Source organism: Microbulbifer mixtoriginis (SeqCode), assembly GCF_052467235.1.
Genome location: NZ_CP174305.1, coordinates 115,343 through 173,013, shown reverse-complemented (window position 1 = coordinate 173,013; position 57,671 = coordinate 115,343). Strand labels below are relative to the sequence as shown.

Annotated in this window: 57 protein-coding genes and 3 pseudogenes (2 of these 60 running past the window's edge); 37 read left to right on the top strand and 23 right to left on the bottom strand. The window is 42.6% G+C overall.

Features of this window, described 5'->3' with window-relative positions:
- Nucleotides 1–146 carry the 5' end (the start) of an MFS transporter gene (locus ACJJIO_RS00750; RefSeq protein ID WP_444909835.1) on the bottom strand. The gene continues 1,408 nt to the left of window position 1, outside the view, so the window shows 146 of its 1,554 coding nt (coding positions 1–146); its start codon is at nt 144–146; its stop codon lies off the left edge, out of view.
- 319 nt (nt 147–465) lie between these two features.
- Here ACJJIO_RS00750 and ACJJIO_RS00745 point away from each other — a divergent pair, with 319 nt between their 5' ends.
- The gene (locus ACJJIO_RS00745; protein WP_444890560.1) at nt 466–927 is read left to right on the top strand and encodes a cupin domain-containing protein; all 462 of its coding nucleotides are present in this window, start codon (nt 466–468) and stop codon (nt 925–927) included.
- A gap of 154 nt (nt 928–1,081) precedes the next feature.
- Here the strand turns inward: ACJJIO_RS00745 and pcp are convergent, their stop codons facing one another.
- From pcp to ACJJIO_RS00700, 9 genes are all read right to left on the bottom strand, one after another.
- Entirely contained in the window at nt 1,082–1,750 is a 669-nt protein-coding gene (gene pcp / locus ACJJIO_RS00740; protein WP_444890559.1) for a pyroglutamyl-peptidase I, read from the bottom strand.
- A gap of 94 nt (nt 1,751–1,844) precedes the next feature.
- On the bottom strand, nt 1,845–2,264 hold the full coding sequence (locus ACJJIO_RS00735; protein ID WP_444890558.1) for an ester cyclase: 420 nt from the start codon (nt 2,262–2,264) through the stop codon (nt 1,845–1,847).
- A gap of 257 nt (nt 2,265–2,521) precedes the next feature.
- Nucleotides 2,522–2,983: a hypothetical protein gene (locus ACJJIO_RS00730; RefSeq protein ID WP_444885215.1), complete on the bottom strand. Its 462-nt coding sequence runs from the start codon at nt 2,981–2,983 to the stop codon at nt 2,522–2,524.
- 708 nt (nt 2,984–3,691) lie between these two features.
- Entirely contained in the window at nt 3,692–4,093 is a 402-nt protein-coding gene (locus ACJJIO_RS00725) for a hypothetical protein (protein WP_444909834.1), read from the bottom strand.
- A gap of 261 nt (nt 4,094–4,354) precedes the next feature.
- Complete coding sequence (locus tag ACJJIO_RS00720) at nt 4,355–4,963, bottom strand: OsmC-related (seleno)protein (protein ID WP_444890556.1); 609 nt, start codon at nt 4,961–4,963, stop codon at nt 4,355–4,357.
- A 182-nt stretch (nt 4,964–5,145) separates the two neighbouring features.
- Complete coding sequence (locus tag ACJJIO_RS00715) at nt 5,146–5,601, bottom strand: hypothetical protein (protein WP_444909833.1); 456 nt, start codon at nt 5,599–5,601, stop codon at nt 5,146–5,148.
- Nucleotides 5,602–5,906: 305 nt separating this feature from the next.
- On the bottom strand, nt 5,907–6,980 hold the full coding sequence (locus ACJJIO_RS00710) for a 3-deoxy-7-phosphoheptulonate synthase (RefSeq protein WP_252085614.1): 1,074 nt from the start codon (nt 6,978–6,980) through the stop codon (nt 5,907–5,909).
- Between the two features lie 694 nt (nt 6,981–7,674).
- On the bottom strand, nt 7,675–8,961 hold the full coding sequence (locus ACJJIO_RS00705; RefSeq protein ID WP_444909832.1) for an NRAMP family divalent metal transporter: 1,287 nt from the start codon (nt 8,959–8,961) through the stop codon (nt 7,675–7,677).
- Nucleotides 8,933–9,838, bottom strand: coding sequence for a LysR family transcriptional regulator (locus ACJJIO_RS00700; protein WP_252085616.1), 906 nt, complete (start codon nt 9,836–9,838; stop codon nt 8,933–8,935). Before ACJJIO_RS00700 ends, ACJJIO_RS00705 begins: the two co-directional genes overlap by 29 nt.
- 184 nt (nt 9,839–10,022) lie before the next feature.
- Between ACJJIO_RS00700 and ACJJIO_RS00695 the strand changes: the two genes are divergently transcribed.
- From ACJJIO_RS00695 to ACJJIO_RS00645, 11 genes are all read left to right on the top strand, one after another.
- A complete protein-coding gene (locus ACJJIO_RS00695; RefSeq protein ID WP_444909831.1) occupies nt 10,023–11,690 on the top strand; it encodes an amidohydrolase family protein in 1,668 nt (555 codons plus the stop codon).
- Between the two features lie 18 nt (nt 11,691–11,708).
- Nucleotides 11,709–12,845: a dipeptidase gene (locus tag ACJJIO_RS00690; protein ID WP_252085618.1), complete on the top strand. Its 1,137-nt coding sequence runs from the start codon at nt 11,709–11,711 to the stop codon at nt 12,843–12,845.
- Between the two features lie 16 nt (nt 12,846–12,861).
- Nucleotides 12,862–13,446 (top strand): hypothetical protein, encoded by a 585-nt coding sequence (locus ACJJIO_RS00685; protein ID WP_444909830.1) that lies wholly within the window; start codon nt 12,862–12,864, stop codon nt 13,444–13,446.
- Between the two features lie 512 nt (nt 13,447–13,958).
- Nucleotides 13,959–14,171 (top strand): ketopantoate reductase family protein, encoded by a 213-nt coding sequence (locus tag ACJJIO_RS00680; protein ID WP_444909829.1) that lies wholly within the window; start codon nt 13,959–13,961, stop codon nt 14,169–14,171.
- Nucleotides 14,162–14,905: a ketopantoate reductase family protein gene (locus ACJJIO_RS00675; RefSeq protein ID WP_444909828.1), complete on the top strand. Its 744-nt coding sequence runs from the start codon at nt 14,162–14,164 to the stop codon at nt 14,903–14,905. The genes ACJJIO_RS00680 and ACJJIO_RS00675 overlap by 10 nt, the downstream gene beginning before the upstream one ends.
- 481 nt (nt 14,906–15,386) lie before the next feature.
- Nucleotides 15,387–15,638 (top strand): hypothetical protein, encoded by a 252-nt coding sequence (locus ACJJIO_RS00670; RefSeq protein WP_444909827.1) that lies wholly within the window; start codon nt 15,387–15,389, stop codon nt 15,636–15,638.
- 732 nt (nt 15,639–16,370) lie between these two features.
- On the top strand, nt 16,371–16,697 hold the full coding sequence (locus tag ACJJIO_RS00665) for a hypothetical protein (protein ID WP_444909826.1): 327 nt from the start codon (nt 16,371–16,373) through the stop codon (nt 16,695–16,697).
- 105 nt (nt 16,698–16,802) lie between these two features.
- Entirely contained in the window at nt 16,803–17,159 is a 357-nt protein-coding gene (locus ACJJIO_RS00660; RefSeq protein WP_444909825.1) for a VOC family protein, read from the top strand.
- Nucleotides 17,160–17,405: 246 nt separating this feature from the next.
- Complete coding sequence (locus ACJJIO_RS00655; protein WP_444909824.1) at nt 17,406–18,566, top strand: acyltransferase family protein; 1,161 nt, start codon at nt 17,406–17,408, stop codon at nt 18,564–18,566.
- 717 nt (nt 18,567–19,283) lie between these two features.
- Nucleotides 19,284–20,642: a serine hydrolase domain-containing protein gene (locus ACJJIO_RS00650; RefSeq protein WP_444909823.1), complete on the top strand. Its 1,359-nt coding sequence runs from the start codon at nt 19,284–19,286 to the stop codon at nt 20,640–20,642.
- 1,387 nt (nt 20,643–22,029) lie between these two features.
- Nucleotides 22,030–22,473 (top strand): hypothetical protein, encoded by a 444-nt coding sequence (locus ACJJIO_RS00645; RefSeq protein WP_444888815.1) that lies wholly within the window; start codon nt 22,030–22,032, stop codon nt 22,471–22,473.
- Nucleotides 22,474–22,634: 161 nt separating this feature from the next.
- On the opposite strand, the gene ACJJIO_RS00640 is transcribed toward ACJJIO_RS00645, so the two are convergent.
- Entirely contained in the window at nt 22,635–23,687 is a 1,053-nt protein-coding gene (locus ACJJIO_RS00640) for a DMT family transporter (RefSeq protein WP_252085628.1), read from the bottom strand.
- An 862-nt stretch (nt 23,688–24,549) separates the two neighbouring features.
- On the opposite strand from ACJJIO_RS00640, the gene ACJJIO_RS00635 reads away from it, so the two are divergent.
- The gene (locus tag ACJJIO_RS00635) at nt 24,550–24,951 is read left to right on the top strand and encodes a VOC family protein (protein WP_444909822.1); all 402 of its coding nucleotides are present in this window, start codon (nt 24,550–24,552) and stop codon (nt 24,949–24,951) included.
- 449 nt (nt 24,952–25,400) lie between these two features.
- Here ACJJIO_RS00635 and ACJJIO_RS00630 read toward each other — a convergent pair whose 3' ends face one another.
- Nucleotides 25,401–25,895 (bottom strand): DoxX family protein, encoded by a 495-nt coding sequence (locus tag ACJJIO_RS00630; RefSeq protein ID WP_444909821.1) that lies wholly within the window; start codon nt 25,893–25,895, stop codon nt 25,401–25,403.
- Nucleotides 25,896–26,970: 1,075 nt separating this feature from the next.
- Between ACJJIO_RS00630 and ACJJIO_RS00625 the strand changes: the two genes are divergently transcribed.
- Nucleotides 26,971–27,477 (top strand): GNAT family N-acetyltransferase, encoded by a 507-nt coding sequence (locus tag ACJJIO_RS00625; protein ID WP_444909820.1) that lies wholly within the window; start codon nt 26,971–26,973, stop codon nt 27,475–27,477.
- Between the two features lie 361 nt (nt 27,478–27,838).
- Here the strand turns inward: ACJJIO_RS00625 and ACJJIO_RS00620 are convergent, their stop codons facing one another.
- Nucleotides 27,839–28,666: a DUF2306 domain-containing protein gene (locus ACJJIO_RS00620; RefSeq protein ID WP_444909819.1), complete on the bottom strand. Its 828-nt coding sequence runs from the start codon at nt 28,664–28,666 to the stop codon at nt 27,839–27,841.
- Nucleotides 28,667–28,856: 190 nt separating this feature from the next.
- Between ACJJIO_RS00620 and ACJJIO_RS00615 the strand changes: the two genes are divergently transcribed.
- From ACJJIO_RS00615 to ACJJIO_RS00595, 5 genes are all read left to right on the top strand, one after another.
- Nucleotides 28,857–30,128, top strand: a complete 1,272-nt coding sequence (locus tag ACJJIO_RS00615) for a sensor histidine kinase (protein WP_444909818.1) — start codon at nt 28,857–28,859, stop codon at nt 30,126–30,128.
- Nucleotides 30,128–30,802 carry a response regulator gene (locus ACJJIO_RS00610; RefSeq protein WP_444909817.1) on the top strand — a complete coding sequence of 225 codons (675 nt, stop codon included), beginning with the start codon at nt 30,128–30,130 and terminating at the stop codon, nt 30,800–30,802. Before ACJJIO_RS00615 ends, ACJJIO_RS00610 begins: the two co-directional genes overlap by 1 nt.
- Nucleotides 30,789–31,241, top strand: coding sequence for a hypothetical protein (locus ACJJIO_RS00605; protein WP_444909816.1), 453 nt, complete (start codon nt 30,789–30,791; stop codon nt 31,239–31,241). The genes ACJJIO_RS00610 and ACJJIO_RS00605 overlap by 14 nt, the downstream gene beginning before the upstream one ends.
- 524 nt (nt 31,242–31,765) lie before the next feature.
- The gene (locus ACJJIO_RS00600) at nt 31,766–32,197 is read left to right on the top strand and encodes a DUF1877 family protein (protein ID WP_444909815.1); all 432 of its coding nucleotides are present in this window, start codon (nt 31,766–31,768) and stop codon (nt 32,195–32,197) included.
- Nucleotides 32,198–32,330: 133 nt separating this feature from the next.
- Nucleotides 32,331–32,579, top strand: coding sequence for a hypothetical protein (locus tag ACJJIO_RS00595; protein WP_444909814.1), 249 nt, complete (start codon nt 32,331–32,333; stop codon nt 32,577–32,579).
- 706 nt (nt 32,580–33,285) lie between these two features.
- On the opposite strand, the gene ACJJIO_RS00590 is transcribed toward ACJJIO_RS00595, so the two are convergent.
- Complete coding sequence (locus ACJJIO_RS00590; protein WP_444909813.1) at nt 33,286–33,720, bottom strand: PACE efflux transporter; 435 nt, start codon at nt 33,718–33,720, stop codon at nt 33,286–33,288.
- Between the two features lie 101 nt (nt 33,721–33,821).
- On the opposite strand from ACJJIO_RS00590, the gene ACJJIO_RS00585 reads away from it, so the two are divergent.
- Complete coding sequence (locus tag ACJJIO_RS00585) at nt 33,822–34,727, top strand: LysR family transcriptional regulator (protein WP_444909812.1); 906 nt, start codon at nt 33,822–33,824, stop codon at nt 34,725–34,727.
- Here the strand turns inward: ACJJIO_RS00585 and ACJJIO_RS00580 are convergent.
- The 3 genes and pseudogenes from ACJJIO_RS00580 to ACJJIO_RS00570 all read right to left on the bottom strand — a co-directional run bounded on the left by ACJJIO_RS00580 (nt 34,722) and on the right by ACJJIO_RS00570 (nt 38,161).
- On the bottom strand, nt 34,722–35,603 hold the full coding sequence (locus ACJJIO_RS00580) for an SDR family oxidoreductase (protein WP_444909811.1): 882 nt from the start codon (nt 35,601–35,603) through the stop codon (nt 34,722–34,724). The genes ACJJIO_RS00585 and ACJJIO_RS00580 overlap by 6 nt on opposite strands.
- A gap of 672 nt (nt 35,604–36,275) precedes the next feature.
- A complete protein-coding gene (locus ACJJIO_RS00575) occupies nt 36,276–37,646 on the bottom strand; it encodes an MmgE/PrpD family protein (RefSeq protein WP_444909810.1) in 1,371 nt (456 codons plus the stop codon).
- A gap of 141 nt (nt 37,647–37,787) precedes the next feature.
- Nucleotides 37,788–38,161: pseudogene (locus tag ACJJIO_RS00570) on the bottom strand (winged helix-turn-helix transcriptional regulator).
- A 73-nt stretch (nt 38,162–38,234) separates the two neighbouring features.
- Between ACJJIO_RS00570 and ACJJIO_RS00565 the strand changes: the two are divergent.
- The 11 genes and pseudogenes from ACJJIO_RS00565 (at nt 38,235) to ACJJIO_RS00515 (ending at nt 48,826) form a co-directional block, all read left to right on the top strand.
- Nucleotides 38,235–38,662 (top strand): annotated as a pseudogene (locus ACJJIO_RS00565) (GFA family protein).
- A gap of 166 nt (nt 38,663–38,828) precedes the next feature.
- Nucleotides 38,829–39,428: a dihydrofolate reductase family protein gene (locus ACJJIO_RS00560; RefSeq protein ID WP_444909809.1), complete on the top strand. Its 600-nt coding sequence runs from the start codon at nt 38,829–38,831 to the stop codon at nt 39,426–39,428.
- A 982-nt stretch (nt 39,429–40,410) separates the two neighbouring features.
- On the top strand, nt 40,411–40,581 hold the full coding sequence (locus ACJJIO_RS00555; protein ID WP_444909808.1) for a hypothetical protein: 171 nt from the start codon (nt 40,411–40,413) through the stop codon (nt 40,579–40,581).
- Nucleotides 40,582–40,765: 184 nt separating this feature from the next.
- Nucleotides 40,766–42,061 carry a serine hydrolase domain-containing protein gene (locus ACJJIO_RS00550; RefSeq protein ID WP_444909807.1) on the top strand — a complete coding sequence of 432 codons (1,296 nt, stop codon included), beginning with the start codon at nt 40,766–40,768 and terminating at the stop codon, nt 42,059–42,061.
- Nucleotides 42,062–42,998: 937 nt separating this feature from the next.
- A complete protein-coding gene (locus tag ACJJIO_RS00545; RefSeq protein WP_444909806.1) occupies nt 42,999–43,442 on the top strand; it encodes a hypothetical protein in 444 nt (147 codons plus the stop codon).
- Between the two features lie 92 nt (nt 43,443–43,534).
- Nucleotides 43,535–43,924: a GFA family protein gene (locus ACJJIO_RS00540; protein ID WP_444909805.1), complete on the top strand. Its 390-nt coding sequence runs from the start codon at nt 43,535–43,537 to the stop codon at nt 43,922–43,924.
- Between the two features lie 273 nt (nt 43,925–44,197).
- Nucleotides 44,198–44,476: a Cif family virulence factor gene (locus ACJJIO_RS00535; protein WP_444909804.1), complete on the top strand. Its 279-nt coding sequence runs from the start codon at nt 44,198–44,200 to the stop codon at nt 44,474–44,476.
- A 604-nt stretch (nt 44,477–45,080) separates the two neighbouring features.
- Nucleotides 45,081–45,602 carry a GNAT family N-acetyltransferase gene (locus tag ACJJIO_RS00530; RefSeq protein ID WP_444909803.1) on the top strand — a complete coding sequence of 174 codons (522 nt, stop codon included), beginning with the start codon at nt 45,081–45,083 and terminating at the stop codon, nt 45,600–45,602.
- Between the two features lie 634 nt (nt 45,603–46,236).
- Complete coding sequence (locus ACJJIO_RS00525; protein WP_444909802.1) at nt 46,237–46,401, top strand: hypothetical protein; 165 nt, start codon at nt 46,237–46,239, stop codon at nt 46,399–46,401.
- Nucleotides 46,402–47,222: 821 nt separating this feature from the next.
- On the top strand, nt 47,223–48,389 hold the full coding sequence (locus tag ACJJIO_RS00520; RefSeq protein WP_444909801.1) for an iron-containing alcohol dehydrogenase: 1,167 nt from the start codon (nt 47,223–47,225) through the stop codon (nt 48,387–48,389).
- Nucleotides 48,386–48,826, top strand: coding sequence for an acyl-CoA thioesterase (locus ACJJIO_RS00515; protein WP_444909800.1), 441 nt, complete (start codon nt 48,386–48,388; stop codon nt 48,824–48,826). The genes ACJJIO_RS00520 and ACJJIO_RS00515 overlap by 4 nt, the downstream gene beginning before the upstream one ends.
- 261 nt (nt 48,827–49,087) lie before the next feature.
- Here ACJJIO_RS00515 and ACJJIO_RS00510 read toward each other — a convergent pair.
- A pseudogene (locus ACJJIO_RS00510) lies at nt 49,088–49,333 on the bottom strand (carbon storage regulator); the annotation flags it as partial.
- A 217-nt stretch (nt 49,334–49,550) separates the two neighbouring features.
- Here ACJJIO_RS00510 and ACJJIO_RS00505 point away from each other — a divergent pair.
- The gene (locus ACJJIO_RS00505; protein WP_143731642.1) at nt 49,551–50,066 is read left to right on the top strand and encodes a hypothetical protein; all 516 of its coding nucleotides are present in this window, start codon (nt 49,551–49,553) and stop codon (nt 50,064–50,066) included.
- Nucleotides 50,066–50,275: a hypothetical protein gene (locus ACJJIO_RS00500; RefSeq protein WP_282953297.1), complete on the top strand. Its 210-nt coding sequence runs from the start codon at nt 50,066–50,068 to the stop codon at nt 50,273–50,275. The genes ACJJIO_RS00505 and ACJJIO_RS00500 overlap by 1 nt, the downstream gene beginning before the upstream one ends.
- A gap of 109 nt (nt 50,276–50,384) precedes the next feature.
- On the opposite strand, the gene ACJJIO_RS00495 is transcribed toward ACJJIO_RS00500, so the two are convergent.
- Complete coding sequence (locus ACJJIO_RS00495; protein WP_444909799.1) at nt 50,385–50,573, bottom strand: carbon storage regulator; 189 nt, start codon at nt 50,571–50,573, stop codon at nt 50,385–50,387.
- 404 nt (nt 50,574–50,977) lie between these two features.
- Here ACJJIO_RS00495 and ACJJIO_RS00490 point away from each other — a divergent pair, with 404 nt between their 5' ends.
- On the top strand, nt 50,978–51,619 hold the full coding sequence (locus ACJJIO_RS00490; RefSeq protein ID WP_444909798.1) for a hypothetical protein: 642 nt from the start codon (nt 50,978–50,980) through the stop codon (nt 51,617–51,619).
- 2 nt (nt 51,620–51,621) lie between these two features.
- On the opposite strand, the gene tnpA is transcribed toward ACJJIO_RS00490, so the two are convergent.
- Complete coding sequence (gene tnpA / locus ACJJIO_RS00485; protein ID WP_444909797.1) at nt 51,622–51,930, bottom strand: IS66 family insertion sequence element accessory protein TnpA; 309 nt, start codon at nt 51,928–51,930, stop codon at nt 51,622–51,624.
- A 507-nt stretch (nt 51,931–52,437) separates the two neighbouring features.
- On the opposite strand from tnpA, the gene ACJJIO_RS00480 reads away from it, so the two are divergent.
- Complete coding sequence (locus ACJJIO_RS00480) at nt 52,438–52,965, top strand: hypothetical protein (protein WP_444909796.1); 528 nt, start codon at nt 52,438–52,440, stop codon at nt 52,963–52,965.
- A 229-nt stretch (nt 52,966–53,194) separates the two neighbouring features.
- Here ACJJIO_RS00480 and ACJJIO_RS00475 read toward each other — a convergent pair whose 3' ends face one another.
- Nucleotides 53,195–53,335, bottom strand: a complete 141-nt coding sequence (locus ACJJIO_RS00475) for a carbon storage regulator (RefSeq protein WP_444911022.1) — start codon at nt 53,333–53,335, stop codon at nt 53,195–53,197.
- Between the two features lie 650 nt (nt 53,336–53,985).
- Here ACJJIO_RS00475 and ACJJIO_RS00470 point away from each other — a divergent pair.
- Nucleotides 53,986–54,147, top strand: a complete 162-nt coding sequence (locus ACJJIO_RS00470) for a hypothetical protein (RefSeq protein ID WP_444909795.1) — start codon at nt 53,986–53,988, stop codon at nt 54,145–54,147.
- Between the two features lie 204 nt (nt 54,148–54,351).
- On the opposite strand, the gene csrA is transcribed toward ACJJIO_RS00470, so the two are convergent.
- Entirely contained in the window at nt 54,352–54,540 is a 189-nt protein-coding gene (csrA, locus tag ACJJIO_RS00465; RefSeq protein ID WP_444909794.1) for a carbon storage regulator CsrA, read from the bottom strand.
- Between the two features lie 845 nt (nt 54,541–55,385).
- Between csrA and ACJJIO_RS00460 the strand changes: the two genes are divergently transcribed.
- Complete coding sequence (locus ACJJIO_RS00460; protein WP_444909793.1) at nt 55,386–55,904, top strand: hypothetical protein; 519 nt, start codon at nt 55,386–55,388, stop codon at nt 55,902–55,904.
- A 293-nt stretch (nt 55,905–56,197) separates the two neighbouring features.
- Here the strand turns inward: ACJJIO_RS00460 and ACJJIO_RS00455 are convergent, their stop codons facing one another.
- On the bottom strand, nt 56,198–57,671 hold the end of the coding sequence (locus tag ACJJIO_RS00455) for a UvrD-helicase domain-containing protein (RefSeq protein ID WP_444909792.1). The gene runs 1,985 nt beyond the window's last position; the window shows 1,474 of its 3,459 coding nt (coding positions 1,986–3,459); its start codon lies beyond the right edge, outside the window; the stop codon is at nt 56,198–56,200.

Sequence of the window (57,671 nt, the reverse complement as noted above, 5' to 3'; positions counted from 1 at the left end):
TAGATTTTTGCGGAAAAATTTTCTCCTATAGTAGGGATCGCAAGGTTGATCACGGTGACATCAATATTGATGATCATTAGGCCAAGCCCAAGGCCGCTTAGTACCCACCATCGATGTTGATAAGGAAGTTCCGTTTGCTTACTCATGCCGTCCAATTAATCATGATTTTAGGGAAAGTGAGGGGATCTTTTTAGCTTGTAAGTAAAATATCTCAATAAATGAAGATGTATCTGCTATCAGAATTTTGGAGTGTCTTTAGTTTCTCTAGAATCTCATTATGTATGGTAATTGAATGCTTGATATTAGAAGTTATAGCTTTGTTATAGGGGAGCTATTACTTATTGGGTTGGACAGTAACAATATATGACAGTGATGTTCATTATTTGCTTGCCTACTTTAACCTATCAAATTTTAGGGGGCATCTATTGTTGATTAAGTTGATCTGAAATCTGAGAGGAGAAGGGTATGGGGCTAAATTTAAGGCGTGTAGTAACAGGGCATGATAATTCTGGTAGACCTATTGTGGTTCTAGATGACAGCGGTGAACATATATCTAGCTGGCGCTCCAATATGGAACAGCAACAATTCTGGACGACAGTTGAGCTGCCCATAGAGATTGACTCGGAGAATAGTGATAAGGGCGCACGTGAGGTTGGCACCGTGATACCTGGTGGCTCAATCTTCAAGGTGGTGGAGTTTGGTCCTGGGGTAACTCCTCGTATGCACCGTACAGATAGCGTGGATTATGCAATTGTACTCTCCGGAGAGATCGACATGGAGCTGGGGGAGGATACGGTAATCCACTTATCGGAAGGTGATGCTTTAATTCAGCGAGCTACCATTCATAACTGGGTCAACCGGGGAGATAAACCCTGCAGAATTGCGTTCGTATTAATCAGTGCCCAGGGTGATACTGCTATCGGTTAGCGACGGACTATTAAAAGCTAGGGGGAAAGGATATGCCACCCATGAGTCAAATGAAGAATTATTCATTGTGAGCCTATCGGAGCAGGCTTGCTATTCATTAGAAAGACATCTCTCTGGGCATCAGGGGGTGCAAATATTCAACGCTGAAACTGGGCTAAATTTGGGGCTTGGAGAGAATAGGTTCATCAATATCCTCAGTGTGCCCCAGTGCAGCTTCAATTCCGGCATGTACTCCGAGAGCCGCTGTCTCTCTCGACATACTGGGGGTGCCGATGTTTTCTGCCAGCGCGGCTACTTGAGGTAATTGAGGAAGGTGTATCCAGCCTGCGCGAATATCCAGCTGATTGGTAATAATATAGTGAAGTACCCCGTACATCAGGTGGTTACAGCAGAAGGTGGCGGCAGTGTCGGAAATATCTGCGGGAGCGCCGGCATTGCGCATGGCTTTTACCATGGCGCGAAGCGGTAGATTACTGCGATAGGCCACCGGGCCATTGGGTATGGTGGGCTCATCCTGCATCTCCACCCCGCGGTTATCTTTAAGGCGGTAGCGTGTTGAGTCATTATAGTTTTGTGCAATTCTCTCTACAGTGATAACTGCACGGCCGGCATATTCACCGAGCATCATCACTACTTGTGGGCGAAGTTCGTTAATAGCTCTCGTGACGACCTCGATACATTCGAAAAAATTGTTTGGCACAAGTAGGCCACAGACTTCAGCGCTGCCAATACGGGTGCCATCCAGTACACGCATCACGGATTCGGCCGGGTTGATTGGTGTATGGCCAAAGGGTTCAAATCCAGTAACAAGAACTTTTGTCATGGCAGTTTATTGTTGATAGTAATTCGATGAGATCAGTATCTAACTAAATCCCCGAATTCACATTTGCCAGATCCGGGGTTTTAGTTCCTAGGGTTTACTTGATCAGCCCCAGCTCCTCAAGGAAAGAGTATTTATCCCAATCCACCCAGCTTTCTACCATCTTTCCACCTTCGTAGCGATCGGTATGGGTGCCTGTCCAGCTGCTGGTTTTATTGGTGGCCTCATACTGCATGAATTTACCTGTGTGAGTGGCCGTTACGCGCCAACGGGTACATACATAATCACCCTCTGCAACTTGCAGTAAAATCTCCATTTTTACGTCGGAGAAGCTATTGTGAAACTCCTTCACTAAGTCTTGCCACTCTTCCAGTGTTTCTGTTGAGGTACCTCCAGAGGCATCTGGCATTTGGTGATTTTTGTAATTGGCAGATAAATAATCTGAGGCTTCATGTGGGGTATTGTCCCCCCAGAGCTCAAGTAACTTTTTAGAAGTTGCTTTATGGTTGGCGGACATAGTGCTCTCCAAGATTGTGGATGGCGACATTTGTGTTGTTAGGCAGGGCAAGCATAGTGTAGAGAAGGAAAAATGCCCTATTGAGGCTGCTAGAAATTGTCCTTTTACACGGCTATTCGACCAGTCTTCCGATTGTGTATCGTTTTGATATTGTTCGACAAAGGTTTCAGAAAGGTTCAATCAACAAGAAAGGGGCCTTGCGGCCCCTTTAGTTTGCTTCACAAACTCTATTGATAGGTCATCAGTTACTCATACTGTTAGCGGTAGTTACTGATGCACTGATTGTATTCGCGGATGTAGATCTTACCACCATTCGCATGGTTACGGTTCGCCTTGTCTGCCGCGAAATTCATGCAGCCTCTTACTTGGTCTTGAGTCAGACCGTAGTAGCGAGGCGTAGGCGCACGCCAATAGTAGTTAGGGCGAGAACCGCGCCAGTAATAACGAGGCTGAGAACCGCGCCAGTAGTAACGGGGCTGAGAGCCGCGCCAATACATATTTCTGGGCTGCTCATATTGACGGATAGCAGTGGGCGGATTTACTGGGTAAAAATAACGGCCTTGTTCATTAAAGGCATAAAAGGTATTTCCGCTTTGATAGTAAGTCTTGCCGAGTATTTGTACTGGTGAAGAGCCGGCAGGTAGCTGAGCGAGACGCTCTTGGGCTACACCGTACCCCGCAAGAGAGAACAGTAAGATCATTGAAAATAAATAGCGCATAACGTTTTCTCCTTCTCCCAACTTGGCAACAAGTCTACTCAAATGTGTGTTGTGTCCCAATGCGCTCTATTGGAAGTTTCGGTTGCTTCACCACTAGTTTTAAAGACTACAACGAAATAAAGGAAAATAAACCAATAGTAAAGTTTTCTGATATATTCTTGGGGTGCAAAAATTGCTCTAATTGATGATGTTTTTAGGGAATTTAAATTCTACTACATGGCAAAGGTAACAACAGAGCAGGTAAAAGTGTTTATCAGTTGGGGGGTATGAAGTTGATTGTCTTTTGGTCGTCTAGCACTGAAAAGGGCTTTGCCATGAGATGAATGTATTTTTTTATTTTCAGTTTCGTGGCTGTGGAGGGGGGAATTCTGTGAGTATTAATGATACCTGTTGTGTTTAACCTATATAAGGACACTTGTGGGGCCTACTTTGCTGGAGGTGCGGATGTCTTCCAGGGAGTGATGTTTGCCATGCAGAGCAGGGTTGGCTAGTGGCTGGATAGGGTTTTTACTAGGTTTTATTGCTTCATCGGTTGACTTGGTGGGATTGTTGCTTTGAATTTGGCTGGTTTTGATAGTTCTTAATCTTTTATCATAGTGTATCAAAGCGTATTGTTGAGCGCAGATGAAAAGTCACCCAGCCCAGCTATTAGTCGCACGTAAAAGATGGAGGGGTTTAAAAAGTCTTCTGAATTAAGCTCCTCATTTACTACGGGTTTGGTAATAGCCTACGGGTGTTTTCTAAACACATATTGTATTCGCGTATATAGACTTTTCCGCCCTTAGCAGGATTGGCATTAGCCTTGTCTGTTGCCATATTCATACAGCCTGCAATTTGTCCTCGAGTCAGCCGCGGCCCTGGTTCCGGACGAGTAGAACGAAAAGATAGGTTTCTTGGGCGTTCATATTGGCGTATAGCGGTAGGAGGATCTACCGGATAGTAGTGACGTCCTTTTTCACTAAATGCATAGAAGTTACTGCCACTTTGGTAGTCAGTTTTTCCGAGAATTTGTAGTGGCTGGGCGTCAGCTGGAAGTTGTGCGAGTCGCTCTTGAGCAGTGCTGAAATTGGCAATGGAGAATAACAATAGTACCAAAAATAAAAAATGCATTCTGCGACCTCCCTCGCGCAACCTAGCAGAATTTTACTTTAGTCAAATGTAAGCCCCAATGTGCGTTTTAGGGCTCCTATCTGCTGTGAGAAAGATAATTTTAATGCGACTTATTAAAGACATTTTCACTTTTCTACAAAAGTTTAGCAAATTAATCTATAGGTGGTTGTATAAAGGGGGTAAAGGTCTAAATTCGGAAGCTTTTGGTTTCATAATCTGTCTGTTAGCGCTTCACCCTGAGTATCACCAAGCCAGCTGGGTTTATGTAAAAGGTATAGGTTTGTCGTTGAGATAAAGAGAGGTTGTGACTGGTGTGGCTTTGGCTACCGTTTGTAGCGACATACAGGCTTGCCGGCAGCAGTGGGCAAACTCCACGAGTTTTTCCTCGGTCTCATCACTTTCTATAATCAAGTGAATCTCCACCCGGTCACCCTGACCAAATACCTTTTCGGATTGAATTCCACCAAAGTTAAGAGTGGTTGAAAATTCGGTCTTTTGCTCAAGCCTTACCTGCTTAAGTTGAATATTAGAGAGTTGTGCCAGCATCTCTATATGAGACATCATGCAGAGTGCCAACCCTGCAGAAAAGTACATGATGGGTGATGGAGCGCTACCCCGGCCTCCAACCGCAGTTCCTTCATCACATATCAGCTCCCAAGTTCCTCCATTAGGTACATTCGAGAAAATAGTTGCCTTCTTTAGGTGATGTCCTTGGGGCATTTGTTCCACATTGATATGGGCATGAAATCTTAAAAGCTCCCCCTGTTTCACTTTGTCCAGGTGAGGTGGGGGAAATGTATCTTGCTCAGCGTCATCATTAAGCTTACGAACAATGGTTGTCGAGGACATATCCCATTCTACGGACTCCATAGTGGGTACCTCTTAATGGTTGTGGGTTGGCTTTGAAAGTGCCAGATGCTGAAAAGAGTATATAAATGTCGGTAGTTTAGAGTTTCTGCTGAGGGCTCCCCAATTGCTGGGGGAAAATCAGGGTGTTTAAATGTGATGTTTTTCGCAGAGCCTTTAGGAATTATGGTATCTGTCTAATGATCTTAGTCAAGCAGTGCTAGGCCTGTCCGTTGTTCTAACTCATAAGCATAGCGTTGAGCTTCTTTTAATTGCTGGTAGGACCTTGCAGTAATGCCCTCATTAAAAGTCGCGTATTTGAAAATAAGCACTACCTGATAGCTGGTATGGCCACTTCTGCTCTCTTTAGAGTGGTAAGAGTAGGAAACTATTTTAATACCTTTGAAAATCGTGAGAGGCTTTTCTTCTGTCCAGTTGTGCCAGAGAATTCGATTTTGAGACACGTATTGCCTAGTTTCAAAATCAATATAGTGATCTTTCTTGAACGAAAAAGTGATTACGGCGAGAAGGCAAAGTAGGGTGGTGGCAATCCAGGAGAATACAGAGCCAGTATCTAGGGCAAAGCTAAGGCTCACAAAGAGCCATATCAGAACAAAACCACCCAGTATATAGGTAAGTATTTTATTAGACTGCAGTTCCATTTAGCTGCTTCTATTCTAAAAAATTTATTCTTGATCAATATTTATACAGGTTTGGTTCCCTGCCTATCTGGAAAACTGGGGGAAAACCGCTTCCTATGCCCTGTTTACTGTGGGGAGGGTACTCCTACGGCGTCCCATTGTCAGCCTTTCTGAGGCTTTTGGTGGTTAGGAGATATCTAAGCTCGCCATGAGGGCGCTTGGGAGGGGCTGGCAGCCAGTATTAGAAATAAATAGCTGCCAGTTAGAGAAAGGGGGGGCACAGCCCCCTATAAAGGGGGGGCACAGCCCCCTATAAAGTCACATACTTAGAAAGTTCTACTCTTCAGTGGCTCTCGCAATTGTTCGGCCATACCCAGTAATAGGGACTCGGTAGTTTCCCAATCGATACACTTGTCGGTAACAGAGACGCCGTATTCCAGGTCATTCAGATTGGCGGGAATCTTCTGATTACCGGCTTTCAGATTACTCTCCACCATAATGCCAATAATTGATTGATTACCATCAAGAATCTGGTGAGTCACGTTATCTACCACCAGGGGCTGTAATTCGTGATTTTTATTGGAGTTGGCGTGGCTGCAGTCGACCATGATATTGGGGGTAATACCGGCGCTACGCAGTTCCTGTTCACACATGGCAACACTGACCGAATCGTAATTCGGTTTTTCATTACCGCCGCGAAGCACAACATGGCCATAAGGGTTGCCGGAGGTATGAATAATGGCAACCTGACCGCGCTTGTTGATACCGAGGAATCTGTGGGGATTAGCGACAGATTGCAAGGCATTAATCGCTACTTCTAATCCGCCATCGGTACCATTCTTAAAGCCCACAGCAGAGGAGAGGCCGCTGGCCATTTCCCGGTGGGTTTGGGATTCGGTAGTACGTGCGCCAATGGCTGACCAGGAAATCAGATCTTGCAGGTATTGGGGAGAGATTGGATCCAGTGCTTCTGTCGCGGTGGGCAGCCCCAGTTCGGCGACATCTAAAAGTAGCTTGCGGCCGATATGAAGGCCTTCCTCAATCTTGAAGGAATCATTCAAGTGGGGATCGTTAATCAGGCCCTTCCAACCAACTGTGGTGCGGGGCTTTTCGAAATAGACTCGCATTACTATCAGCAGGGTATCGGAAACCTTATCTGCCACCGCTTTCAGGCGCTTGGCATAATCCATTGCAGCGTCCACATCGTGAACGGAGCAAGGTCCGATAACCACCATCAAGCGGTGGTCTTTACGATCGAGGATATCACGCACGGCGCTGCGCCCTTTGGCGACGGTCGCTTCGGCTGCATCGCTAATGGGTAGCTCTGCTTTCAGCATCTCCGGGCTGATCAGGACTTCCTGGGAGACGACATTCAGGTCGTCGAACTGCTGTGTAGTCATAGCGTCTTCTGATTACTCTGTTCCTTAGTGCCGCTCTGCACCTGCAGGCGGATGACTTATCCTACTGTGCCGCAAAGAATAGGGCGAGGGTTTCATTTGCAACCAAATATTTGGCCTGATTTTGGGATGTACATTTGAATTTTTCCTATGACAGTTTGGCACTTCAGGAGCGTTTAGAGGAAGTCGCTTAGGAGAGTTTTGGCGTGGAAGAAGTGATGATTTGGAGCTTCATCAGTTGAGTACAAGCCTACCTATGAGTACCCAGTGATTAAGAGGTGATCAATGGGCCTTCCTTTCGGGGTTGTTCATGCTGAAAGGAGCTAGCTTATGGTGAGCCACTCATTATGTGAGAAGTTCAGTTTTACAGAGGTAGGAATAGCATTCCAAGTAACCACCTTGATAGATCTAATGCCAACTGCTTAGGTGGCTTAACTCAGGGTAAAAAATTTAGTCTGTAGCTAAAACTACTTATATAACCTGTGCAGGAGAGTTCAGAAGTACCCCTGAAAATGAGGGGCAGTATTCATGGCGAAAGCTGATTTCCCCGGACTGCAACTTGTGTCAACAAAGTACTAGGAAAGCTTAAGATGAAGAGGGGTTGATCTCTAAGGCTTAGATGACCTTAGATGTTGCGCTCATCCCTGAGCTTTACTTTTATAGACTTTTCAAGTCTGTTGATGTTGCAAAGAAATCGTTAGTTACTCAAGAAGCGCCAATAAATAAAGTAAAAACTAAAACCTATCATTAGGCACAGGCAGGCATAAGTATAAACTAAGTACCACCCTTTTAAGTGATACTCTCTTGGTACCCATTTCCCGTTCATAACAAGAATGTTGAGTAAAGCAAAGATTGGAGCACAAACGAAAGATAAAGTAGTTACAAAGTCGATAAGGTTTTTTAACTGATCAGCAAATAGGGAGATAATAAACCAGCTTATAAGGCTTAGTATAACAAGGGTGGATACGTAGACTCTATTTTCTGGAATCTTGATGCTATTCGATGATCTCAAGGCACTTCGCCAAACTTGAGGAAAGCCATCGGAGACTGCAAAGGTGGTTGAGAAAAGCGCGACAAAACAGATAATGCTGATTGTTAAATGGCTCCAGTCACCAAGAGATTCGGTATAAATATTGATTAGCTGACCAGCAAATATGCCTGCAGATTGGGATAATTCAATATCTTTCCCAAACATTACTAGTGCACCTAACCATACAAATACAATCGCTAATAACAAACTGGTGAAATAGCCAACCTTAAAGTCAAATACGAGAGATTTCCTGGCATACCCTCTATCTGGTTTTTCCTTTATCCTTCGCTCCGACCAAATAGAGTGCCAAACAGAAACTTCAATCGAAGTTGGCATCCAGCCGACTAAGGCGACAACAAATGCGATGCTCACAGCTGGTGCTATATCGGCTGTTAAATAGGATTTAGAGGGAAGAAGCCCATATTGACTTATTGCAGCAATGAGTGTGATCAAGCTGGCAATAGCCAGTATGAGGACCATCCACTTTAAGCTTTCATTCAGCCATTTAAATTGGCCAGCAATCAATATTGCACAGGTAATGACCAGAATGATGGCAGACCACTCTGAAACATTTAGGATATCGCCAAATAAATTGAGCGCTAAAGCAGCGGTGACAATCGTAACTGCAGCTTGAACAAAGAACATTGTTAGAAATGTGAGAGCCATATAACTATAAAAACCAACTCGACTGTGTTTTTTATAGCCTTCCAATAAACTCTCGCCGGTGACAGCTGCATACTCTGGACCGATTTTGAAAAAAGGGTATTTGACTAAATGAGCTAGGAAAATAAAACCAATCAAAGCGAAGGCGTAATCTGCTCCTGCGCGAGTAGACTGCACGATATGAGACACGCCAATACTGCTTGCGGCCCAAATAATTCCAGGGCCTAGGTTTGAGAAAGTGCGTTTAAATACATCCATTAAATCAGAACTGCTCGGAATGATGTTGCTCAAAATAGCTCTTAGCCACATCGATAAAGGTTTTAACCTTCAAGGAAAGCTCGCAGCGATGAGGGTAGAGCGCAAAAATAGTCAGTGGCTTTATTGTGAATTTAGGTAAAATCTCAGTGAGTTGGCCAGAGTCGACATAAGATTTGACAGAGTAAAAAGGCGCTTGGATTACTCCTTGTCCTTCAGCAGCTGCTTCATTCAATAGCCTCCCATTGTTAGATTGCCAAGCCCAGGGGAGTTTGATTTTTTTTATCTCTTCTTTGTCTTGAAATAGCCAGTGATCCCCTCGTATGCTGTGGTTAAAGAAAAGTAATTGATGCTTCTTTAATGATTCCATGTTTTCAGGGAGCCCATTCTTCTCAATGTAAGAATCACTTGCCCAGAGTGCTAGCTTAGTTTTCGCGATAGATTGGACGATATAGCTAGAGTCGGGTAATTCTGGTGCGATTCTAAAAACGAGATCGATTTTATTGTCGAGTAAATCGAGTGGGTCATTGCTGAGGTGAAAATCCAGAAATACCTGAGGGTATAGCCTGCGGTAATTGGCAATCAATCCTGAAAAATATTGACTGCCTAGCTCTATGCTGGTCGATATCGATAGCCTGCCTCTGGGCTCTTGATTATATTCTGACATCGCCTGGTCGACGGAGTGGAGTTTTTTTAGTATTGGTGAAATTTGCTTATAGTAATCATCGCCCGCTTCGGTTATTGATACTTTGCGTGTATTGCGCATCACCAACAGGCAGCCAAGTTCCTCTTCTAACTGCTTAATGTACTTACCAACCATTGCTGCGGAAATGCCGAGTTCGCGAGCAGCAGCTGCAAAGTTTTGCTTTTCGCATACCAAACAGTATGCCTCAAGGGCGTGTAACTTGTTCATTGACTCCCCTGATGGCTAGTCTTCTTCTCTTCTTACGGTGGGCGTAAACTGGAGTTTACCGATAAGTATAATAAACCAATAGTTTATACACTATAAACTTAAATGACATTTAAAGTGCATCCCAAATGACGCAAAATTTTGCTATTAGGTTAAAAATCCCCACAGTCTTCTTTTAGATAAGTACATGAAAATAAAACAAATTTTTATTCTAGTGGCTCTATGCATTGCTACCAACGGCGTTGTATTCGCAGAGGATAGTAAGCTGGAGCAAGTCTTGCTCATTAACGCCAATATAGTGGACGTTAAATCGCTCAAAATTGATGAAAGACAGTCGATTCTTATCGAAGGCGATAAGATCAAGAGAATCTCTTCAACGAATAAGCTCTCCAAAGTGAGGGGGGCCAGTGTTGTCGATTTAAAAGGGAAGTTTGTAATCCCCGGCCTGATAGATGCGCATGTCCACCATGCAACAGATCCGGATAGCTGGGATAAATTGTCAATCACTACTGAGCGACTTCGATACCTGCTTCGTGGTGGCGTCACTTCTGTGAGAGATATGGGCGGTGATGCGCGAGCCTTGGCCTACTTAAGACGTCAAGCAGAGGTCGACGCCATCGCTTCGCCAGATATCTACTTTTCAGTCATTATTGGTGGGGAATCCTTCTTCTCGGATCCGAGAACCATTGCCTCAGCTAAAGGGCGTACACCAGGCCACACAACATGGATGAGAGCGGTAGATCATAATTCAGATATGGACTCAGTAATGCTCCAGGCCATAGGCGCTGGTGCAACAGGCATCAAGATATATGCAGATGTTGAGGCCGAGACAGTGCCATTGCTTGCAAATGCAGCCAAAAGACATGGTTTAAAAGTCTGGTCGCATGCTTATATTGGCCCCTCCAAACCTTTGGATATTGTCAATGCTGGTGTTGAGACTATTTCACATGCCTCTGATATGTCCGCTCAGTTAGTTGATAACTTCAAGGCGTGGCGCAGGAAAACTGCTGAATTCGATGATTCAACTTGGGAAAAAATGCTACAAAAAGATAGCTATTTAGATCTTTTTGACGCGATGAAAGAGAAAGGGACAATATTAGATGCGACGCTTACAGTATTTGAAAGAAGAAATGACTTAAACGAAAAATACAGGCAGCTTGATCAGCTCAGTACACAAATGACACAATTTGCCTATCAAAGCGGCATTACCATTGCTGCTGGCACGGATGCATTTAGTGACCTTGAAAATGACACTACACCGATGATTCATCATGAGCTAAAGCTGCTCGTAGATGAAATCGGCATGACACCTCTCGAGGCAATTCAAGCTGCAACTTTAAATGCTGCGAAAGTGATAGGGATAGAAGGTTCTGTCGGTAGTATTGAAGAGGGAAAGAAAGCAAACATGGTTGTGCTTTCAGAAAGTCCCGAAACAAATATTGAAAATAGCCAGGCGATAGCTCATGTAGTAAAGAACGGTCGTTTTATTTTTATTGGTGACGATCCACAGTTGCCTTTCTCTTCTTCACGTGAAATGAATGGAACCATTTGGTTATCCGGGCAAATCGGTAATCATCCTTCAACTTTAACCTTGGCAGGTGAAAGTCTGGAAGCTCAGATGCATCAAACAATGAAGAATATTGGCCAGGTTCTTGAGAGCAAAAACCTGGGCTTTGACGATGTAGTTAAGTGTACTTTGATGCTCGCTGATATTGATGATTGGCCAGCGGCGAACAACGTCTACATCCAGTACTTCAGTGGGAAAAAACCAGCGAGGAGTGCTTTTGCAGCGAGCGGCCTGGCACTTGATGCCAAAGCTGAAGTGGAATGTATTGCTTCACGAAGCACTGATTAATTCTGGAATGGGGATCTTATGAGCGATATAAATAGAAGAGCACTAATTAAATCTCTAGTATCAGGTGGCGTTGGTTCATATTTGGCTATTAACTCGGGTATATTAAATGCTTTTTCTGGGGGTAATGCAGGAAAATCAACGTGGAATTCATACGGTTCATCGATTGTAATTGATGGTCTCAGCGTAGCATTCTCGCTCAGGGAGCCAGTCTCTGAAGAAGCCCTGGGAATATTCAAGAGCTCGGGGATTAGTGCCTTGAATATGACAGTTCCCTATCCAGGTGATGACTATTCCGAGACTTTAAAGAAGGTTGAAAAAGCCAAGTCCATCATCGAGCAGAACTCAAACTACTTGCGCTTAATTCAATCCGCATCAGATATCCTGAAAGCGAAGCAGGAGAGTAAGCTCGGTATCATAATGGGATTCCAATCAACTGAAATGTTTGATGAGTCACTTTCAGGTATTTCAGAATTCGCCAAAATGGGCGTTAAGATAATGCAGGTATCCTATAATGGTCCTTCTATCCTTGGCAGCGGTGGTCTCGTTAAGGAGGATTCAGGGATAACTTCCCTTGGCAAGAAAGCCATAGAAATAATGGAGGCTGAGAAAGTTCTGATCGACCTCTCGCATTCAGGAAAGAAGACAGTTTCCAGTGCTATCCGTCAATCAAAAAGACCGGTTGTGATCTCTCATACTGGCTGCAACGCAATTTACGACCACCCTAGAAATAATGACGATACAGAATTAAAAGCTGCTGCAGACACCGGTGGCTTGGTTGGAGTCTACTTAATGCCATTTTTGGAAGGTGGCGAGCATGAAATAAAGGCCGATGTGGTAATAGAACATATACTGCATGCCTATAAAGTATGCGGTGAAGATCATGTTGCCATAGGTAGTGACCAAGGCGTAGTGCCGGTCAATGATGGTCCTGAGTATAGAGAAAGTATTCGTAAGGAAGTTGAGCGTCGTATTGCGGCTGGAATTTCGGCGCCCGGCGAAACACCAAATCGTCCACCCTTTATTCCGGAATTAAACTCCGAGAGACGGATGGAGCTTATTGCCTATAAGTTAAGCCAAAAAGGAATTCCTGATCGAGTGGTAGAAAAAATAATTGGTAAAAACTGGTTGCGTGTTTTTGCTACCGTATGGAATTAAAGGAAGGTGAGATTCAATGGTTAAATATATAAAGTTTGATGATGTTCTATCTCGACTGGTTGTTTGTGTTACGCTTCTCTTTTCACCTTTGCTTTTTGCTGAAGAGCTTAGCACTTACTCAGAATTTCCAAAAGATTCAAAGACTGAAGTAATTCCTTTTCCGATCGAATTTGCCTCAGATATCACCTTGAATGGTATTGAAGAGCTTGTGTTTCTGCCTGGCATGTATAAACAAGAAAAAGAAGATTTTTTTAGTTATGCTTTTTCTTGGACTCACAAGCCAGAGAAGAAACAAGTTTTTGGAAAGTTCGAAATCCAGAATTTTATAGCCGCCTACTATAGGGGGTTGTACAAAGCTGTCACTGAAGGCAAAGAGTATGAGCCTACTATTACAATGGAGTGGGTTGATGGCAAGTATACTGGCCAGATAAAGTGGATTGAGCCATTTGTAACTAAAAAAGAACAGGCCCTCTACTTTAAAGGGGATCAAGTTAACTGTAAAAAAACGAGTGAGCTTCGGTGGTACTTTATTGTTTCTCCACAGAATTCCTCTCACCCTGTATGGAGAGAACTTCAGTCGATAAAACCCAAAAGCTGCTAGTGATAAAAATCAAATGTTATCAATCCCTATAAAGTATTTTATTTTGGGGGATCATAGAAAGCGCACAGCTTAAACTCATCTGATTTTCAGAAATTTTTTTGGTCTTTTAGGTGAATAGGCCCTAAGTGTTTCTCTGCTTTGGGCCAGCTCCGTTCGTCATACGCAATGACTTGGCTGTCTGGGGTAGCAACCTAGTCGGCAATTTATTAGTATCCGGCTATCAGAAAATTCTTTTTTATATAAAGTATCCCTTATCTTTAAAGAATCTACACTACTACCAGTATTCAAAGGCTGGGGGATGGCTATCTATCTCTTTACGAGAAACACACCTGGTTGGGCTCATAACATGGTTCGTTTTTCCTAACAGCAATAGTCGAGTAGATTTTTTTCTCCAGGTCTTAATGCAAAAGCTAAAGTAGTAGTTAGGCGTTGCTTTCAAAGCCCTTTTGATTGCTATTCTTAGCAAGTCGATATGGTTAAAAGACCATTTGAAGCGCGGGGAAAAGAACGAGATGAATATTATTGTTATGGGCGCCGGAGCCCTCGGAAGCTACTTTGGAGGCCACCTGGCGAGGGCAGGACACAAAGTGCTCTTTATTGCTCGAGGGAGGCAGCTGAAGGCACTTAAAGAGCGTGGTTTAACGGTGCTGCCACTTGAAGAAGAGCCCTTTACTATCCAGGTTGATGCTGCGGAGACTACGACTTCGGTGGGGGAGTGGATCTAATCCACTTCTGCGTTAAGACCTACGATACCGAAGCAGCCATAAAGCTTATCGCCCGTGCTGTAGGTGAAGACACAAAGGTGCTTACCCTGCAGAATGGTGTCGACTCCTTGGATTCCCTGAACGAAGCCTTTGGGCGAAAAGCTATTCTGGGCGGTATCTCATGGACTAATGTGGCGATCGAAGAGCCTGGAGTTGTGCGGCACAGATATCCCGGCCCACTTGTCTTTGGTGATCCAAATGCAACTGGCTCAAAGCGCACCCAAGTGCTTAAAGATACATTTCTACAAGCTGGGGTTGTCGCTAAGGTCAGTGATGATATCACTCGGGCTATTTGGGAGAAGTTCCTGTTCATCTGTGCGGTGAATGGAATCACAGCACTCACACGATTGCCTGTGGGTACGCTTCTAGCCTGCCATGCCTCTCGCGAGTTATTTGTTGACATTATGTGTGAGGTTTATTCCTTAGCACGGCGAATTGGAATAGAGCTTTCGGAGGATACGGTTGAGCGTACAATTAGGCATATGGAGAGGGAGTTGCCTCCTGGAGTACTCAATAAGACTCTTGGTTCGATGTACTTCGACATAGCATCTGGAAGGCGCCTAGAGCTTGAGTCTCTAAATGGTGCTGTTGTGCAAAGAGGGAAGCAGCTGAAGGTAGCAACACCGGTTAACAGTTTTGACTACGGGGCATTGAAGCCCTGGGCCAATGGCGAGCCTATGCGCAATGGGGTATAACAAGTTGAGCAAACACCCCGTATATAGCGCTTGATTCAAACGTTTCCTCCCATTTCCTTGATCAGTGTACAAAAACAAGCCGTTGCTGAGTCGGATTCGGGGTTACTTCATAAAAACACAATCATGGACTTCTTGGGTTAATGGTTTGGAGTAGTTGATAGCTCCCGTTTAACCAGATACCGCCAATGTGGTCATGTAGTGACCTATCTCGCCCTCCCCATTACAACCATGCCTCAATGGTCTCGCGTATCCGGAATCCCCTGGAGCTACCGGATCAGTGTGATGTCATTATCGAAAACGATTGTTATAGTAATAATATTAGCTGGAGGGGCCTGTGACTGTGTTCCTCACCTAGAAGGTGGCTTCAGCACGGACCATAGGCAGCAGGTAAATGAAGGGGAGGCATCCCCACAGAGTAAAGGCACGTTCGTAACAACTAGAGGACTAGGTTCTGAGGACTAGAGAAGAAGCATTTCAGCTATTGGACAATCTGGATGCGCCCCAGCATCTCATTAATCACGTTACATTAGTTGGTGAGGCGGCCGATCTCCTGATTAAAAAGTTTATCGAAATGAAAGTGAATTTCGATCCGGACTTTGTCCGTGTTGGTGTAGTGATACATGATATTGGGAAAATTATACATACCAATGAAATGTATGGCCCAGGATCACAGCATGAACCTGAAGGTGAAAGGATATTACTATCAAAAGGTTTTACACCAGCAATCGCTTGATGCTGTCTTTCTCATGCCCGTTGGAGTGATATGGAATGTACGATAGAAGAGCTAGCGATAGCGCTCTCAGACAAGTTGTGGAAAGGCAAGCGCGTAGAGGAGCTTGAGCTCCAAATAATAGACCGAATATCACATATCTTAGATGTGGAACGTTGGGATATCTTCTCCGAATTAGATTTATGCTTTGAGAGTATTGCTAGTGAAGGCCTTAAGCGGTTACAGCGGAGTGTCACTAGTGGATAGATTATTCGAGATTTCTCTGAGTAAAATGGTACGTTATTTTCTAATAAGAAGCATTCAAAATTGACGTCACTTTATTAAGAAGCTCCAAGATTATAAATTAACAGCCAATTGATTTATCTCTTTCCTTAAATCCTGATATGGTTACCGGGAAAAATGATACACGTGTTGGCAGAAGCCAGTGATTATCTACTGCTTGATATACTTTTGTAGGATGTGGAAACCGAAGCTAACAGATCAAGGGGTTATTGTCGAGTTGATTGTTTTGAGTAGTCTTAAGTCATGATAGCCGAATTACTGTGAACCTTACTTAAAAAATAGAAGTTTTTGGGTTTATTTTTGGTTGGGCTTTGAACTCATTTTTAATTGGCACCGTATTCTTTAGACTCGATAGTGAGTTGAAATATAACTTGCATCAAGTGTGAGGGTGAAATGATACTCGTATTAAAGAAAGATTATGAATAAGGTGCTGGGCACCAAGGGAAGATTGTAATGTGCAGCAAAGGAAAGTTGGCTGGTTGGGCGTTATCAATATATGCTTTTCTATCACTTATAATATATATTTTTGGTTTTGCTGTTTTCTATTTTTTCTTTTTTAGTGAATTTCCTGAGTTGTTATCGTGGGCATTCATAGTTCTTTTAGTGTTATTGATGTCTATCAATTCTATTGGTCTGGCAGCAGGTATAAAGTTGATCCAAGAGGATAGAGGGGCATACAAAATAGCTATCCCTTATTCAATATTCTGCTTACTCAATTTCCCTGTTGGCACAGCGGTCGGCTTTTTCTGTCTGTGGGTATATTATGAGAAGAACGGTTAAGTGATGGTGGGTAGATATTTTGTAACCAGCCTCTCTGTGGTGAAGAATCTATGTATTCTTATGTTGAGTGCTTAATATTGTTGGCCACATTTATGGAGTCATGATATGAAGATGAACTATGTGGTTCTCGGTAGTAATGATCTGGAGGCATCAATAAGGTTTTACAATTCACTTTTTGAAGATACGGGATTTGAACAACTATTCTCTAATGAAAGGATGACTTTTTGGCGGTACAAAGAGTTTACATTTTCGGTGGCAGAGCCCTTTGATGGGGAAGAAGCTACGAATGGAAATGGAACAATGATTGGATTTAATGCTGAATCAAAGAAAGAGGTGGTAAGACTATATGATAAAGCGGTTGAATTGGGTGGCACCTATGCGGGTAAACCAGCTCAGCGGGGCTTGAAATTTGCCGCATATGTAAGAGATTTAGATGGGAACAAAATATGTTTTTTTGAATAGGATATTTCAATGAGGTGGGTGATTTTTACTTTAGGATGTCTGCTTTTGGTGTGATATTTCATAGAGCTATAACTATCAATTGATAGAGTTTGATAGGAAGCGTCATGAAAAGAAGAGAAATGCATAGTGGGCTAATGGCAGCTTTTGTTAAAACTTAATTCTACTAAAATTATTCTTAGTGCTACCAAAAGGGAATGAAGATAAAGCCTATGCTATTAAAATTTAGAGTATCATGGAAAGAGCTGTATGAATAACGTCAGGGTTTCCGAGCTAGATTGGTTAAGAGTTATATTGATTTTGGCAGTATTCCTACATCATGCATTAATGCCGTTTAATGGGGATAAATGGCATATCATGAATGCGGAGTCTAGCAAGCTGCTTGATGATGTTATGGTATATTTTGAGCAATTCAGGCTGCCAACACTATTTTTTATTGCTGGTGTAGGAAGTGTATTGTTGCTCCGCAAAGTCTATCCATCTCAGTTTTTACGAGATAAATTTTTCAGATTGTTTATTCCTTTACTTGTAGGGGTGTTAATTGTTGTGCCGCCTCAGAATTATATTGAGGATATTGGCCAATATGACTCATTTTTGCAGGCCCTTCCTCAGCTTGCTCTTAAGTTTGATTCAAACCATCTATGGTTTATTGAGTACTTGGTCTTCTTTTCTTTGCTTGCAGTACCGTTTTATTTTTTTCTAAGGTCACAATGGTCAAATTCATTTAAAGGATTTGTAGAGTATTTGTCGGATACATCAAGTGGTCTATTTGGATTAGTTTTGGTATTGATTGTAATCAGAGTGGGTCTGAAATTATATTTTCCTGATAATGGTCATGGTATAGGCAACCCGTCTTCCACTTTGTTTTATCTTTATTTCTTCTTTGTCGGTATGTTTTTCATACAGTCTCGGAAGGTTTGGGCATCATTAGAGAAGTATCGGAAGGTAAACTTTGTGTGGTTGCTGGTCAGCTCATTCATTTTTTATGCTTATTACTATTCTCCGGACTTAAGCGAGTATTTGTCGTTGCAAGCTCGTTGGTCAATTTGGTGGTTTGTAGGTTGTTTGGTCGCCTGGTCAGCGTTATTGACCCTGTTAGGTTATGCTCAGCGCCACCTAGCAAGCACCCCTAAATGGCTAAAATTTAGTAATGAACTGATATATCCATTTTACATTTTTCACCAAACGGTCATCGTTGTGCTTGGTTACTTTGTAATTAGCTTGTCAATGTCTTTGACGTATAAAGCTATGGTACTAGCTGTTGGTTCTTTTTTGATAACTACAGCTATATGCTTGTTAGTTGTATATCCATTCAACGTAACTCGTAGACTCTTTGGGCTTAAGCCTAGAAGAAGTAACGTAAGTGATGATATTGTTTGCAATAAAAGAATTCACGGGACTGTCAGGTAATCGCAGTGTAAGTTTGAGAATTGCAGTTTCTAACTGATAAGGCATGATTGTTATAAAGAGTAGATGGAGTACCGTGATGAGTTTTTCTAAATTTATTAGGAGAGTGGTCACATAATAATTTATAGGACTACTTTGGTTGAGGGCATCTGTCTCTAATCAGCTACTTTTAGCACCTAGTATTGTAGGTGAGACGTATGTTTTAATGTTTTGGATGTAGCTGGTTCTGAGAGTTAGTATTAAAATCTTAACTTCCCACTGATGATAAAGCTGTAAGTGGGCTCTGCGATGAGGGGGCTTACTGGAGGAGCGTGGTGGTCCCTTAGACGGTAGATGTACTTAAATGGAAAAGAGTAGCAAAGAAACTCTTGCAAGTTTAATTGGACTACGGAGTTTGCCTGGCCATGAATGGTAATCCTCACTACAGCAGAACAGCTCAATATATCTGGTACAAAAATCTAACCTAGAAGATGGCAAGTAAGACTATAGTATCAATTTTACTTCAGAGTAAACCCGGACTACTCAACGTCTCACTCTATCATATATTGATTCGGAAAATTGCTCTTCTTAAATTGATAGTTTTGATTAAGTAAACTGTAAAGATAGCAGTTACTTAAAGTGAAAATTGGAATAATTTTTTAATAAAAAATAAAATCAATGTTATATTCTATTTTTGAGAAGCTTCTTTGTGCAAGTTCGTTACAAAAGGATAGGGGTAAAATGAAAAGATTAATACTTGGCATATTTCTACTGATGTTGAATTTAAATGTGTCTTTTGCTGATGTGATAGAGGATAGGCAGAGGCGTTACAAAGAAATTTTGGTGGAAAACGTTAAAATAGATGAGCCTGGTGTCGCCGTTATTGTCAGTAAAAAAGGAAAGGTGATTTTCCAGGGAGCTCATGGCCTCGCAAATCTAGAGCACAATATACCCTTAACAGCTAATAGTGTATTTCGCTTGGGTTCTATCACTAAACAGTTTACTGCAGCAGCAATAATGATGTTGCAGGAACAAGGTAAGCTTTCAATAACGGATAATATTCATAAATATGCACCTGATTTTCCAACTGAAGGGAGTGATGTAACCATTGAGCATCTTTTAACTCACACTTCTGGTATTGCTAATTACACTGAAGATGAGGAGATTTTTGCTAAAGAAATACAGTTGCCGACAACCATTGACGATATGCTAATTCGATTTGCCAAGCACCCGATGAAATTTAAGCCAGGCGAGCAGATGCGTTATTCGAATACGGGCTATGTTCTTTTGGGAAAAGTTATTGAGGTTGCTAGTGGGCAATCATATGCTGATTTTATCGATGAAAATATTTTTAAGAAAGTCGGCATGAAATCTAGCTACTATGGTGGTTCCAAAGTTATCCCAAATAGGGCTAATGGTTATGATACATCACCTGATGGCGTAGTTAATGCTATGTATATCGATATGATGTGGCCTCATGCTGCTGGAGCACTTTTATCTACTGTGACAGATCTGGATATATGGTTCAAAGCTTTACGAGATGGCGAGGTACTTTCCAAAGAAAGTTATCAGAAAATGATTGAACCGTTCAAGTTGAATGATGATTCTATGTCAAATTATGGCTATGGGTTGGGCATCGGAAAACTTAATGAATATGACATGGTAGCACACAGTGGTGGTATACCAGGTTTTACTACTGATGCATTTTATATTCCATCTGAAGATTTGTACATTGCCGTCTTAAGTAATCTAAGTAGCCGTAACCCAAGTTTAATTAGTAAGTTATTAGCAGCTGAAGTTCTTGATATACCTGTGCCGAAGTTTAAATCAGTCGAATTAGATGAAAGTAAAGTTAAAGGGCTTCTGGGTAGCTATAAGATTGATGAAAATTCCGTTAGGACATTATCTTTGGAAGATGGAATTTTTTATTCTCAACGAAGTGGTGGTCCAAAATACGAAATTATTCCAATGTCTGAGAATAGTTTCTATTTCGAGAATACTTTGACCTATATGGTTATTGAGCAGGATAAAAATGGTAAGCAGGTCATGAGTTTCTATAATGATCTCGCCGTAAAGCCCCAGCAGGCAGTCAAGTTGTAGAAATATTTTACCCCCTCTTAAAAGAAGGATAGAGAGGGGGTAAATTGCCGCCATCAGGTATAAGGATAATATGAAAGTTGACTTAATCTTTCTTTATCGTGTTCATGTGTAATCAAATATGGGAAAGCTTCTTATGGATAATGCTCCCACTGCTACGATAGGTATACTCTTAATGCCTATTCTAATAACAGGAGGGGTAATCCCAGAAACTCATGAAGATTCTTGTAGTTTTGTTTCGCACAGTAGAATTAAAGTAGAAGGCTCGACTGAAGTCGCTTGGGCAATCAACTGAAATGGCTTGGATAAATTAAAAGAAATGTCGGAATCACCCTGTAAAAAATCAAAGAGTAATATCATCATATTCAGTAACCATATCTGAAGAATTTGTAATTCAATCTATCAATTGAGAATTATGAAAATACACCATTTAGAAATTGTTACTCTAAATGTAGATAAAGTATGTGCAGCATACGAAGCTGCTCATAATGTCTGATTTGATGATGCTGATGAACTTCTCGGTGGAGCTCGAACATGTAGCTTAAAAGATGGCAGTATCGTCGATGTGCGTCGACCTTTACGAGAATCATAAGAGCTCGTAGTTCGCCCATATTGGCTTGTTGAGGACATAGAAAAAGCCATAAGCTTTATTAAAGCTCAAGGGGCAAAGATTGCGGTTCCACCATTAGAGATACCTGGTAAAGGGATATTCGCTATTTATATCAATGGCGCTGTTGATCATGGATTTTGGCAAGTTTGACAAGGGTAATTTTATTAGCCATCGAGTAATAGCTCAAAAATTGTCTTGATTTTATTACGATGATTGAAGCTAGGTTCACTCTCTACAAGCCCTACAATCGATCAATTTTTGATCTCCATATAAATCATCTTTGTGGTAGATGAGAAGGAATTTAGGGGACGTGGATTCTCTCTCTAACAATTATTTTAATTCTTATCTTAACTCAATAATCTATATGCAAGTATTCCGCTAGAGAATGATTAAAGTATCTCTGGCTCAGCTGGCTTCAGATTTAAGCATGTGATCAAAGCATTGGGTCGACGGTTCGGTACTTAATCTAATTATGAAGCCTGGCCTGAGTAGAATAATTTTTACAAGATCGCCATATATCCCTGCTTAGACAAATAATACAGTTAAATACGCATTTTGGATGCATGTAAATTTTAATAAGGAAACCTTTAACTACAGTTTAATCTGGCAAATTTGGGGTGACTAAAAGACCTTGGTTTCAAATGGTTCTTTTTTATATGTTATAATGGATTTAGATTTTAGGTTTAAATATACGCCAGTTGAAGGGCTTTACGTTTTACGTTGGGCTTTTCATTGTTCTGAGTATTTTTCATTAAAACATTATATTTTAAGGTTAAATCTATGTCGAAAGTTAAAGTAGAGTGGAAAGTTATTTTACTCTCCGCTTTCGCTGGGGCTTTCTTAACGGGTATATCCCAATATTTACTTTTAAATGCTTCATATGATAATGATATTAAAAAGGCAAAATTATTGGTAAGGCAAGAGCTCCTTATGAAAGAGCTAGAAGAGCGTAAAAAAGCATATAAAGGTATAAGAAAAGCTGTCCTGGAGTTTCATAACGCCAGGTCTGAAAGAGATATGCTGGTTGCTGGAGTTAAAATTAATGCCCTTAAGCCATATTTTGAAAGGGTATATAGATCTCAAGCAAGTGTTGAAGCTTGGCGGGAAAAAATGATGGAAAAAATTAAAAATAAGGATAAAGAAGCCTCTGACGATTTTTTTGAAGAGATGGAGGCGGCTTTTCATGCAGATTTAAAAAGAATTGAAAGTCAAATACTTGAATAACCTTTAATCAGCACATCCGTCAATTAAATTCCCTATGCTTCTGAACCCTGATTTTGAAGACGTAAGCTAATGATCTAGCTTAAGGTGTTATTTTAATGATAGATTTAACTTAAACCTGTAGCTCTAAATTAAATATAAAATGTGATCAGTAAAATACTGATTTATACACCCTTAAATGAGCATGGCTTTTCATACTTCATTTCGACGGCTTTTTGTTCACGATATTGACCGAGTAGTGAGATTCCTATTCCGGCCATGATAATAATTCCTCCAATAATTTGAGCAAAGTTTGGAATCTCTTGAAGGATAACGAAGGCGAAGAAAGTGCCTGCTACGGGGGTGATGGCGGTAGCGATAGAGATGTCGGCAGAGCTGGCCCCTCCTTGGAGCCCTTTAAACCAGGTGATCTGCCCAAAAACAATAATGACCGCCCCATATACAAGCATCCACACCCAGAGGAATGGGGAAAGGAGGTCGTTAAAGTGGTTGGCTCCAAATACAGAGAGGACAATGACGGAGAAGAGGATCACACCTGCAAGCATGCGGAAAACTGAAAAGACGCCAATAGGGACGCGATCAAGCAGTTTCCGACTGACCTGAACGGCAATGACGCCTAAGAGTGTTGCTACAGCGGTTAAAATTTCTCCAGCTTTGGGGAGGGTTTCTAGGAATTGGTTCATTGCTGGATTTCCAAGATTCAGCATTTTCATGCTCATTGGATCTTCCATCGGAGGTTGATGTAGCACAAAAATTGCAATAACACCAACCGTTACCACAAGGGCGCCCACTATTGAGAACCCTGTTGGCTTCTCCCGGAACATTAAAAAAGCAAATAAGAGTCCTAAGGGAGCATCTAAAGTTGCGATTAAAACGACATTAGTCACCTCTGTGATCATTAGAGCAATAAAAAAGAAAGCTGGGGCAAGAACACCAGACATCAAGATGAGCACAAACATGTAAAACCAGTCTTTGAAAGGGTACTGTTTTAAGATGCTGAGGCGCCAATCTTTCCTATAGATTATCAAAAGGGTGATACCCGCCAAGAGATTTCCTGCGAACAAGAGGTTGCAAAAAGAGATGGGATTGTTTCCATTAATGAGATGATGGGCACCGAGCTCCCCAATTTTCGCAACAACAGAGTTGGAAGCGGCAAAGATAAGAATCGAAATCCATAGCCAAAATCGGGTACTTTTTACGGTGTGCTGATTTTCCATTTTCAATCCCCTGAGTGCTATGGCAAGCTTAAGCGGATTTACCTCGCCCTTTGCCAACTACGACTTATCTGATAGTGAAGGTGGGTCATTCTAATCTGGATTAGTTTAGACTAAATCTCATAATCGGCTGCCTAAAAGCAGTTAAAATTAATCTATATATCCACGTCAGAGTGATTTTTCTGGTCAATGTTTGAGGCAATGTTACACACTTTCCACCTGCGCTCAGTAAAATATTCGAATTTAGTTCGGAAAACATGATTGTGAAATCTGATTGAGCGATGGATTTTATAGGCGTAATTTCATCTCTTATGCTGCATCGTCAAACAGTCAAGAGATGGATATTTTTAAGAGCTGAAAGTTTTTATGAGTTAGTGACGCTAATGGATGTTCGACTGCCTAAGGTGGTAGATCTCTTCTCGGTGGATAGAGTGAGGTCTAGGGCTTGGAAGTCCATAACCACTTGATCGTTTTTCACTTCCTGCACTGTGACTGAGACATTGTAACTAATTCTTAGTTTTGGACGGTTGAGCGCTATGGGTTAACCGGCTCGTTTTCTGCTAACACTCAAGATCAAGGTAAGTATTCTAAGCTGGGGAAGCTTGGTAATAAATGGTGCCTGTAGTCTCATCATGGTGAACATAAAGGTAGAGAGTATCGAGTTGTGAAAGGTGGGTGTTAGGTTCCCAGTGATTAGGGAATTCTTCCAGAGTAATGAATATATTTTACTCTTTTATCTCGAACCAACTTGGCTAGCTGGTTCTTCATGCTTCGTTTAACTTTCTTCTTCAGTCAATAGCCTTGGTAGTTTATACTTTGCTGGTGGGTAGCCAATGGTTACTTCGACTGTATCTTTGTGAAAGGAGTGCTAGATATCAAGCCGTTTCATCTATCGTTCGTTGTTCCAGACTTAGAAAAGGCAAGGGAGTTCTACGTAAATCTACTTGGCTGTACTGTAGGCCGAGATACAGGAGAATGGATTGATGTAATATTCTATGAGCATCAGATTACTATACATCAAGAAAAGGATGGAATGGTAGCCAAGCCTATAGATCACTTTGGCCCATTACTTGAGAAAAAACAGTGGAGTGAAGTATTAGCTTTACTCAAAGACAGTTCGATTCCATTTGTACTGGAACCACTAGTGAGAGGCAAGGACTCTGAAGATGAAGCTGGTAAATTTGTAGTTAAAGATCCGGCGGGCAATTTACTTGAGTTTAAGTACTACAATAATTTTTCAGCTACTGTAGCTGGTAATGATAAATAAAAAAGACAGATAGTAGCTATAGCTGTGTATTACTTAGCAAGTTAGTTCGACAATCCAGGCTTGATGCATCTTGCAGTCTAATCAAGTTCAACCTATTTATCTTTACTGAAAATCAATTCGGGGTGTTTCCCGACCAGGGAGCATTGTGAGCGATGCCTGGTGCCTGGCGGCAGAGTAGGTGATGGGCTTATAATGGGGAAGGTGGGCAATAGGCTTTTAAAGATTGACGGGTCTCTTCAGTTTATTCAGGGTGCTCGAATTACATATTAAAGGATGTAAAGTTGGCTAGCTGATTTTCAATTTTTCTAAGTATTCTTCCAGCCATTAGTCTAGACGATTTTTACTTCTGTTTTGTAGGTCTCCAGGGGTACATGTTTTCAATAGGGTTGCCATATTCGGGTTAAGATTGAAGAAATAACTTTACTAATTATGACGGCAGTCCAACTTCTTTAATTGTGGTTATTAATGCCTAGCTTATCAGCGATTAGGTAATCTAAGCTAAATCGACCAGGACCTGTAGTTATTAACCATACAAATAAAATAATATATAAAACTTGGGGTAGGTAAATAAACCAGCTTAGCCAATCCAATGGTCCTATGCCTTTGGGGATTGCATGCTCAATTTCAACAGTGGTGATAGCAACAATCATTACGATAATTAGTATAATCGCAACAATTGAAGAAAAAAGCCCTGCTATTAATAGTAAGCCACCAAAAAATTCTACAGAAGCTAAAAATATAGCCATAAGTTCATGAAAGGGCACTCCTATTTCTTTCATTAAATTTATTAGGTCTGCATGTCTCTCAGGTACAAATAGCTTGTTATACCCAGATACTGAGAAGAATAACCCCAATGACACACGTGCTACCAAGATAGGTATCCATTCCCAACTATGAGCACCAACAAGTATTTTCTTCGTCAGTGGAGAATCTTGTGTAAACATAAGCGCCTTCTTATATAGCTGTATTCTAACTGTCAGTTTTAATTTTAAATGCTTCGTATGCTTTTAAAGTCTTCTTTGCAGTCGGTACCAAATATTGGAATATTTTCATTCTCACCTTTTTCACTCTCACCTATAGGTGCGTATATTATAACGTCTTTTTTATTGGGGGCTGTTTGCAAGCAATTACCTCTGTCATTAGTGCTGCATCGCCAATAAATTATTTTTGTTTAGGTATTAAGCATAGCTAAAATGGCTGGCGCAGACGGAAATTGCCTTACTCGTTATACATCGAATCGGCATGATTGCACATATCCTGAATGCCAGCGACCTATCTTGACTGCGCACTCATTTCGGGTGCGAAAGCTAGAGAGATATTAAAAAACACGACAAATGCAATACAATCCGCAATGCTTTCACCATCTTAGTCTATTCAAATGTCAGGGCAAATCAAATCGATGATTGACCTTTTCCGCGCCATATGACGTGTTTGTGGTTAGGTAGCCCGCAGAGCTCCTTATCCAATGGGAGCTTTGGTGCTATTTCTAATTTTTGCCGGGACTCACTCATGGATAAGTGTGGAGATGGATCAGAATATCCTGTAGTCCTTTTGCAATCGTGGTGAATGAAAAATCGGTCAGGAACAGGAAGCAGTGAGTGGCTATATCAAGGGAAGAGATTTTAATGGGGAGAAATGTACAAATGAAAAATGCCGCCTGGCTTAATTCAAGAATTAATAAGAAGCTCGGATAAAAACAAGAGCAAAAAAGCATACTCTTTCTTATTTAAATATTTGCCCCTTTAGCCTCCTCTTCTGTAACCGAAATAATATTCCCAGCTGTTATTCTTTACCGTTTCGGTATTTTTTACCAATCTCTTTCTTTTCTACCGGTGCTCAAACTGCGGTGGGCATTCCTTGATGAGTTCGCTTGGAAAGTGGCTTAAAGCCGGAAGGTAAGGTTGGGGCCTGGGTTGTGTTCTTTGTATAGTAGGTATGATAAATTTTGTAAATGTAAAGATGCATAATATAGAGCAGCTATTTTTGAATTAACTGTTAACCTCTTTAAGAGATCATAAATTGAATATTAAAATTCGTAATGAAAGTGGTGGAGATGCTGAGACAATCCACCGAGTTACAGTCCTAGCATTTCGGGATGCTCCACATACTAATCACACTGAGCAGCTTATTGTGGAGGGTCTTCGCAAGGCAGGTGCATTATCTTTATCTCTGGTGGCTGAGTCAGATGGAGAAATTGTAGGTCACGTTGCCATTTCACCAGTTAACATTTCTGATAACTCGACCAACTGGTTTGGACTTGGGCCGATTTCAGTACTACCTGAGTATCAAGGAAGGGGAGTTGGCTCGAAACTTATGGGGAAAGCTCTTGCAGACCTTAAAGAAAAGGGGGCAGAGGGTTGTGTAGTACTTGGGGATCCTAATTATTATGGGCGCTTTGGCTTCAAGGTGATCGATGGATTGGTTTTGCCAGGGGTTCCAGCAGAGTACTTCCAGGCACTGTCATTTGGTAGCAATTTTCCGCAGGGAGAGGTTGTGTACCACGAGGCATTCTCGGTTCAAGGTTAAGAATCGGCTACACAGCGACTGACTTTCTACCGTTTTGCGGCTCTGGGCCGACGCATGGCCTGAGTCAAGCACGGTTTATACACCGTTATTTGCTAGGGTTGTCTCTATAGAGATTATTAAGGCTCTTTTTGGGCCTCCTTCCTTGGAGAATCTACTTTCAACGCTTCCCATTGCCTGCTTTCGCTCGTTTCCGATACGTACATAGATCTCTTCTTCGGTTGATAGTCTTGGCGATTTATATTCTTATTTGGCGGGTGCCTAGGTTTACCATTCGAGTTTTCCTACAAAGTTGAATTTACGAGTCGTGAACCTCTACAGCCAAATCCGCGTAAGAAATCCACGATTATCAGCTCGATTAACCTTAGATCCGTGGCAACCACATGCCCATCGTAGCGGCAAAAATACCAATGGCCATAAACACAGTCAGAGGTATCAGGGTACTGACAAAAGCAATCTGAGTACCTTGTGCGGTTCCACGCTTTTGACAGTGAAAATACCATTCCAGCATGGCCAGCGGGAGCAGGTATTGGCCGAAGCCCAGTGCATACAGGAATGGCCCGGTAAAAGATTCCCAGTCGACCCCCCAGCCGCCGGTGAGCATTGCCCAGCCCATCAAGGCTACACGAAAGAACCACACCGCACTGGCAGCCATAAATAGGCGTAAGGCCCAGCGACGGTGCTCAGCAAAGCGTCTGGCCATCGCGGTACGCACCGCCAGAAAGGCAAACGCCAAAATTAGTATGCCATCCATGGTGATGCTGATTTGCGACACTAAATTACCAATAGTGTGCCGCGTCCAGGTCATGTAGAGCCCCGCAATACTGGCGATGACGGCAGTCAGCAGATAGCTGCGTCCCAACCAACGATGGAAGTTGGGGGCATGCCGTCGCACCGAAGGGATCAGCTGCAGGGGCCCACTGCCGATTACAATTGCGGCCAATAGCACGTGACTCACCGAAGCGAGATTACCCAGTGTATCTCCCTCGCGGAAGCCTGCCGGAAGGTGCAGTCCTTTCAAGCCGTGCACCCCCGATTCGGCAATGGGTGGGTAGAAGACGGCCAGGATATAGGCAAAGAAGATCGCATGGCCGATGGCCGCGATGCAGAACCAGGTTTTTACCGACAGGTAAACGGCCCGCCGGGTGTCGAATGATCGCGGCAGTGTTTGGCTGAGTACAGCGTCGTTCATGGGGTTTCTCCAGGCGTTTATGGTACGTGCTTGGGCTGAATGTGCCTGCCGAGCATGTTCGGTTTTTTCAGGCACACGCACATCGGCCACAGGCAGGAATCTGACCTCCCCCAAAAGGTGGAGATGCGACTGCTCCCGCCTCCCCCGAAAGCCCCATGACAGCTGGTTGCGCCTGGTTTAGCATGCGAAAATGAAATCGTCGTCCCTAAATACACCTGCGCCGAATCCGCTCAACACCAGCTCGGAACTACCCAAGCTTCCGGTGTGGCAGCCCTTCCGCGGGCCATTTGAACGCTGGCCGCACCTGACTGATCTGCTCATCGCCTTGCTCATGTTTTTGCTGACGCTACTGATGTGGTCGCGCGACGAGGCGCGGGAAGTGCTGGCCATGCAAAATCTGGGGGATGTTATTGCTTTCCAGTGTGCGTTCATTGGCTCCTTCGCTCTGTTGTGGCGTCGCACACACCCCTGGCAGGTACAGGCCGTTATTCTCGGCGCAACAATATTGCTGGAACTGGGTTTACCGGCGGATGGCATCGTTGCCATGGCGGTTTCGCTGTATAGCCTTGGCCGCTACGAGGCCAACACCCGGACCAGTTTTATCGGAGTCATCGCAACGCTGGTTTTTGTGGCGATTGATCAGGGTATTCCGGTTCAACCAACTGCGGCAGGCACAGTAACGGTGATGCTGGTATGGGCGTTGTGGTATATCGGTCGTCGGCTGCGTTTTCGCGGCGAATATCTCCGCTTACTGGAAGAGAGAGCTGAGTATTTGGAGCGCGAACGCAATGCCGAATCTGAGCGTGCGGTAGCGGCCGAGCGCACACGAATCGCCCGCGAGATGCATGATGTGGTGGCGCATCAGGTGAGCCTTATGACCGTGCAAGCCGGTGCCGCCAGGGCCATCAGCCGCAATAACCCGCAAGCCGCCAGTGAGGCCATGGCTTCGGTGGAGGCTGCTGGCCGTCAGGCCATGACAGAAATGCGCCATTTACTTGGCGTACTGCGCCCGGCCAGTAGCGACACCGCGCTCACGCCGCAACCGGGTCTCAATGATTTACCGGCTCTGATTGAAAAGGTCCGGCAGGTGTTAAGCGAGGTCGACTACGAAACCCACGGCATGCTGGAGAATGTACCGACCAGCGTCGCTCTCACCGCCTATCGTATCGTTCAGGAATCTCTCACTAATGTCATCAAGCACGTTGGAGCCGCTGCGCGGGTTCAAGTGAGCCTGCGCGTAGACCATGAGACTCTAGTGATTCGTGTAGCCGATGATGGCAACACCACTGGCGACCGGCCCATGGTGGAAACAAATATTGACGAGCAGCCTGGCGGTGGGCACGGCATTGCAGGCATGCGCGAGCGCGCGGAATTGCTCGGCGGCCATCTGTATGCCAGCGCAGTAGATGGTGGTGGTTTTGAGGTATATGCACAACTACCCACAGGAATGGTGAAAACATAATGTTGCGAGTGATGGTGGTGGATGACCAGGCTTTGGTACGGTGTGGTTTTGCGCTGATCCTGAACAATGAGCCCGATATTGAGGTGGTCGCCGAGGCGGGTACCGGCATTGAGGCAGTTGAAGCCGCACGAGCGCATCAGCCGGATATCACCCTGATGGATATCCGCATGCCGGAGATGGACGGGCTGGAAGCCACGGCACGCATCCTGGAAGCTAGTGATGCAACTTGCCGTGTCATTATTTTGACCACGTTCGATCCCGATGAATACGTGTTTCGTGCGTTGAGGGCAGGGGCCAGTGGCTTTGTGCTCAAGGATATTCCCCCGGAGGCACTGGTGCAGGCAGTACGCACCGTAGCAGAGGGCGGTGCCATGCTTGCACCGGGCATCACTCAACGCCTGATCAGCCAGTTCGCACAGAAATTGGGGGCAGGGCGCAACCTGTCAGAACGCCTGGAACGCCTCACTACCCGCGAGCGTGAGGTACTGGAGGCCATCGCCGCTGGCAAGAGCAATGCCGAGATTGCCGAAGCTCTGTTTATTGGCCCCGCCACTGTGAAAACCCACGTTTCCAGCTTGCTCTCCAAACTGGGGTTACGCGATCGTGCACAGGCGGTCGTGTTCGCTTACGAATGTGGCCTGGCCACCGTAGGGGAGCGCGATGTCGGTTTCTAGGTCAACACGCGCTTTGCAACGCAATGCACTGTATCGGCTTGCTGCCATCGGCGCAGTAATTCTGGGGCTGTTCCTCACCCTCGGAGCTCAAGGTCACTTTACAGCCGTTTGGCCACTGGTAACCAGCGACGGAATGGGTTTATCCCGTCGCTTGCTGTTGATATTGCCCGGCATGATACTTGCCGGCACCGCGGTGTTGAACTTCCTGCTCTGCAAACCACTCTGGCAAGAACGTGGTTACGGCCTTAACGTTACACTTGCGGGCAATCTGCTTGCTATGAGCTATTTGCTCTACCTGTTGTTACGCGGCGTACCCAATCACCCTATTGGCGTTTTCCTCGCATTGGAGATGTCTTTTGTACTGCTGCTCGTAGTAACAAGGGCGGGACTGGTCTGGCCTGCGGTAGCAGAAGCGCCGGTTGAGAAGGGCATGCAGTAATGTATACGCTCGGGGATTGCACTAGCTACCCGGCACCTTAAACCCCAAGCTTGTTATTAACTTGCTAGCTTCTTTCTGAAGTCAGACAAATCGATTTCTCTTTGTACTTTTGAAGCCCTGACCGGGTCGTTTTTGGAAAACAACTTCACCCGTCAAAATAATTTTGATCACCACCAAAACTTTCAAAGTAAAACACCTGTCCGCTAGTATTATCACGAAGTGAATCGAAAAGAATCTTCCCGGTAAGTGCATTGCTTTTTCTCCGAAGCTCGATCGATAACTTCCTGCATAAGCTTTGCTGAAACAAAATCTACCTGCTTGATGATTAATGTTTAGATCAGCAGATCCTTGTTCAGGCTTCTATCAAAATCCTTCCTTAAATATGTATACCCGTTACAGAAGGCTTCTTGATCCACTGTATCTTTTTGTGTGATCAGGTTGATGAGCTTTGGAATTAGGGAGTAGCATGATATATAGATGTTACTTTTGAGTTAACAGTTATGTGCCTTAGGTAAATTACGAGTATGGGTTTAAGAGCGACTCTTTATCAGATCACGAAGGAACAATATCGAGAGACCGGTCAAGGTAAGAGCTATGTTGATGGAATAGATGAGTCTGTTACGCCTCTATCACTTGGTAGGTCTTGGGGCTGCATCAGTTATCTGATAACCCAAGATGAAAATGCATCATTTCTAAATACCGGCAGGCAATGTGAAGATGTGTGTGAACATTGTGAAGCTCACTCACCTGAAGCTATTAGTGAGCTTGCAACGTATTTAGATGAATGTGAGTCGTCAGCGATTATGCAGCGTTATGATTCACACACTTTGCGGCACTTAGGTGTATATAAAGCTGATTACCCCAAAATAGATATTAGTAACTACCTGGTTCAGTTTACCGATTTTGTTCGGTCCGCAAAAAATTTGGGTAACGGAATATTAGTGGTAATATGCTAGCAGAACACAACAAATTTATCTTAGTGTCTTTTGTTACTAAGCTTCATTTTAAGGTGGTCACGCCATAGTACCTCAAACTACATTTCATAACAAAAGTCCTATATAGCCACGTCAAATGATCCATGGAGAGTAGATGAAATCATTCCTCATTAATCTAATCGGCTTAGTTGGATCATGGTATTTGATTGATCTTGCTTCCAAGAACCCGCTTAATTCTACTTTTGCCCCGTTTGTATTTGCAGCTTTTTTTATATCCAGTTTGCTATGGTTTATTGTGAAGTTTGGAGTGACTCAGCGATCTGGCTTTGCTGGTGACTCCGGAGGTGGTGATTCTGGTGGCTTTAGTGGTGGAGATGGAGGGAGTGGTGATGGTGGGTGTTAAATCAATTAACAAGCCTATATTATCCGTCGCTATCGAAGCCGGAGTGTTCAGCCACCGCAAATATGAACGTTATGCATCAATAGAAGAGAATTATGAGTACTCATAAATTTGTTTGTTATGAATATTTGCAAGCACTCAAGTGAGATCCAACAGATAATTCAATGGTTTTGTGCTCCTCATGTGGCGCTGAGTGCGTGTATCTTGGAATGAAAATACCCATTCCCCAAAATCCAAACCATAAAAAATGAGAAGAGCTTAGGGTTCAATTCCTGAGTATAATGTTTAAAAGGCGGGTGTACTCGACCTTCGGCGGGTCCATGCTTTGGTTATATTTTTAGGTGAGTTGTGATAGAGGCAATAATTTCAAATTTTCGGTATTTTTTATATAAACCAAGTTATTTGCAATCCTTTGTACGTTTGCCATGTTTTGTAAATCAAACGGAAGTTATGCCAAGTATCAAGTCAATATATTTGTTCTCTTAATTCGGTTCGTGGTGGCAACTCTCCCTATTGGGTGGATGTTGCTTTGGCTCAATTACTCTGAGTCTGGCAGAAATGGGGAGCCAGGATTATCATTATTTTTTATTAACTGGTATAAAATATAATAAGAAAAGGAAAAATGACAGATAAATAGGCATTTGCTTTTGACGTAGTGTATTTTAATTGGTACCAACATTTGACCTAAAACAGACTGCTGAGCAGATCTTCAGCGTTTGTGTTCAGTAACTTGAAACGAGCTATGCAGCTTATCGAACCAGTAGTTGAATACATAGGTATATATCACGATGTAAATCACCATGACTATCTCAAGCATAAATGCTTCTAGGATAGTCAGATTAAAGCTCCAGGCGATTACTGGCAACGTCAGTACCAACATACCCCCCTCAAACAATAACGCATGTATGGCTCTAACGATAAATGTCTTTTCTGGGTTTTTACGTATATTCAATAAGTACCAGTCAAAGGCGTGATTGAAAATCATATTCCAGACCAACGCAAATAGTGATAGTCCAGCAGCAATTGCCAGCGACTGGTGTACCTCCAAATCAAACATTGGAACCACTAGTAAGCCACCCGTGAGCAGCAGAAAAAACTCGTAGGAAATTGCTTGTACTAAACGATTCTTCAATGAATAAGTCATCAATCATACTCACTCTGCTTGAGAAAATATGCTTGAATGATATATAGTTAAGTTAGATGGGAAAAGTTAGATACCATATATTAAATAGATAGATTGAGTGAATGGCAGTTTCTATTGAACAACTGGAAGCATTTGTAGCTACTGAGCAGGCTGGCTCGTTCTCAGCGGCTGCACGTAAATGTGGAAAGGCACAGTCGGTAATCAGCTCACTGGTATCGAACCTGGAAGTTGACTTGGGAGTCAATCTATTTGATCGAAGTCAACGATACCCGCGATTGACGGACGCTGGTGAGTCACTGCTGGAACGCGCACGGAATCTTATCGAGCAACGTGAGCGATTGATGGCGATCGCACAGGGGTTGTCTCTGGATGTCGAGGCCCGGTTGACGTTGGCTATTGCCCAGCATGTTCGTATTAAAAACCTGGGTGGACTCTTTCAAGAGTTTGAGACCAAATATCCGCATGTTCAAATTACGCTCAGAGCGGGAAGTGTTCAGGATGTACAGACCTGGGTTGAAGGGGATATAGCCCAACTCGGGATTATTACACAACTGGAAGAAGTGCCCGCTGGATGCGATTTCAGAGCCCTGGGCCAACTGAAGCTTACAGGCATCGCCTGCGTTGATCACCCGATTGCGAGACTCACTGAAGTTACCTGGGAAGACCTGAAACAATACCGACAAATCTTATTGCAGGAGTTTGAGATATCCAGCCAAACTCGCTGGCTGGTGTCTCCCGACGTGTGGAGTGTGTCACGTGTCGATGATGCACTTGACCTTGTCGAGGCCAATTTGGGCTGGGCAGTATTGCCACTACACGTGGTTGCGAAGGGGATAGCGGCGAAAAAATTGATACAGCTTCCCCTAGTATTTGAGCAGGAGAAAGAGCTGTCACACGGTGTAGATATTATCTGGTCCAGTAAGCGTCCACTGGGTCCCGCAGCCACTGATTTGATGAAGTGGCTGAGCACAGAGGACGCAATACTGAACAAGGATCAGTCGCTATGAAGCGTTTGACAGATCTCGGGCAAAATCTGTGATAGTTGTATCTGGTTTACCTAACACCTGCCAGGTTTTTTGACTCACTGGTTGCTCCTTTAGCTGTTCTACGTAAGTCAGCATATGCTCCATGAATACTGCCTGTTCTTCGGGCAGTCCCATTTCTGCAATGGCGGCGATAGGGAGGAGGACAATTTCTGTCCCCGGAGAATAGCCTTCGACAAACTTCTTGGCTGCTTCAGGCAAAGACATCCCCTCAGTACCTTGAACCGAAAAGCTCTGGTTGTAAGCCATCTCATTCCCGATAGCATTACCGATCATCTCTGCCAGATCTGTTGTATTGGTGTAATAGATAGGGTGAACATGATTACCGATGATAGCAAATTGGCCGTTCTCAATGAATGTAGGAAAAGTATCCAGGAAGAACGAACAGAAGAAGAAAGTGTAATCAATGCCTGAATTTTTAATGGCCTCTATACCTGGTTTACGGATTATATTGGTCTCATACTCTAGGCCCTTGTCTGCTAATTCGGGGTGTAGATAATCAATACCCGCAATCTGCATAATGTGCTGCACACCAGTGACCTTTGCAGCCTCAACGATATTAATCACTCCTTCACGTTCAGTGTGAAAGGGTAAGCTAGGGTCAAGTGACGTAGTATTCAGGGTAATATAAAGCGTTTTGGTACCAACCAGTGCCGAGACCAAGCTCTCTTTGTCCGAGACATCTGCTTCGACAAGCTGGATACTCTCTGGGAGGATAGTGCGAGCGTTAATTACGTCCCTCACGATCGCAGTTACCTTTACACCTTTTTGATCCAGTTTTCGTGCTACCTGACGACCTAAATGGCCTGTGGCGCCAATAATCGTGATATTTTTCTGCATGATTCAACCTTTAAAGTAATGAATGAAGTAGCCCATACTTTGCCTAAGGTCTAAAAAATCTTACAGTTATGTACCATCTATCAAACAGATACTACGAAAGCTTTCACTGCATCAACGTATCTAAGCGACCGACAGGTTTTAGGGGGTAATTAACTTAAAGTGGGCCATGACTGACGATTCTTCAGTCTAAATACTAAAATATTGCCTGCATCAAATTTGAAATTATGATATCGCCTTCTGATTAAATGATCACCTAATTCAGTTGGCGGGTGTCATTGGGTATTGGTATTCAGTTTATTTTGCTAATCCATTTCTTATTAATGTATAAGCATTCCAAGTGTAAGAAAAGACGTGACACTTAGTGCAGTGCCAAATGAGATCCAGGAAATGAGCTTGTGTTATGAATCTACTAGCACGTTTCACAACACCGAAGGAGTTAGGATTTAGATTGTTATCTAATCCATCTTTTAAATGGCCGCCAACTATAATTGATCATTACTTATAGATATTATAATAAAGTAAAAAGATAATCCTGCTGATACTAGGTTTTAATCATCTAGCCTGTATGCGATAGATCAATGCCGATTTCATGGTCTTTGATAGCGGGACCATGGAAAATAGCTATATCAAAATAGTAATTGTCAAGAAGTGCAACTCTATTATCTTTTTATTTTATAAGACCATTAGCTTTGTTAAATCCATAATTTTTTCAAAAGATTTTATTTTGCTGCATTCTTTGTATATATTATTGCACTTGTTGGCTTCGGGAGTGGGGAATATGTTAAAAAATTTATTCTTTACTTCTTCAAGTGATAAAGGATTGTTGGCTGATCCTTTGAAGTCAATAACCTCTTTGTCATAACAGCTTCCATCAAGCAGTACAACTTTAACGTTAGCGCCAAAACAATTGTCCGTATATTCTGGATTTTGATACAAACAAATAGAATCCATGATAGATAATATTGTTTCATCTTTAAATAAATTTTCATCATACTTTATGGAGGTAGGAGAGCCGAAAGTGAAAGTGAGAGCTACAACATAGTATATAGATAGTTGGGCGCTTAGTGAGTCAGTTATGTTTTTGTTAGAGCAGTGATCGATTGTAAACTTGCTAACCCCAATTTTTATACTACGTATAGAGTTAACATTTATAGGGTGTGCATTAATCAGGTGTTCCACTGCTTCTACAGCACCATGAAGAGCGTTGCAACAGTTGTATTTCTTTATTGCTGTTTCCATGAGCAAAAATTTCTGCCCAAGATGATTTAATATGATATTAAAATTTCGCTCCTTGCTAAAATTGCAAATTCCATGTTTTCCTTCGATGACTGTATGAGGCGCTGTTATATTTATGGAGGCATAATACGCAGATTCAATACCAGCGCCAACAGCTACTGAACATAACATCCTCTTAACACTACCACCATGATCAGCCCACTCCTGTACCCCTCCACTATAAGAAGCAGCAATACAAAATGCATTTAGAAGCTGTTCCTCATTTAATCTCATGAGCAAACCAGCAGTAATGGAACTCGCCAATGGCCCGACAACTGTAGGGTTGTAAAAGCCATAAAAATTGTCATCCCTGAATGCAGCTCCAAGGCGAACAAAAATCTCCAGTCCAATGCAGTAGCTATAGAATACATCAGCGCCACTAGCATTATACTCTTCACCTATAGCTAGGGCTGTTGATAGAATAATGGTGGAAGGGTGAACGATAGCAATCATTGATGTCTCATCAAACTCAGTTTGATTTGCTAGAATAGAATTTATTTTTGCGGAAATTACTGCGAAAGATTTTTTATTGAAGCCAATTATAGAGGATTTATTTGAGTTTTGAATTAGTTTCTTTCTCTCGTATAAAGATATGATATCTTTGGATATGTCAAATTTTGAGCCTGCCAGCATTACCCCTATACTATTAAGTAATAATTTTAATGTGTGAGTCTCTACCTCCTTTGGGAAAACTCTATTTTTATATTTTTTAATTGAGAAATTAACAAGCTCCCCTGAAATTTTACAATCTAAGTTTTCTGGATTCATAACATAATTCCTTTTAATGTTAAGAGTAAAAAGTAAATTGCCACTAATGGTTATCTAACCGGGTGAGATGAAGTCAAATATCATTTGGTATCACCAGCCTTTCAGGCTGGCGAGGACCTGCTGCAATGCCACTGCTCCAACTTAAAGGCTGAGAGCTAGGTTACCATGAACCACTTTAGGGAGAACCCCTGAGCCTTCAAAGTATGTATTACCCCTGTTGGCAATTTCCTGAAGGATTGGCAAGACGACCTTGCCTTTTTGTGTTAGCAAGTACTTATATCGCTTAGGTTTTACTGATATTGTTCTTTTGCCAACATTTCCTCTGTTTCTAGCATCTTTAATCTCTCTGCTAGCCTATTTGTTGGTATTTTATCAGGTGAATCAGTGAGTTCGTTATAGGTTTCTTTACCAAATAGCAAGTCTCTTAGAGTAACTAGCGTCCATTTATCGCCAAATACATCCAGTCCGTTCACGATAGGGTAATCGGAACGGATAAGTTGATCGTCAGGGCTCATACACGCACACTTATACATAAAAAAAGAAATGGTAGACTAGTGACTTTAACTTCGTAAGTAATGGTGGAAATTCATGCCCAAAATATCCGGAGAGTGTTTGTACCGTTTTATTAGTTATAATTGCTCCGAAGAGCCTGTAATGGCGGGGCATGGCCAATGTACAGATTGCCAGAAAGTTAGTGCCGCAGGGCACATTTCAGATATTGCTGTTCCTCGCGGAATTTAATCATAAACGGTGATCTTGCGTTTCATGAGAAGCAGGCGGATAGTAGAAATACAGCAAGGAGGGGTTTTTGTCCTCGTTGCGGTTCGCATAATTATGCAGAAAACAGTGGTTTGTCGTGGTTAGAATTTGTCCATGCCGGAAGTCTTCATGATTTGGAGCAATTCAACCCTACGATGATCGTATATGAAAGTAGCGGCGAACCTTGGGATTATATGGACCCAGATTTACAAAGATTGAAAAAGTGCCAAAGATGTGATTGTAGTCACTCTGGCTAGAGGCCTACAAGACAGTTCGAGCGATATCTAGTGGGTGCTTATAGCGTTCCTGCTTGTTTGAGATTGTTATTAAGCGGCGTTTTATACAACGTTTGAAGATTTGTATTTCTAAGAATAAGCCTGCATAAGATGCCATAAATGATTTACCCCTCGAGAGAACCAGCCAATGAGAAATTTAGCCATACTGATATTTCAAACTCTTGACGGTGTAATGCAAGCACCCAGTATACCCGAGGAAGATTTTTCAGGCGGCTTCCGTCATGGAGGTTGGGCAAAGGATTGTTGGAGTGATGTTATGGAACAAGTTGTAAAGGAGGCAATGAAGGAACCGTATGACCTGCTATTAGGGCGTAATACATATAATTTATTTGCCTCAAATTTTGCCAGTGCCGAACCTGATAATCCAGCAGCAGGCAAACTAAATATGGCAAAAAAATATGTGGTGACATCAGGTACTGATGATCTAACATGGAATAATTCATTCAAACTAAAGGGCTCTAATGCAGCTGTAGAGGTCGCCAAAATTAAAGAAATAGATGGGCCCCTGTTACAGGTACACGGTAGTTGGCAATTAGTGCAGTTACTTCTTAAGCATAACTTGGTAGATGAACTTAGACTTTGGACCTTTCCAGTAGTTGTTGGCGAAGGAAAACGCTTATTTGAAAGCGGTGAAATTTCGGCGAAATACAAGCTCATAAAATTTGCGACGTGTTCTTCAGGAGCCTTTATGCACTTCTATCAACCACTAGATCGCAGTGCAGTATGAAATTATACTTAGATAGACACTCACTCACTCGTATGGTCTCTGATGCAAGGCAATATATTTCTCTTCGGGTTGAGTAATTTTCGCAGTTAACGCAAAAGTGAATCCACAGAGTGACCAGTGATGCAAATGGCACTCGACGAGATTAAAGAGCATATTGAGCTATTTACAAACCAAATGCAAAATGATGGTTTAATCGACGATGAAGATTTTAGGTAGAATACTTCATAGCATATCTCATCTGAATAGATTGTAAATGACAGAAATCAGACTGGTAAAATCGATCAAGATTTGCACAATGAGTTGTCTGAAACCTCAATCGATTTCATCCCTTTAGGTTAAAAGACATAACCGGTCAACACATCAGCCGGTAAATAATGCAGTTACTGACTTAGGTGTTTGTGCGATATCTGTATCTTACTGTCTAATACAGTTTTATCTTCTATTGATAGGACTCGGCTGGAGTTTCCTTCCTTGAAGAGTTTGTTCTCAACACACTTCCAGTGTCTAGTTCTTGTTCTTTTTTACGCTCACGTAGATCTCTTCTTAATGGACAGGGAGAGATTTGCGGTGTGTATGTGTACCAGTACCCATGCTGTAAGAGTGCAGCCTTTAGAAGAGAGGCCTGGTAATTTGTTCTTTGGGGAGAAATAAAAGAGTGTGTAGGGATGGAAAGTGGCTTCTTGGTCCTATTTATTTTAGTGTATGACCAGGCTGATAAGCTTTGGAATGATAGAAAAGCGTGATATATAGATATAGTTTCTGAATTAATTGAAAAGGTATTTGATAGTGTGGTTCTAAAATATGTTGCCTAGTAAGCGTAAGGTCATATGGATCTTCAAAAGGGATTTAAGACGTAAATTACAAATAATTGGGGTAATAAGATAAAGTATTTAGCCTCTGAGGTAGCTAATAGTATTCAAAGCCACTATCCCAAATTATCTAAGTATCAAATGTACGCAACCAACAAGCAGCTGTTATTCCCTTGCCAGACAAAGAGCTGGGAGAACAAGTTGGAGCGGCTATCGTATATGCAGACAAGACGCCAAGCCTACAAGGATTGCGCGACTTCTTAACCGAGAGGGGCCTGGCCACCCTTAAGCTACCAGAGCAGCTTTATGTGTTACCGGTTACCGCAGTCGGTAAAGTTGATTAGAGGAGCTTCTAGAGTTCAACTCTTAGCGCCTGTTTTAATATCCAAGTTGTCGATTTTAATTGACTAAAAATTATTAATTACATTCATCAGAGGTTCAGAAGTTAGTGAAAATAATACTATTGATATAGAGCTGTACGGCAGACTTTTACTCAATTAATTAACATTCAAGAAAGGAAGCTTTGGCATGGAATATCGTCATAGAAAATCAGTATTTGCTCAACCTCTCATCTTATTCACGCTATTAGTCTCCAACAATGGAAATGCTGTAGATACTAATGCTTCAGCAATTTATCTTGATAGTCCGGGAGTATACAAAGAGGTATTTAAACCAGGTAAGAAGCATACTATTGATCGTATGATTAAAAAGTATATGCTGGACTATAAAGTTCCAGGCATGGCCGTAGCTATAGTTACCAATCCAGAAAAGCCTGTTATATGGTCTAAAGGCTACGGTGTAAAAAGCCTTGAAAATAATGAAAGGGTTACCAGGAATACTTCATTTTGGCTGGCATCCATCAGTAAGGTAGTTATGGGTACTGCTATGGCCATAGCGCAGGAGGACGGCTATCTCTATTTAGATCAGGAAATTCAAAACTTACTGGGTGAAGATGACTTTAACATTGACAATCCAGACTCCTTACCTATCACCATCCGAGACCTCGTAACTCACAGCTCGGGAATTAAAGACAGTCTGGCTTACCGGTGCAGCTACTATATCGATCATGGTGACGGCACTCATACAAAGTTGTTTAACTTAATAGAGCCTGGGTTCTGTCCAGATAGCAGCCCAATTACACTGGATGGATTTCTCGGTGCCTATTTGGACAGTGAGGGGGAATTTTACGATTCCAGTGGTAACTTCACGGGCTTACCACCCGGGCAGGACTACAAATACTCAAATATCGCCGCAGCATTAGCAGGCTACTCAGTAGAGCTTAGCACGGGCTTAACTCTGGCTGATTACGCAGAGCAAGAGATTTTTACCCCTCTTGGTATGCACAATACCAGCTGGAGTTTCTCCAAGTTAAACCAGAGCAATCTGGCAAGCCCTCATACCACAGTTGATAACACTCTATCTTCAATTCCATTTTATGAACTTGCAACCTGGCCAGATGGTGGCCTACGGAGTAGTGCATTTGATATGGCGAGATTTTTAGCTGCAGTAATGAACGAAGGAGTGTTAGCTTCACGAAAGTCTGGCATCAAGATCCTCGAGGCAGAATCAGTTAGTCAAATGCTGACGCCTTCCCAGAATGGTTTTGGGGTCTTCTGGTATTCTGACTGGCTTTGGAATTATGGGGGTAAAGACCATATTCTAATCGGTCACAACGGAGCTGAGCTTGGATATTTTTCCTACCTAGTGTTCAACCCAAAGGATAACGTCGGAGTAATCTTATTGGCTAACACTGATCGTGGAGATAAGACAGAGAGTATTGAAAAATTAATTAAAGACCTCTTTGAGGCGACTCAAGGACGGTGATAACCTGTTTCAGGGCTCTAAATATTTCTAAGGGGGAATAGAATCCCCCCTTAGAAATACGACGTTGATTTATGTCATTGCAAAGTGCATGGCGCTTAAAAGTGTAGGAAACACCTGCCTGCCAGATATCATGATTTTTTAAGTCAAACTTAACATGTTTAAACACGTTTGCATCGTAATCGCCCATCTTGCCAATATTGTGCAGTATCTATTCAGGACTCATATACAGGGAGTCCGTAAGATAATAGCGAAAGCCCGCGCCTACGTGAAAATAAATTTTACTGAGTTTTTTCGACCTTTGGAAACTACCACGCGAATAAGCTTTATCAAAAGTATAAGACCAATCCAGCCGACCAAAGCTATAGCCACCGAGCAATTACATACAATCTCTGTTACAGTTTCTGGACAACTCTAATACTCTTGCAATAGAGAACAGATCTAGATCATACTTTTGAGTGATATTGTACAGTTCTACAACTAAAACCTCTCCGATAGTAAGTGATCTTACCAGATCGTAGGTAAGGGTTGTATTTAGAGTACTGGGATGGCATCGCTGAATACTGAGTCATGGAAGGCTCAAAGGGCTGTGTCATCAACAGGCAAATACGACTATTCAACAGACGACTGCCTTCTTGCGAACAGTACCGATATATTATGCGGTTGCACCCATCCCAACTCTCTCAAATTGGATATTCCAGGGTAGCAGTGCCTCATTATCTTCAACGGATTGGTGGTATTGAAATGCCGACGTGTACCTTTTGTACTCATACTTCACCTCGCTTGGCAGTTTTACCATCTAGGCTTAGTGTTCTGAAGGATTAGACCACTACAATTCGAGCTACTGACTTTTTGTCTTGTAGAGCTGACGAGCTTTAGAGTTGTGGAGAAGCGTGATATATAGATGTTACTTTTGAATTGACAGTTAACTTTAAGGCGTATGAACCTAATTCTTGAAAGAACAGATCAGGTAAAATTCTTCACAAACATGAAGGAAGTTTTCTCTGCTCTCAATATTTCATGCCATGATTATGATTGGTTTGTCAGCGACATAGAAACTAATGGTTTGGTTATATCAGAGGGTTGGCACTCTGGTGTTGAGCTAGAAAAAATAATAACTAGCAATGATATTCAGTTCATTTGGGCAGTATTCAGCGCTTTTCCTATCGGCACCCGATTTGCGGTTGCTGAGCCACCGTACGTTGATGGAAACCCTAATTACTGGAATGCCTCTGAACCAAAACCTCAGATAGAAAAAGCAATTTTTGAAATAGCCTGCTGGGACAGTAGTGCCACCATATTAATAGGGGTAAATCCAACGATGGCTAAGAGCTTCAAATCAATATACACAGATACGATAGAGCTAAAGAATGCGGCAAGATAAGGAGCTTGATAAGCTTTGGCATGGCGAGAAAGTAAACGCTATGTTTCAGCTTTACTCTCATGCCATGTGTGTGAAACTTAAAGGATATAAAGTTGACTGAATTAGCAGAAGGTTCTTGCAATTGCGGAGCCGTAAATTTCAGAAGTAAGGTAATTCCCGAAGATGTATATATTTGTCATTGCTCTATTTGTCGTAAAGCTACAGGTGGGGGCGGAATAGCCGTAACGGTGATTCCTAATGAAAGTTTTGAGTGGGTTTCTGGTCAATACCATATAAAAACATGGATAAAGCCAAATCATGATTGGCAAACAAGTTTTTGCTCAGAATGTGGATCATCCTTACCTGGGAAGAACGATGAAAAGGCCATGTATGTTCCTGTCAGCTTGCTTGACACAGGCTTTGAAAGGCTGAAAGTAAAGCAGCATTTATTTTTGGATTCAAAAGCCGTTTGGGAAGAAATTAGTGAAAAATGGTGCACCTAACAAGGTGGTTAGGTTTATTTCGAGGGCTGTGCAGAACGTTTAGAGAAACCTGCGGTAACACTAGACCTTCCTCAAAAGATATAGAGCGGAGGAACAGCAGATATACTGATCTATATCTTTCTTTGCACACCTGTACCAACCAAAGATAATATCTTGACCCTCTGTATCATGGGGCTGATGGGCTTTGGAATTAAAGAAAAGCGTGATATATAGATATTGCTTTTGAGCTAACTATTATGTCTTTTACTATTCAGAAATAAAAGGGAATTATTCATGAAAAAACTGGGTATTATCACTCTTTTTCTAATACTCGGCATTTCTGTGAATGCCGGAGCGAAGACTACTTCTTCAATTGATCTTGAAAATGTAGTTAGAGCTGTAAATGAAGCACAAAATAGAGCAATGCTGGCGACTGCATCTATCAATGATTTAGATGAATTGTTTGATATGTATACAGATGATTTCGTCTATGTACATGAAGTTTACGGTGGAACCTACACAAGAAAAGAGCTCTACGGCAATGCTGCTAAATATATTACTACCAAACACTAAAAGCTTACCGAAGGTAGATATAAAATTTTGAGGGTTTTACCTGGATTTGGTGCCGCAGCGGTAGAAAGACTCGAAGTTGCTAGCGGAAATATTCATCTGTCAGTTTTTGAATTTGAAGGTAATAAGGTTTCTAAAATTATCGAGTACTGGGAATGATGGTTAGCCTGTTGCCATCATCGGAATATCGAGTCGTTCCTAGGGATGAAGTCAAAAAGATAATCCAGTTTAATATGTCGCTGTCTGGTAGGGGCTAGCCTTTAAAAGGTTTGAGGCTCTGTTGGGGCCTCCTTCGTTGGAGAATCTGCTTTTAACGCCTCCCATTGCCTAGTTTTCTTTCCATTTTGATGTGAACATAGTTGTCCATCACGATGGTCGGGGAGGGGTTTGGAGGTGTGGATACCTATCTTTACTTGGTTGCCTTTCACTTTCAGTACTGTGACTGGGACACTTGTTTCAACTCTTGGATCTTCGCCGATGCGGAGCATCAGGTTCTATCTGAATGTTTCCCGTTGATACATAAGCTGTGGGTGTGCTTTGGAATTATAGAGAAACGTGATATAGATGTTGCTTTTGAATTACCTGTTAAATTTCTATCGGAGAGATAGTGGAAATAAAAATTAGAGCTGCGGATATTAAAGATTATGAAAGAATCTCAGAAATATTCGATCATCCATCTGTAGTAAGTCAAAGCTCTCAGCATCCTTACCTTGGACATGAGAAGGTCAGTTGCCTATTTCAAGAGAGAACGGAAAGCTCGGTTGTGCTGGTCGCTGAGGTCGAGAAAAAAGTCCAGGGTTATATTGGAATAGATCTTAATAGCAAGCCTAGAGCTAAGCATGTTGCTAGTTTTGGTATGGCAGTACATCCAGACAATCACGGAAAAGGGCTAGGTAGTCGTCTTCTAAAGGAAGCAATTGATCTATCTGACAACTGGATGAATATTGTTCGACTTGAGTTAGATGTTTACACCGATAATGAGCATGGAATATACCTCTATAAGAAGTTCGGATTCCAAATTGAAGGCGAATCTAAATTCGCATCCTTCAAAGATGGTGACTACATAGGCCTGTACCGGATGGCCAGAATCAGTCCAAAATTTAACAAGGTGCTCAGGAGGGACGGCTAACATTATGTACTTTAATACTGGTATCTATGCTTCCTCTTTCGAACATAAGTACACAGTGTTAGCCGTCCCTAAGTTTGACATTAGACATTTTTGTTGCTCGATCCCCCTCAAGTGCTTAGATACTTCATGCTACCAGGTGCTTTTTTTGAAGTCACATTTGGCCTATGGCTATTGATCAGGGGAATTAGAATCAAGCCGAGCTCAATCGATGTTCCAGATTTTTATAAAGGTAATGTCTAGGAAGGCATTGCAGCAAGACCGCCATAGTCATAAAAATTTTGTGCGACAGTCGAATCTTGCTGCCAAATAATGTTTAACTTTTACAGAGGAGATTTGGTAAGGGTTTCCTCTATAGATGTTAATCTGCTTTCAATACCTTCTTTGTGATTCCTTTCAGTTTCAGCACCGTAGATGAGACATCCGTCCCAATTTCTGAGCTCTTGCGAGTTCGGCGATTTAGGATCAACATGTTTGTTTTCTTATGATACTCATGCCTTGGATGGGTATTCCCTGGTGAGAAAGCTTCGTAAGTAGTTTTTGGCTCGGAGTAGATAGGTGTGCAGTATAGTTAGCACGAAAAAGGAAGTGGTTTCCTATCTGATTTACCAAAATATTTAAGATAAGTAAGTTCTTTATGCCAAAAAAAGATGGAATAATATTAGAGTCTAAAGAGTATGAGATTGCTTCAGAAGGTATTAAGGAAACCTATCAACATGCTTATAGTTTGTATAGCTGGGCAGTGGTTGAACAAGTCAAGGAAATTAATGGGCAGTTTATATTTTTGTGGATCAAGCATTAGCTTAAATTTTTACAGCTGAATCATTGGAGCTAATAAATTTTAAAGTTAAATTTTTAGATACAATAAACAAGCATATATAACACATCCAAGATACATTTAGGTCAGAATATAACCTCTGGCTTTTTCAATAAAAAACCTTTTTCCATCAATATATCGTTTGAAAAGCGCCTTTGGCTGGAGCTCCCCAATGGTGGAGTAGCGCTAAGGAAAAGAGGGTTAGGTATAAACCTCGGTTAACGGCCTAGTCTATATGGCATTGAAGCCTTGGATCTATCGCTGGCCCGTGCCCAACTCGTGGGTCATTATCAGATACGTTGAGCGCGCTCACACCGGGTGAGGGGCTGGGGAGAGGTTTAGCTGCCAAATAATCTAGATACGTCAGAGAATCTTATAAATCTCATATCTCTGCTTGGGGTAATATTTCTAGAATAAACGAAAGACCGTTACTATAAGGGGTGCTACTGGAGCAAAAATAAAGAATATGGGCATCTTGCAGCACATTTTGAATACATCTCTGTAGACTTGCAGTCGGGAGTTTGCGTTATAAGGCTTTGCATGGGGCCTATTCAGCCAAACCGGCTATTCACTAAGCCCAATAATACGATCAGTATCAACCTGCATCTATATTTCGCAATACTATTGAGTAACCCTTTAATCGGCGTATCTACACTGGTGACTTGGTGATTAATTTATCGTAGTCTTGACTGACAACTGATTAGCACCAAATTTACTCTGAGCTAATCAGAAGTTCCCTAGGATTTGAAATGGAACTATTGCCAAACGAAACTGTGACACATAATAATTAAGGCGGTGACAATCCTATGTTAAGTTTTGAATTTAATACTACAAAATCGATTATAAACGGCCCTGGCGGGTTAAATAGAATTAGTGAGATATGTGACCAACTAAATATCACTAAGTTGTTAGTGGTCACTGATCAAGGTATTGTAAATTGTGGTTTGGTTACGAAACTGAAGGAACAATTACATAGTAAATTTGCGACCATTATCTTTGATGGAGTTAGTGCTGATCCTAAAGAGCAGATCGTATTCTCGGCAGTAGCCTTAGCAAAGCAGCATAATGTTGATGGTGTAATTGGATTTGGTGGTGGCAGTTCAATGGATACCGCTAAAGTTGTTGCTGTAATGATGGATTCTCACCAACCTCTAGAACAGCTATATGGGCTTGAACGAGTTCAAGGAGGTCGCGTACCTTTGGTTTTAATACCTACCACTGCTGGCACAGGTTCAGAAGTAACACCCATCGCGGTTTTAACAACAGGAGAAACCACCAAAGATGGCATCGTCTCTAAACAATTATTACCAGATGTTGCCTTATTAGATGCACAATTAACTCTAGGGTTGCCAGCTCATGTGACTGCTGCAACTGGCATTGATGCTATGGTGCATGCCATAGAGGCATATACGTCTAAGCATAAAAAAAATGCCTATTCAGATATGCTAGCTAAGCAGGCGTTGCTATTGCTATCAAGAAATATAGAACAGGCCACACATCATGGCGAGGACATAGAAGCAAGACAAAATATGTTATTGGGTGCCTGCCTTGCAGGACAAGCTTTTGCCAATGCACCAGTTGCCGCTGTACATGCTCTAGCTTACCCATTAGGGGGGCATTTTCATGTACCTCATGGATTAGGTAACTCGTTAGTATTACCGCATGTAATGCGCTTTAATCAGAGTGATACAGCCAAGCTCTATAGTGAATTGGCGCCATATATTTGTGAACACATAAATACGTCTCAATCAGATCAAAAAGTGTGTTCTGATCTCATTGTCTTTATTGAGCGGCTAATTGAACGATTAAAATTACCCCGGGCCTTAAAGCAATTAGATATTGGCGAGCATCATTTAGAGATGCTCGCCACTGATGCAATGCTACAAACTCGCTTACTAATTAATAATCCGAAACCTCTGTCTCATGATGATGCTCTCCTGATTTATCAGGCTGCTTATGAGGAGGCTTTGTGAGTAAGCAGGCTGTGTTACGTACAGATTATTTTTATTTTGAAGAGTTAACTACCAGATGGATGGATAATGATGTGTATGGGCATGTAAATAATGTAGTTTACTACTCATATTTTGACACCATTGTGAACAGCTTTTTGATTAATAAGGCTGAATTAGATATTAAAACCAGTGAGAACATTGGTTACATAGTCAAATCTGATTGTAATTATTTGGCCGGTATTTCTTACCCTGAAAAAATACTTGGTGCTTTTAGGGTTAATAGAATAGGCAATTCTTCGGTGGAATATGGTGTCGCGATTTTTAAAGAAAATCAAGAAAATGCATGTGCGCATGGCTCTATGACGCATGTCTTTGTTAATCGCCATACCGAACAGCCGACAAAAATTTCTGGTCAATTGCTCAGGGCGTTACAAAGTGCATCATTTGGTGCTGGTTAACTTTTTAGTCGATAGGGTTGGGGGTTATACTTTTTAATTGGTTGGTGTCCAGAATTACTCTTTACACTGATGGCCTATTTTCGTTCAGCCGGTTATGAAGATGAATGGGAAAAGGTAACTGATAAAATTAAAGTATACAGATTGCAGTAACGCTAACTATGTCTTGAACTCAGTTGATCGTCCCAGCTAGTGTTGGTTTTTCACTTATAGAGGGGGCTGCTTTCTGATACATATGAAGGTAACTATAGAGCTGCGACTTGGCTATCTTTGGGATAGTGTGCCCTCAGAGATACCATTATGAGGATAATGGGGAGGAGGTTTGGATGGGGCCTCTCCATCGTGAATCTGCTCCCACAGCCTTTCAGTGCCTACTTTTTGTTCTCTTTTGATACGCGCATAGATCCCTTCACGATAGGGGGGGAGGGATTTGGGGGCGTGGATGCCTATCTTTACTTGATTTCCTTTCACTTTCAGCACTATTGTGTGGACGATCGTTCCAATTTTTAAGTTTTCGTCGGTTTGGAGTGGTGGACGTGGATCAGTAAAAGGTGGGGGCTAAGCACTCGGAAATTGGGGGTTCGCTTCAAGCTACTGAGTTACCTAATTGGATTCGCTATGACTCTAATGGTAAAGGGGATTGGGTTTGCGGCTGGCTATGGCTCGTCGTTAAGCATTGACGTAATATCGCTTACCAACATGGGATTGATACTTATGGAGTGAGTCAATGGGTCTAAATGTTTTGAGCTTTACACGGGATGATGCCATAGGGCACGCAAAACTACACAAACGTGCCAATCAAGTCTATATGAAGAGATTTGATGTGGATGTGGTGCTTAGGAAAGGAAAGCTTGATAATCCGCAGATTGATAAGGTTAGGTATCGTGAGGACCATCGGCCAATGATGGTGAAAAATAACAGAACGGGTGAAGAAAGGCCCAAACGAAACGATATCGTAACCTATCGGATGCCAGGCTCTTCAGAGCCGTATATTTTGGCTAAATCGGGTGGGGTATCACTTTTCGATGGTATCAGTAGTAAAGTTCCATTTAGAGAGGGAAAGGATGCCTGGTGGATAATTACCAAAGATGCGAGATTGGAACCAGGGTTGATTATTGCAAAAGATATGTTTCCCGATGCAGAAGGCAATACCCACTACTCGATTGAAGCGGAAATCGACATGCCTGTTTCCGAGTATTTTGAAAAGCTTGCTGCCTTAAAAAAATATATGAGAGTCAAGTGATGTCTTATAACTACAAAGATTTGAACTACATACGAGAAGCCCTTGCTTGCTACGAAGAAAAATTGTGTGATGTTGATATTAATGAATGTGATGATGAAGAAGCTGAAGAGCTTCAAGAAGATATTCTGTACATGGGACGTTTGAGGGCGCTGACCGAAAGAATGATTGACGAGTGGGAGAATAAGGGCCCCACTTTAACTTCAGTCTGAAGGTTAGGATCTATAGTAAAAAGATTACAGTAGTTAAGGCCTCCCTTGTGTAGGGAGGTCATATTAACTAATTACCTATAATAAATATAGGTGCAGGTTGCAGTTGTCCTTAACGCCCTTTACTGCCAACTTTCCGCTCCTTTTCGAAACGCACATAGATCTCTTTGCGGTGTACGGGGAGAAATTTGAGGGCGTGAATGCCTATCTGTATTTGGTTGCCTTTCATTTCTAGAGCTACGACTGAGACGCTTGTTCTAATTCTTAGATTTTCGTCGATTTGCCTCTTCAGGATCAACATGTTTGTTTCTTGCTGATACTCAATCCTTGGCTGGGTATTCCATAGTGGGGAAGCTTGGTAAGTGATGTTTGGACGCGCCATGGAGTGAGGTGCAGAGGCGGTGGTCACGGAATAGAAAAAGGCGGCGCTACAACCTGTTGAATTAACTCCGTTTTTCTTTAATACGATTTTAACTAAGCTAGCCGAGGCCTATAGCTCTAGCTCTCTACACTATTTGTTGGATGCCCAACAATTTTTATAAAATCTAATCTTAGATGCTGCTTGCTTTAATACATTTTCATTGGGGAATATAAATTTGTTTTGGGTGCCTAGCATTTTTCCTATCTACCCCCTTTAGTCAATGGCCGAGGCGATTTATACTTCTATTTGGTATGTTTCCATTACTGTAAAAACAAGGAAGAAACATGAAAGTATGGAAAATTATAATTTTAATATTATTTACAGGGGGCAATGCTGCCTGCTCAATTACATCCAACCCTCCAATCACTATCGAGCGTGCAGAGCAATTTTCTAATTTAGTGGAGTTTGTTGAAAAGGAAATTGGTTCATATCAACTATTTGATGAGTGGAAATCTCAAGTAGAGTCGCCGGGTGTAATTAATTATCGGGCTTACTTTACAGTAGTTAATACTAAATCAATTAGAAAACCAATTGATGATGTAGGTGGCTATTGTAGAGTAAAAGGTGGAAAGTTCTATTCCATTGGTTCCAATGAAATCCAAGTTTTGCGAGATAATGGCGTTAGGGCAGCAGTTACATCGGCCGCTTTCGCCAAGTCTTTAGGCGCCTCTGATGAAATTGCTATGCGATCAGCAAGTATTGCTACTGAAAGACTCCATAAGTTTTATCGAAACTCAGGCTTAGCTGAAGATCAGCAAATAATCTCTGATTTGTCAAAGAGGGGTTATTTAGGTACTGTGGTATGTAAGCTAGAGGATATAGCGTGGTCAATATCGGTTGTACCTACCGCATACCACCCGGGAGATCCAACAAATCAGCTGACTTCAAGTCACCTGGATCTGAACATTTCAGTAACGGAAATCTGAGTTCAGTATCTGAGGAACCTATGAGCGGATTGTTTTGGGCGTAGCATCAATGTTGCTCCCGCAGGAGGTGCCAGCTCAGAGACCGGCAGCTGCATCTGAATGCTATCGGGCAAGGTCAAATCAACAGAAGCCTGAAAAGCCGGTATAGTCACCGGGATCAACTTGGGTCGTCGCTTGCTCTGCTTGTTGTGCCAATAAGTATAGGTTCTGGGTTTCAGATCGTGTTGTTGACAATATACTGTCTGGGAAAATCGCTGTTGTTCCTGGCACTGATATGCTCCTCCAAAATTCGGATTTTCTCTGGGGTTCATTGAGAATTCCTGATTATTGAAAATCAGGAGAGTAGAGAAAAGTTGGCTGATTTTTAGATGAGGTTGCTTGATCGCTTACAAGATTTGGGGGCATGGATGCCTATCTTTTCTTGATTGCTTTCCATTTCCAGTACAGCAGCTAGGATATTTGTTCCAATTTATGAGCTTTCGTCGGTTCGGTGCTTTATGGCCAACCTATTTACTTCCCTTTGGTATTCAAGCCGTGGGTAGGTACGGCCCCTATTTTTTGCCTAATTTGGAGAGGGTAGGATTTTGACTGGACAAATACACCAGCCTCAAGTATTTAATTAATCTATCTAGGTACTTTGATTGAGTTGCTTTTAAAGCTATAGTGAGAGTGGTATAAATAAGTTTAAGGCTAATCAATATAATTAAGAGGGGCGAACTATTAAGTTTCTAGATAGTGCAGTTATTTTAGCTTGTATTACAGCATTTCTTTACTCGGCTAGCACGGCGTTTACACACGGATTCTTTCAAGTTTTAGATTTGGATGGAGAGATCCTGGACAGAAACTTTCATCAAATTCTATATCATGGAATGATTCTCAATATATGGACCATACTATATGTTCCGTTGGCGGCGGCAGGCTTGGTAACTTTTTATTCATTGTACAAAATTTGTCTTAGTGAATATGTAAATAAAGATACTGCAAACGCAAGGAATATAGTTAATTTTAAAAAAAAGATCAAATTGCCGACCAAAAAGAATAGGCCTCTTGTTTTAAAATATGAAAGAAAATATAAAAATTCATGGTCCATCCTCATTGGGGCAGTTATTTTTATCATGGGGATGGCTCATTTTGAAAAGAAGGGTGTGCAAGAGGCAAGACAAATTTTGCAAAGTATCAAGACTGATAAAAACAGTAGAGTGATAGTGCAAATTAACGGCGCGAAAAAGGAGCTATTGTACCTTTATTGTGGTTCAAGAAACTGTGCCGCTTTTAATAAAAAAACAAATGAGATTGTCTACTTTCCACAAAGTGGGCATAGTTATGTCCGGCAAAAAGAAATTTAATAGATGGGCATGAACTGTCAATGGAGGCTGTGCTGCTTCAGTTGGCCCTTGGGTTTAGCAATCTGAAAATGGGATGGCTAGACAATACAGGAGCATTAGTTACAGGCATGAGCTAGCGGAATCGGTTCAAAATACCACTTAAGAATCAGTTTAAACTTCTATTGAGCAAGTACGAGCGCCTCCTTCCTTGGAGAATCTGCCCTTAATGTCTTCCATTGCTTGTTTTTTGTTAGTTATTGAGTTGTACATAGATCTCTTCACGGCGGATAGGGGGGATACCTGTCTTTACTTGATTTCCCTTCACTTTTAGTGCTGTGATCGAAACACCCATTCCAATTATTAGGTTCTCGCCTGTTTGGCGCTTTAGGATCAGTATGTTTTCTTCCTACCGATATTCAAATTGTGGGTGGGTATTCCTTGGTGGGGAAGCTTGGTAAGTGATACTTGGTGAGAGAGTGGGGTGGGGCGGGGGCGGTGGGCGCAGAATAGGAAAAGGCGGGCGCTAGGCTCAAATGGTCATTCGCGTTATCATTACCCATCCATATCAGGCTTTCACTTATTAATGTCCATGATTGGTCGGACCGCAATGAACCAAGAAAATACTGCCTTCAGTGACGGCTAAAGGCGGATCTCAACAAGCAGATTTAAGGAGAAGAAATGCAACCGTCACATAAGGAAACGTTAGAACGGTATGATGTATTTCGAGCGCAAGCAAGAGATATAGCAAAAGAAAGCCTGCCCGGAAACCTGAAGGGCGTTCTAAATGTTGAAGGTATAGATTACAAAACCTTAAATGCGTTTAGATTTTATAGAGAGAGCCCCTAAGAATTGTCCATATGCCGGTGAAATGTTCAGTATTTCTCTATTGGCGTATGAAATTTATGGGGATCTAATTGGTGCAAAGAAAATTCGCATCATGGAGACTATGAATGACAAGCTCATAAAGTACTATATGTCTCATGGTGGGTTTAAATTGGTTGGTTCAAATAAAGGTAATCCACATTATCTGGTAAGAGACTTATGAACGATAAAAAAAGATACGAACAGGCAAAAAAGAAAGCCGAAGAGAGGGCAAAAGAGTTGTTTAAGCCACTTCCTGAAGATATTAAGGAAGAGCTTGAAAAAGATAGCACTTTGGGCTCACCGGAAAACCTAATAGATCGTAGTGATGAAGAAGAATAGATCGAAAAACGACCACAGTCTTCTGCGAACTAGTTATACCGCTTGTACACTCCAATTTGTGTTGTCTTTTATCTTTCTGTGGAGAGGTGACTTTTTGTAGTTGAGAAGAGGGTTGTATAAGTTCACTGCCCTTTACCACGAAGATAGCTAGCTATTAATAGCGCCTTTATTGATGTGTAGCCTCCTTCCTTGGAGAACCTTCTTTCAACCCCTTCCAATGCTTACTTTTCGTTCTCTCTCGATACGCACATAGATCTCTTCCCGATGGACGGGGAGGGATTTAGGAGCGCGGATGCCTATCTTTACTTGATTTCCTTTCACTTCTAGCACTGTGACTGAGACATTGGTTCCAATTCTTAGGTTCTCGCCTGTTCGGCGCTTTAGGATCAACATGTTTGTTTCCTAGCGATACTCAAGCTGTGGGTGGGCATTCCTTGGTGGGGAAGCTTGGTAAGTGATGCTTGATGGAAGAGTGGGGTGGGGCGCGGGGACGGTGGGCGCAGAATAGGAAAAGGCGGGCGCTAGGCTCCCATGGCTTGAAGAATTGCTCCAAGCTGCTGATTGTGCTCGACTTTATTGAAGACGAGCGGGTTTCTAGCGTAGTATGCATACAGCCATCTTGATAGTCTGATTATCAATTTGGTTAGCTGGCCCCTGGTGTTGCAGCACCTTGGGTCAGCGCCTTTTCTCTATTCTTACTTTACGTTACCGTTCTCCTGTTGAAGAGGTGGCTCTTTTTAGAAAATTCCTGGATCTATCTTTAGGGTAGGTTTTACAGAATTTGCCTACCCGCAGCCCCAAGTTCTGATATTTATCACTCAATTCTACGCAGAATTGATCCTTAGAAAAACCTAATAAATTTCAATAAGATAATTTTGACGCCGATATTTCTCTATTTGTTCGTTTAGGAGCTATCAAATTTCTATTGTGTAGCTAGTATTTTGTGACGTTCTTCTTCAGGCAAAACTCGAAGATTTGTACTTCAGTTTGCTGAATGAGCAGGGGCGTCTTTACGCTTTGACTCTAGCTTTGATCTGAATGTGAATCTATTTAGAGGAAAAATCCCTAATAATAGTGATCCAATCCTGTATCCAATTTTGAAATGATTTCTTCTATCTAATGGCTGGGTTCGAAATGAAGATATCAACACCTATAAAAAGGATTGAGAGTTATGGGTCGACTGTAAATCTGTTGAAAGCAAAATGCTGTGACGGTTCCGGGGCCCCAACTGGAGATGTATGTCCATGAATCATACAAGGAGAATAGGGACAACTAAGTTTGGTTTAATTATAGCTGCCCTTATATTGTATAGCGGATTATCAAGTGCAGAAGATATATCATGGCGGGAATTTTCAATACCTTTAGATGACAGGTGGTCAATCATCGAGAAAGCGCATGGACCATTACTACTAAAAAATAATCAGTCCGATGGTAGCCTGCACATTATTCTACACAAGTCTAGGAATATTGACGACAATATATCATTAGGATTGGCTAGAACTTTAGAGGTTCATCAAGCGCATAAAAGGCCAATGAAGAGGGAGATTATAGGTAGCTTTGAAGGATATCAGATACCTATTAGCACATCTGTAGATTGCAAATACAGTTGGAACTTGAAATCTGAACCTGATCTATTGCTTATCGTTTATTACGAAGTCGATTGTGAAAAATTGGACATGGAAAGTGTTGAACAGCTGATAAGAAATATAGACTACAAAAAGAAATCAGGAGACTTATCAACCCACGTTGCAAAATGAAAGATACGGATTGATCAAAGAGCTGTAAATATCTGGGCGAACGGCTCGTACATTAAAATAATGATCGCCCTCATTAGGGTAAAAAGTGTTGTGACCGTACACTGATAGCAACCCTTAAATAGGATAAAAATAATCTGGAAGGAAAGGCTTGTAAACTAAGCTTGACCTGACAGAGCACCTTCTGAAAAAACGGCAACAGTCAGATCAAGTCTGAATTACTATATTTCAGAACATTTCCCGGTCTATTGTCTTACGTAGACCGGGAAATGTTCTGGCGCTGGGTTTAATCTGCCTTAATCCAACTCCACCAACCTCTGCATCAACGGAAAATACAGCGCACACCGAATATTCCGCTCCCCCCGCGCATAAAAGAGCTTGCGGTAATTCTCCAACTGATTCCGATACTGCTCCAGCTGAGCCACAATAAACTCTTCCTGGCTTTCCTCACCACTGGGCTCTGTGGTTTTGTAGTCGACAATCCAGCGGGTACCTTCATTGTCGATAAAAGTGCGGTCAACAATGGAGCGTCGTAACTGTCGGCCACCGCTGTGGAGTTCAAGCTCGCAGGCAGATTCCCTTAGTGAACAATCTAAGAGCCAGCGGCCGGTGGGGCAGCTGAGGCTGTTGCGTACGGCGATTTCCACTTTTTCTGCGGCGCGGTCTAGGCTGGTGGCGGATAGCCCCAATTGTTTCAGGCGCAGTTGCCATAGGGGGCGTTGGGCTTCCAGTTTGCTGGGTGTCCAGTCGTTGATATTGGTCTCGGCAATGGTGGCGAGGGTTTCGTGGGCTACGGTGCCGGCGTGTTTTAACCAGCGCAGGGCTACCTGGCCCAGTTCGGGAATATTGTCTTCTTCCTCGGTTTTGGGTTGGTAGTCTGGCATGCGGTATTGGGCCAGCCATTCCTGCCGGGGCATGGCTTGGGGTTGCCATTGGTTGGGCAGGCGCAGTAGGTAGTCGTGATCTCTGCTGGCTTCGTCCTGGTTTAGCAGGGGTTCTTCCGCTTCCAGCCAGTGGCACCAGTCGCTTTCCTGGTGGTGCAAAACACTGGGCCAGATACCGGCGAGTAGGGCGGCGCTGCCGGGGGCTTTTAGGTGGCCCTTTTTTTCATCCCGGTTGATGCAGGCCAAAAGATGCAGCGAGCGGATGGCGCGGGTGCAGCCTACATACAATAGGCGGGTGCCTTCCAGGCGCTCGCGTTCGCTGTTGTCGTGCTTCAGGTATTCAAAAACCGGGTCGCGGCCGCCGCGCGCATTTTTGGGGGCGAGCAGGAAGCGGCTTTCGCCTTCGCGGCTAAGCCATTCGCTCCAGCGCAGCAGTTGATCACTGCCGGGTTTGCCGCCTTGGTCCAGGCCTGGGATCAGTACGTGTTCGAATTCCAGTCCTTTGGATTTGTGAATGGTCATCACCTGCACTTTGGCATCCTGGGCGGGGCGGGCGTAGAGCTGTTCCAGGGCCAGGGTGAACTGTTGCCAGTCAGTAATGGCTCCGCCGGTATCGAAGGCTTCTAATAATTGCAGAAAATCCTGCACATTATTCAGGTCAGATTTTTGCGCTACGGTGGCGGGGCCGCCCAGTTCCAGCCAGAGGCCTTCAATCCAGGTGCGCAGGGGTTTGCGGCCGCGCTGTTGCCAGGCGTGCAGCAGTTTGGGGGCCACTTGGGCCAGGCGTGTGCGCCCTTCATCGCTGAGCAGGGCGATATCGTCTACTTCCTGCAAGGCCATTAATAATGGGCGCGCGCTGGTATCGGTTACGGTGATATCCCCATTG

Coding starts and splice junctions, on each gene's coding strand:
- ACJJIO_RS00520 (WP_444909801.1), top strand. CDS start 47,223: ATGTTAAGTTTTGAATTTAATACTACAAAATCGATTATAAACGGCCCT.
- ACJJIO_RS00680 (WP_444909829.1), top strand. CDS start 13,959: ATGAATATTATTGTTATGGGCGCCGGAGCCCTCGGAAGCTACTTTGGA.
- ACJJIO_RS00660 (WP_444909825.1), top strand. CDS start 16,803: ATGAAGATGAACTATGTGGTTCTCGGTAGTAATGATCTGGAGGCATCA.
- ACJJIO_RS00610 (WP_444909817.1), top strand. CDS start 30,128: ATGTTGCGAGTGATGGTGGTGGATGACCAGGCTTTGGTACGGTGTGGT.
- ACJJIO_RS00640 (WP_252085628.1), bottom strand. CDS start 23,687: ATGGAAAATCAGCACACCGTAAAAAGTACCCGATTTTGGCTATGGATT.
- ACJJIO_RS00595 (WP_444909814.1), top strand. CDS start 32,331: ATGAAATCATTCCTCATTAATCTAATCGGCTTAGTTGGATCATGGTAT.
- ACJJIO_RS00525 (WP_444909802.1), top strand. CDS start 46,237: ATGCCAAAAAAAGATGGAATAATATTAGAGTCTAAAGAGTATGAGATT.
- ACJJIO_RS00710 (WP_252085614.1), bottom strand. CDS start 6,980: ATGACTACACAGCAGTTCGACGACCTGAATGTCGTCTCCCAGGAAGTC.
- ACJJIO_RS00615 (WP_444909818.1), top strand. CDS start 28,857: ATGAAATCGTCGTCCCTAAATACACCTGCGCCGAATCCGCTCAACACC.
- ACJJIO_RS00630 (WP_444909821.1), bottom strand. CDS start 25,895: ATGTTTACACAAGATTCTCCACTGACGAAGAAAATACTTGTTGGTGCT.
- ACJJIO_RS00735 (WP_444890558.1), bottom strand. CDS start 2,264: ATGTCCGCCAACCATAAAGCAACTTCTAAAAAGTTACTTGAGCTCTGG.
- ACJJIO_RS00700 (WP_252085616.1), bottom strand. CDS start 9,838: ATGAACAAGTTACACGCCCTTGAGGCATACTGTTTGGTATGCGAAAAG.
- ACJJIO_RS00745 (WP_444890560.1), top strand. CDS start 466: ATGGGGCTAAATTTAAGGCGTGTAGTAACAGGGCATGATAATTCTGGT.
- ACJJIO_RS00655 (WP_444909824.1), top strand. CDS start 17,406: ATGAATAACGTCAGGGTTTCCGAGCTAGATTGGTTAAGAGTTATATTG.
- ACJJIO_RS00580 (WP_444909811.1), bottom strand. CDS start 35,603: ATGCAGAAAAATATCACGATTATTGGCGCCACAGGCCATTTAGGTCGT.
- ACJJIO_RS00720 (WP_444890556.1), bottom strand. CDS start 4,963: ATGGAGTCCGTAGAATGGGATATGTCCTCGACAACCATTGTTCGTAAG.
- tnpA (WP_444909797.1), bottom strand. CDS start 51,930: ATGAACCCCAGAGAAAATCCGAATTTTGGAGGAGCATATCAGTGCCAG.
- ACJJIO_RS00490 (WP_444909798.1), top strand. CDS start 50,978: ATGAAAGTATGGAAAATTATAATTTTAATATTATTTACAGGGGGCAAT.
- ACJJIO_RS00725 (WP_444909834.1), bottom strand. CDS start 4,093: ATGCATTTTTTATTTTTGGTACTATTGTTATTCTCCATTGCCAATTTC.
- ACJJIO_RS00575 (WP_444909810.1), bottom strand. CDS start 37,646: ATGAATCCAGAAAACTTAGATTGTAAAATTTCAGGGGAGCTTGTTAAT.
- ACJJIO_RS00535 (WP_444909804.1), top strand. CDS start 44,198: ATGAAAAAACTGGGTATTATCACTCTTTTTCTAATACTCGGCATTTCT.
- ACJJIO_RS00495 (WP_444909799.1), bottom strand. CDS start 50,573: ATGTTGATCCTGAAGAGGCAAATCGACGAAAATCTAAGAATTAGAACA.
- ACJJIO_RS00600 (WP_444909815.1), top strand. CDS start 31,766: ATGGGTTTAAGAGCGACTCTTTATCAGATCACGAAGGAACAATATCGA.
- csrA (WP_444909794.1), bottom strand. CDS start 54,540: ATGTTGATCCTAAAGCGCCGAACAGGCGAGAACCTAAGAATTGGAACC.
- ACJJIO_RS00650 (WP_444909823.1), top strand. CDS start 19,284: ATGAAAAGATTAATACTTGGCATATTTCTACTGATGTTGAATTTAAAT.
- ACJJIO_RS00470 (WP_444909795.1), top strand. CDS start 53,986: ATGAACGATAAAAAAAGATACGAACAGGCAAAAAAGAAAGCCGAAGAG.
- ACJJIO_RS00560 (WP_444909809.1), top strand. CDS start 38,829: ATGAGAAATTTAGCCATACTGATATTTCAAACTCTTGACGGTGTAATG.
- ACJJIO_RS00695 (WP_444909831.1), top strand. CDS start 10,023: ATGAAAATAAAACAAATTTTTATTCTAGTGGCTCTATGCATTGCTACC.
- ACJJIO_RS00460 (WP_444909793.1), top strand. CDS start 55,386: ATGTCCATGAATCATACAAGGAGAATAGGGACAACTAAGTTTGGTTTA.
- pcp (WP_444890559.1), bottom strand. CDS start 1,750: ATGACAAAAGTTCTTGTTACTGGATTTGAACCCTTTGGCCATACACCA.
- ACJJIO_RS00665 (WP_444909826.1), top strand. CDS start 16,371: ATGTGCAGCAAAGGAAAGTTGGCTGGTTGGGCGTTATCAATATATGCT.
- ACJJIO_RS00605 (WP_444909816.1), top strand. CDS start 30,789: ATGTCGGTTTCTAGGTCAACACGCGCTTTGCAACGCAATGCACTGTAT.
- ACJJIO_RS00685 (WP_444909830.1), top strand. CDS start 12,862: ATGGTTAAATATATAAAGTTTGATGATGTTCTATCTCGACTGGTTGTT.
- ACJJIO_RS00620 (WP_444909819.1), bottom strand. CDS start 28,666: ATGAACGACGCTGTACTCAGCCAAACACTGCCGCGATCATTCGACACC.
- ACJJIO_RS00730 (WP_444885215.1), bottom strand. CDS start 2,983: ATGCGCTATTTATTTTCAATGATCTTACTGTTCTCTCTTGCGGGGTAC.
- ACJJIO_RS00590 (WP_444909813.1), bottom strand. CDS start 33,720: ATGACTTATTCATTGAAGAATCGTTTAGTACAAGCAATTTCCTACGAG.
- ACJJIO_RS00690 (WP_252085618.1), top strand. CDS start 11,709: ATGAGCGATATAAATAGAAGAGCACTAATTAAATCTCTAGTATCAGGT.
- ACJJIO_RS00645 (WP_444888815.1), top strand. CDS start 22,030: ATGTCGAAAGTTAAAGTAGAGTGGAAAGTTATTTTACTCTCCGCTTTC.
- ACJJIO_RS00585 (WP_444909812.1), top strand. CDS start 33,822: ATGGCAGTTTCTATTGAACAACTGGAAGCATTTGTAGCTACTGAGCAG.
- ACJJIO_RS00550 (WP_444909807.1), top strand. CDS start 40,766: ATGGAATATCGTCATAGAAAATCAGTATTTGCTCAACCTCTCATCTTA.
- ACJJIO_RS00500 (WP_282953297.1), top strand. CDS start 50,066: ATGTCTTATAACTACAAAGATTTGAACTACATACGAGAAGCCCTTGCT.
- ACJJIO_RS00715 (WP_444909833.1), bottom strand. CDS start 5,601: ATGGAACTGCAGTCTAATAAAATACTTACCTATATACTGGGTGGTTTT.
- ACJJIO_RS00505 (WP_143731642.1), top strand. CDS start 49,551: ATGGGTCTAAATGTTTTGAGCTTTACACGGGATGATGCCATAGGGCAC.
- ACJJIO_RS00545 (WP_444909806.1), top strand. CDS start 42,999: ATGAACCTAATTCTTGAAAGAACAGATCAGGTAAAATTCTTCACAAAC.